The 57,098-nt window shown below is 65.7% G+C and carries 53 protein-coding genes and 2 pseudogenes; 23 read left to right on the top strand and 32 right to left on the bottom strand.

Annotation, left to right across the window (positions count from 1 at the left end):
• Window positions 1–32: 32 nt before the first annotated feature.
• Both D6M19_RS03375 and D6M19_RS03380 read left to right on the top strand, forming a co-directional pair.
• Entirely contained in the window at window positions 33–590 is a 558-nt protein-coding gene (locus D6M19_RS03375) for a TetR/AcrR family transcriptional regulator (protein WP_123023764.1), read from the top strand.
• Window positions 590–1,021, top strand: a complete 432-nt coding sequence (locus D6M19_RS03380; protein WP_123023765.1) for a nuclear transport factor 2 family protein — start codon at window positions 590–592, stop codon at window positions 1,019–1,021. Before D6M19_RS03375 ends, D6M19_RS03380 begins: the two co-directional genes overlap by 1 nt.
• Here D6M19_RS03380 and rlmN read toward each other — a convergent pair.
• Window positions 1,012–2,127, bottom strand: coding sequence for a dual-specificity RNA methyltransferase RlmN (gene rlmN, locus D6M19_RS03385; protein WP_123023766.1), 1,116 nt, complete (start codon window positions 2,125–2,127; stop codon window positions 1,012–1,014). The two genes, D6M19_RS03380 and rlmN, sit on opposite strands and share 10 nt — an antisense overlap.
• A gap of 69 nt (window positions 2,128–2,196) precedes the next feature.
• Between rlmN and D6M19_RS03390 the strand changes: the two genes are divergently transcribed.
• The gene (locus D6M19_RS03390) at window positions 2,197–3,144 is read left to right on the top strand and encodes a DMT family transporter (protein ID WP_407665289.1); all 948 of its coding nucleotides are present in this window, start codon (window positions 2,197–2,199) and stop codon (window positions 3,142–3,144) included.
• Here D6M19_RS03390 and D6M19_RS03395 read toward each other — a convergent pair.
• A complete protein-coding gene (locus D6M19_RS03395; RefSeq protein ID WP_123023767.1) occupies window positions 3,072–4,064 on the bottom strand; it encodes an LLM class flavin-dependent oxidoreductase in 993 nt (330 codons plus the stop codon). The genes D6M19_RS03390 and D6M19_RS03395 overlap by 73 nt on opposite strands.
• A gap of 50 nt (window positions 4,065–4,114) precedes the next feature.
• On the opposite strand from D6M19_RS03395, the pseudogene D6M19_RS03400 reads away from it, so the two are divergent.
• Window positions 4,115–5,615 (top strand): annotated as a pseudogene (locus D6M19_RS03400) (DUF222 domain-containing protein).
• A 171-nt stretch (window positions 5,616–5,786) separates the two neighbouring features.
• Here D6M19_RS03400 and D6M19_RS03405 read toward each other — a convergent pair.
• The 4 genes from D6M19_RS03405 to D6M19_RS03420 form a co-directional block, all read right to left on the bottom strand.
• Window positions 5,787–6,656: a phosphatidate cytidylyltransferase gene (locus D6M19_RS03405; protein WP_123023768.1), complete on the bottom strand. Its 870-nt coding sequence runs from the start codon at window positions 6,654–6,656 to the stop codon at window positions 5,787–5,789.
• On the bottom strand, window positions 6,656–7,213 hold the full coding sequence (frr, locus tag D6M19_RS03410; protein WP_123023769.1) for a ribosome recycling factor: 558 nt from the start codon (window positions 7,211–7,213) through the stop codon (window positions 6,656–6,658). The genes D6M19_RS03405 and frr overlap by 1 nt, the downstream gene beginning before the upstream one ends.
• Before the next feature lie 17 nt (window positions 7,214–7,230).
• On the bottom strand, window positions 7,231–7,986 hold the full coding sequence (gene pyrH, locus D6M19_RS03415) for a UMP kinase (protein ID WP_123023770.1): 756 nt from the start codon (window positions 7,984–7,986) through the stop codon (window positions 7,231–7,233).
• 89 nt (window positions 7,987–8,075) lie between these two features.
• Entirely contained in the window at window positions 8,076–8,765 is a 690-nt protein-coding gene (locus D6M19_RS03420) for a class I SAM-dependent methyltransferase (RefSeq protein ID WP_206428436.1), read from the bottom strand.
• A 60-nt stretch (window positions 8,766–8,825) separates the two neighbouring features.
• Here D6M19_RS03420 and D6M19_RS03425 point away from each other — a divergent pair, with 60 nt between their 5' ends.
• Window positions 8,826–9,257: a MarR family winged helix-turn-helix transcriptional regulator gene (locus tag D6M19_RS03425; protein WP_123023771.1), complete on the top strand. Its 432-nt coding sequence runs from the start codon at window positions 8,826–8,828 to the stop codon at window positions 9,255–9,257.
• Here D6M19_RS03425 and D6M19_RS03430 read toward each other — a convergent pair.
• The 6 genes from D6M19_RS03430 to D6M19_RS03455 all read right to left on the bottom strand — a co-directional run bounded on the left by D6M19_RS03430 (window position 9,254) and on the right by D6M19_RS03455 (window position 16,800).
• Window positions 9,254–11,230 (bottom strand): primary-amine oxidase, encoded by a 1,977-nt coding sequence (locus tag D6M19_RS03430; protein ID WP_123023772.1) that lies wholly within the window; start codon window positions 11,228–11,230, stop codon window positions 9,254–9,256. The two genes, D6M19_RS03425 and D6M19_RS03430, sit on opposite strands and share 4 nt — an antisense overlap.
• A gap of 5 nt (window positions 11,231–11,235) precedes the next feature.
• A complete protein-coding gene (locus D6M19_RS03435) occupies window positions 11,236–12,789 on the bottom strand; it encodes an APC family permease (RefSeq protein ID WP_206428437.1) in 1,554 nt (517 codons plus the stop codon).
• Between the two features lie 25 nt (window positions 12,790–12,814).
• On the bottom strand, window positions 12,815–13,546 hold the full coding sequence (locus D6M19_RS03440) for an ABC transporter ATP-binding protein (RefSeq protein WP_123023773.1): 732 nt from the start codon (window positions 13,544–13,546) through the stop codon (window positions 12,815–12,817).
• Between the two features lies 1 nt (window position 13,547).
• Entirely contained in the window at window positions 13,548–14,114 is a 567-nt protein-coding gene (locus D6M19_RS03445; RefSeq protein WP_123023774.1) for an ABC transporter permease, read from the bottom strand.
• Entirely contained in the window at window positions 14,114–15,277 is a 1,164-nt protein-coding gene (locus tag D6M19_RS03450) for an ABC transporter permease (protein ID WP_123023775.1), read from the bottom strand. The genes D6M19_RS03445 and D6M19_RS03450 overlap by 1 nt, the downstream gene beginning before the upstream one ends.
• 116 nt (window positions 15,278–15,393) lie before the next feature.
• Window positions 15,394–16,800, bottom strand: a complete 1,407-nt coding sequence (locus D6M19_RS03455; protein WP_123023776.1) for an amidase — start codon at window positions 16,798–16,800, stop codon at window positions 15,394–15,396.
• A gap of 53 nt (window positions 16,801–16,853) precedes the next feature.
• On the opposite strand from D6M19_RS03455, the gene D6M19_RS35075 reads away from it, so the two are divergent.
• Window positions 16,854–16,976: a hypothetical protein gene (locus tag D6M19_RS35075; RefSeq protein ID WP_268812296.1), complete on the top strand. Its 123-nt coding sequence runs from the start codon at window positions 16,854–16,856 to the stop codon at window positions 16,974–16,976.
• Window positions 16,977–17,055: 79 nt separating this feature from the next.
• On the opposite strand, the gene D6M19_RS03460 is transcribed toward D6M19_RS35075, so the two are convergent.
• The gene (locus D6M19_RS03460) at window positions 17,056–18,678 is read right to left on the bottom strand and encodes a GMC family oxidoreductase (RefSeq protein WP_123023777.1); all 1,623 of its coding nucleotides are present in this window, start codon (window positions 18,676–18,678) and stop codon (window positions 17,056–17,058) included.
• A gap of 390 nt (window positions 18,679–19,068) precedes the next feature.
• On the opposite strand from D6M19_RS03460, the gene D6M19_RS03465 reads away from it, so the two are divergent.
• Window positions 19,069–19,653 (top strand): TetR/AcrR family transcriptional regulator, encoded by a 585-nt coding sequence (locus D6M19_RS03465; RefSeq protein ID WP_123023778.1) that lies wholly within the window; start codon window positions 19,069–19,071, stop codon window positions 19,651–19,653.
• Between the two features lie 44 nt (window positions 19,654–19,697).
• Here D6M19_RS03465 and D6M19_RS03470 read toward each other — a convergent pair whose 3' ends face one another.
• The 4 genes from D6M19_RS03470 to D6M19_RS03485 all read right to left on the bottom strand — a co-directional run bounded on the left by D6M19_RS03470 (window position 19,698) and on the right by D6M19_RS03485 (window position 23,902).
• On the bottom strand, window positions 19,698–21,134 hold the full coding sequence (locus D6M19_RS03470) for an adenylate/guanylate cyclase domain-containing protein (RefSeq protein ID WP_234834686.1): 1,437 nt from the start codon (window positions 21,132–21,134) through the stop codon (window positions 19,698–19,700).
• A 196-nt stretch (window positions 21,135–21,330) separates the two neighbouring features.
• Window positions 21,331–22,122: an alpha/beta hydrolase gene (locus tag D6M19_RS03475; protein ID WP_206428438.1), complete on the bottom strand. Its 792-nt coding sequence runs from the start codon at window positions 22,120–22,122 to the stop codon at window positions 21,331–21,333.
• Between the two features lie 8 nt (window positions 22,123–22,130).
• Entirely contained in the window at window positions 22,131–22,877 is a 747-nt protein-coding gene (locus D6M19_RS03480; protein ID WP_123023780.1) for a class I SAM-dependent methyltransferase, read from the bottom strand.
• 101 nt (window positions 22,878–22,978) lie between these two features.
• Complete coding sequence (locus tag D6M19_RS03485; RefSeq protein WP_123023781.1) at window positions 22,979–23,902, bottom strand: alpha/beta hydrolase fold domain-containing protein; 924 nt, start codon at window positions 23,900–23,902, stop codon at window positions 22,979–22,981.
• An 850-nt stretch (window positions 23,903–24,752) separates the two neighbouring features.
• On the opposite strand from D6M19_RS03485, the gene D6M19_RS03490 reads away from it, so the two are divergent.
• The gene (locus tag D6M19_RS03490) at window positions 24,753–25,403 is read left to right on the top strand and encodes an SDR family oxidoreductase (protein WP_123023782.1); all 651 of its coding nucleotides are present in this window, start codon (window positions 24,753–24,755) and stop codon (window positions 25,401–25,403) included.
• Between the two features lie 145 nt (window positions 25,404–25,548).
• Window positions 25,549–25,738: pseudogene (locus tag D6M19_RS03495) on the top strand (DUF427 domain-containing protein); the annotation flags it as partial.
• 117 nt (window positions 25,739–25,855) lie between these two features.
• Here D6M19_RS03495 and tsf read toward each other — a convergent pair.
• Entirely contained in the window at window positions 25,856–26,671 is an 816-nt protein-coding gene (tsf, locus tag D6M19_RS03500; RefSeq protein WP_123023783.1) for a translation elongation factor Ts, read from the bottom strand.
• A gap of 12 nt (window positions 26,672–26,683) precedes the next feature.
• On the bottom strand, window positions 26,684–27,526 hold the full coding sequence (gene rpsB, locus D6M19_RS03505; protein WP_123023784.1) for a 30S ribosomal protein S2: 843 nt from the start codon (window positions 27,524–27,526) through the stop codon (window positions 26,684–26,686).
• A 297-nt stretch (window positions 27,527–27,823) separates the two neighbouring features.
• On the opposite strand from rpsB, the gene D6M19_RS03510 reads away from it, so the two are divergent.
• Together D6M19_RS03510 and D6M19_RS03515 are read left to right on the top strand one after the other, a co-directional pair.
• Complete coding sequence (locus D6M19_RS03510) at window positions 27,824–28,315, top strand: M23 family metallopeptidase (RefSeq protein WP_123023785.1); 492 nt, start codon at window positions 27,824–27,826, stop codon at window positions 28,313–28,315.
• A 114-nt stretch (window positions 28,316–28,429) separates the two neighbouring features.
• Window positions 28,430–29,869, top strand: a complete 1,440-nt coding sequence (locus D6M19_RS03515; protein ID WP_123023786.1) for a protein adenylyltransferase SelO — start codon at window positions 28,430–28,432, stop codon at window positions 29,867–29,869.
• A 63-nt stretch (window positions 29,870–29,932) separates the two neighbouring features.
• Here the strand turns inward: D6M19_RS03515 and D6M19_RS03520 are convergent, their stop codons facing one another.
• The 7 genes from D6M19_RS03520 to D6M19_RS03550 form a co-directional block, all read right to left on the bottom strand.
• The gene (locus D6M19_RS03520) at window positions 29,933–30,835 is read right to left on the bottom strand and encodes a tyrosine recombinase XerC (RefSeq protein ID WP_123023787.1); all 903 of its coding nucleotides are present in this window, start codon (window positions 30,833–30,835) and stop codon (window positions 29,933–29,935) included.
• Between the two features lie 32 nt (window positions 30,836–30,867).
• Window positions 30,868–32,028, bottom strand: a complete 1,161-nt coding sequence (locus D6M19_RS03525; RefSeq protein WP_123023788.1) for a lactate 2-monooxygenase — start codon at window positions 32,026–32,028, stop codon at window positions 30,868–30,870.
• Between the two features lie 24 nt (window positions 32,029–32,052).
• On the bottom strand, window positions 32,053–32,907 hold the full coding sequence (locus D6M19_RS03530; protein ID WP_123023789.1) for a siderophore-interacting protein: 855 nt from the start codon (window positions 32,905–32,907) through the stop codon (window positions 32,053–32,055).
• Window positions 32,908–32,983: 76 nt separating this feature from the next.
• A complete protein-coding gene (gene dprA / locus D6M19_RS03535) occupies window positions 32,984–34,108 on the bottom strand; it encodes a DNA-processing protein DprA (RefSeq protein WP_123023790.1) in 1,125 nt (374 codons plus the stop codon).
• Window positions 34,105–35,616, bottom strand: coding sequence for a YifB family Mg chelatase-like AAA ATPase (locus tag D6M19_RS03540; protein WP_123023791.1), 1,512 nt, complete (start codon window positions 35,614–35,616; stop codon window positions 34,105–34,107). The genes dprA and D6M19_RS03540 overlap by 4 nt, the downstream gene beginning before the upstream one ends.
• Window positions 35,616–35,984: a YraN family protein gene (locus tag D6M19_RS03545; RefSeq protein ID WP_123024115.1), complete on the bottom strand. Its 369-nt coding sequence runs from the start codon at window positions 35,982–35,984 to the stop codon at window positions 35,616–35,618. The genes D6M19_RS03540 and D6M19_RS03545 overlap by 1 nt, the downstream gene beginning before the upstream one ends.
• Window positions 35,985–36,070: 86 nt before the next feature.
• On the bottom strand, window positions 36,071–36,910 hold the full coding sequence (locus D6M19_RS03550) for an EamA family transporter (RefSeq protein WP_123023792.1): 840 nt from the start codon (window positions 36,908–36,910) through the stop codon (window positions 36,071–36,073).
• A gap of 141 nt (window positions 36,911–37,051) precedes the next feature.
• Between D6M19_RS03550 and D6M19_RS03555 the strand changes: the two genes are divergently transcribed.
• Window positions 37,052–37,873, top strand: coding sequence for a DUF1206 domain-containing protein (locus tag D6M19_RS03555; RefSeq protein ID WP_123023793.1), 822 nt, complete (start codon window positions 37,052–37,054; stop codon window positions 37,871–37,873).
• Between the two features lie 7 nt (window positions 37,874–37,880).
• On the opposite strand, the gene D6M19_RS03560 is transcribed toward D6M19_RS03555, so the two are convergent.
• Window positions 37,881–38,270, bottom strand: a complete 390-nt coding sequence (locus D6M19_RS03560; protein ID WP_123023794.1) for a heme-binding protein — start codon at window positions 38,268–38,270, stop codon at window positions 37,881–37,883.
• 213 nt (window positions 38,271–38,483) lie between these two features.
• Between D6M19_RS03560 and D6M19_RS03565 the strand changes: the two genes are divergently transcribed.
• The 4 genes from D6M19_RS03565 to D6M19_RS03580 are packed head-to-tail and all read left to right on the top strand — an operon-like array spanning window position 38,484 to window position 44,649.
• Window positions 38,484–39,500, top strand: coding sequence for an iron ABC transporter substrate-binding protein (locus tag D6M19_RS03565; protein ID WP_123023795.1), 1,017 nt, complete (start codon window positions 38,484–38,486; stop codon window positions 39,498–39,500).
• Entirely contained in the window at window positions 39,501–41,081 is a 1,581-nt protein-coding gene (locus D6M19_RS03570; RefSeq protein ID WP_123023796.1) for an ABC transporter permease, read from the top strand.
• Between the two features lie 5 nt (window positions 41,082–41,086).
• Window positions 41,087–42,154 (top strand): ABC transporter ATP-binding protein, encoded by a 1,068-nt coding sequence (locus tag D6M19_RS03575; RefSeq protein WP_123024116.1) that lies wholly within the window; start codon window positions 41,087–41,089, stop codon window positions 42,152–42,154.
• The gene (locus D6M19_RS03580; RefSeq protein WP_123023797.1) at window positions 42,151–44,649 is read left to right on the top strand and encodes an AMP-binding protein; all 2,499 of its coding nucleotides are present in this window, start codon (window positions 42,151–42,153) and stop codon (window positions 44,647–44,649) included. Before D6M19_RS03575 ends, D6M19_RS03580 begins: the two co-directional genes overlap by 4 nt.
• Here D6M19_RS03580 and D6M19_RS03585 read toward each other — a convergent pair.
• From D6M19_RS03585 to D6M19_RS03605, 5 genes are all read right to left on the bottom strand, one after another.
• A complete protein-coding gene (locus D6M19_RS03585; protein ID WP_123023798.1) occupies window positions 44,618–45,433 on the bottom strand; it encodes an acyl-CoA thioesterase in 816 nt (271 codons plus the stop codon). The genes D6M19_RS03580 and D6M19_RS03585 overlap by 32 nt on opposite strands.
• The gene (locus tag D6M19_RS03590) at window positions 45,430–46,635 is read right to left on the bottom strand and encodes a CoA transferase (RefSeq protein WP_123023799.1); all 1,206 of its coding nucleotides are present in this window, start codon (window positions 46,633–46,635) and stop codon (window positions 45,430–45,432) included. The genes D6M19_RS03585 and D6M19_RS03590 overlap by 4 nt, the downstream gene beginning before the upstream one ends.
• 70 nt (window positions 46,636–46,705) lie before the next feature.
• The gene (locus D6M19_RS03595) at window positions 46,706–48,880 is read right to left on the bottom strand and encodes a thiamine pyrophosphate-dependent enzyme (protein ID WP_234834687.1); all 2,175 of its coding nucleotides are present in this window, start codon (window positions 48,878–48,880) and stop codon (window positions 46,706–46,708) included.
• A 12-nt stretch (window positions 48,881–48,892) separates the two neighbouring features.
• On the bottom strand, window positions 48,893–49,810 hold the full coding sequence (locus D6M19_RS03600; protein ID WP_123023800.1) for an arginase family protein: 918 nt from the start codon (window positions 49,808–49,810) through the stop codon (window positions 48,893–48,895).
• Between the two features lie 30 nt (window positions 49,811–49,840).
• On the bottom strand, window positions 49,841–50,581 hold the full coding sequence (locus D6M19_RS03605) for an HAD-IIA family hydrolase (RefSeq protein ID WP_407665307.1): 741 nt from the start codon (window positions 50,579–50,581) through the stop codon (window positions 49,841–49,843).
• 148 nt (window positions 50,582–50,729) lie between these two features.
• Here D6M19_RS03605 and D6M19_RS03610 point away from each other — a divergent pair, with 148 nt between their 5' ends.
• From D6M19_RS03610 to D6M19_RS03640, 7 genes are all read left to right on the top strand, one after another.
• Entirely contained in the window at window positions 50,730–51,125 is a 396-nt protein-coding gene (locus tag D6M19_RS03610; protein WP_123023802.1) for a nuclear transport factor 2 family protein, read from the top strand.
• Window positions 51,122–51,628 (top strand): DUF3237 domain-containing protein, encoded by a 507-nt coding sequence (locus D6M19_RS03615; protein WP_123023803.1) that lies wholly within the window; start codon window positions 51,122–51,124, stop codon window positions 51,626–51,628. The genes D6M19_RS03610 and D6M19_RS03615 overlap by 4 nt, the downstream gene beginning before the upstream one ends.
• Before the next feature lie 50 nt (window positions 51,629–51,678).
• Entirely contained in the window at window positions 51,679–52,281 is a 603-nt protein-coding gene (locus tag D6M19_RS03620) for a TetR/AcrR family transcriptional regulator (protein ID WP_123024118.1), read from the top strand.
• Between the two features lie 72 nt (window positions 52,282–52,353).
• A complete protein-coding gene (locus D6M19_RS03625; protein WP_268812301.1) occupies window positions 52,354–53,202 on the top strand; it encodes an alpha/beta fold hydrolase in 849 nt (282 codons plus the stop codon).
• On the top strand, window positions 53,199–54,371 hold the full coding sequence (locus tag D6M19_RS03630; protein WP_123024119.1) for a flavin-containing monooxygenase: 1,173 nt from the start codon (window positions 53,199–53,201) through the stop codon (window positions 54,369–54,371). Before D6M19_RS03625 ends, D6M19_RS03630 begins: the two co-directional genes overlap by 4 nt.
• A 111-nt stretch (window positions 54,372–54,482) precedes the next feature.
• The gene (locus tag D6M19_RS03635) at window positions 54,483–55,838 is read left to right on the top strand and encodes an FAD-binding oxidoreductase (protein WP_123023805.1); all 1,356 of its coding nucleotides are present in this window, start codon (window positions 54,483–54,485) and stop codon (window positions 55,836–55,838) included.
• Window positions 55,839–55,903: 65 nt separating this feature from the next.
• Window positions 55,904–57,091: an FAD-dependent oxidoreductase gene (locus tag D6M19_RS03640; protein WP_234834704.1), complete on the top strand. Its 1,188-nt coding sequence runs from the start codon at window positions 55,904–55,906 to the stop codon at window positions 57,089–57,091.
• The last annotated feature ends 7 nt before the right edge of the window (window positions 57,092–57,098 follow it).

A 57,098-nucleotide genomic window follows, 5' to 3' on the forward strand; every position in this document is an offset into this window, starting at 1 on the left:
CATCACTTGGACCAAACGATTGAGGCCCTGACGTGAATGAACCGCTCCGCGCCCGGCGGGACGCATCCGAGAACGCCGAGGACACCTCGACGCGACACCGGATCCTCGTCGCGACCGCGGAAGTGCTTGGCCGCAGCGGGCAGACGAAGCTCAGCCTCTCCGAGGTGGCGCTGCAGGCAGGCGTGTCCCGTCCGACGCTCTATCGCTGGTTCGCCGACAAGAGTGAACTGCTCGAGGCGTTCGGTGTCTACGAGCGTGAGGCGTTCGACAACGGTATCGGCAAGGCGACCGCTGGTCTACGCGGCACCGAGAAGCTCGACGCGGCACTGAGATTCATTGTCTCCTACCAGCATTCGTACTCCGGTGTGCGGCTGGTCGACATCGAGCCCGAGGTCGTCATTGCCCAGCTTTCGTGGATCATCCCGGTGATGCGGGCCCGGTTGCTCAAGCTGCTCACCGGAGCCAACAGCGGGGTCAAGGCCGCCACCGCGATTCGGGTCGCGGTGTCGCACTACATCGTTCGCAGCGACGACGACGACCAGTTCCTGGCGCAGCTGCGGCACGCCGTCGGCATCAAACCGGCAGGCTGATGGAACTTCAACGCATCAGCGACGAACTCGAGATCGCCGCGCTGCTGAACAGGTACGCCCGTGCCGTCGACACCAAGGACTGGGAGCTCTACCGGTCGGTCTTCACCGACGACGCCCACATCGACTACTCGGCCGCGGTCTTTCGGGGCTCGCTCGACGAGGCAGTCGAGTTTTTCGACGGGGACTTCTCGGCGTTGGTGACGATGAGCATGCACCACATCACCAACGTCGAGTCCGACATCGAAGGCGACACGGCTCGGGTGCGCGCGATGTTCTACAACCCGACGCAGATAACCGGAGCCGAGGAACTGAGTGTGTTCGGCGGCTACTACTTCCATGAACTGGTCCGCACATCAGCCGGTTGGCGCAGCAGGCATCTCCGCGAGGAAATGGTTTGGACGGCCAACTCCCCGCGCGACGGTCAGGCCTGAGCCGCCAATTGCCCACAGGCAGCGGCGATTTCGCGGCCACGAGTGTCACGCACTGTACACGACACGCCACGCTCACGCACCCGCCTGACAAACTCCCGTTCGGCCGCCTTTGGGCTGGCGTCCCACTTGCTGCCCGGCGTCGGGTTCAACGGAATGAGGTTGACGTGCACAAGCGGACCCAGCGCACCGTGCAGCCGCTTACCGAGTAGGTCTGCGCGCCACGACTGGTCGTTGATGTCACGGATCAACGCGTATTCGATCGATACCCGCCTGCCCGTCACGTCGGCGTAGTAGCGCGCGGCGTCAAGGGTTTCCGACACCTTCCAGCGGCTGTTCACCGGGACGAGCGTGTCGCGAAGCTCGTCGTCGGGAGCGTGCAGTGACAGGGCAAGCGTGACACCGAGCCGCTCGTCGGCCAGCTTGCGAATCGCAGGCGCGAGCCCGACCGTCGACACCGTTACCGAACGCGCCGAAATGCCAAACCCGTTCGGCGGAGGCGATGTGATGCGGCGAACCGCCGCGAGAACGCGACTGTAGTTGGCCAGCGGTTCGCCCATGCCCATGAACACGATGTTCGACAGCCGGCCGCCGCGCGCAATCCCATCCCCGTCGCGGTCGCGCAGTTCGACAGCGGCGGCACGCACCTGCTCCAGAATCTCGGCGGTCGACAGATTGCGCTTCAGACCGCCCTGTCCCGTCGCGCAGAACGGGCACGCCATCCCGCAGCCCGCCTGTGACGAAATGCACACGGTGTTGCGCTGCGGATAGCGCATTAGCACCGACTCGAACGTCGTCCCGTCCACCGCCCGCCACAGCATCTTGCGGGTCTCCCCCGCGTCGCACTCGATCTCCGCAGCGGCGTCGAGCAGTCGGGGAAACAGTGCCTCGGCGACCTGCTCGCGCACCGCAGCGGGCAGATCGGTCATCTCGTGAGGGTCGGCGATGAACCTGCCGTAGTACTGGTTGGCCAGCTGTTTGCCGCGAAATGCGGGCAGCCCGAGTTCTGCGACGGCGGACGCGCGGCCTGCCTCATCGAGGTCGGCAAGATGGCGCGGCGGCATCGCACGTCGCGGCGGGTCGAAGACCAAGGGCAGGGATGTCGGCATGGGCTTTTGTCAGTATCCCATCCAAAGTCGGCGGAAATTGATTGGCAATGTGGGGCGTTGGTGGCAACCATGGGAGCTGTGGCCATGCCGACCATGCCGTTTCGCACTGCGTTCGTGCTGACGTTTCTGTATGCGCTTGGCTATCCCATTGGCGCGCTTGCGGTTTCGGTGATGTCACCGATGGCGGTCCTGGTGTTCCGGTTCGGGCTTGCGGGCGCGATCCTGGCAGGCTGGGCGATCTTCACAGGAGTGACGTGGCCGAAAGGGCGCACCCTGATTCATGTCCTGATCAGCGGGTTGCTCGCCCAGGGCCTGCTGTTCACCTGCCTTTACGTCGCGCTGATGCACGGCGCCCCCGCCGTGCTGGGCGCGGTGATCATCTCGATGAACCCCGTCGTCACCGCGGTGCTGGCAGCCATATTTCTCGGTGAGGGCCTGACACCCATGCGGGTGGCTGCGCTCGTGCTGGGAGTGCTCGCGGTGCTTGCGGCATGCGCTGGGCGGCTGATGATGGTCGGCGGAGTCGACTCGGTCGTTCTGCTGCTGCTGGTGTCGCTCTTCAGCGTCGCCGCCGGGGGCGTCTACCAGCAGAAGTTCTGCCGCGGGGTGGACTTCCGCGCGACCGCCACGCTGCAGAACGCGGTGTGTGTGGCCCCTGCGGTCCTGCTGGCGGCGTTGATGCCGCTGACCGTTACAGACCCGTGGAAAGCCGCGGGTGCAGTGGCCGCGGTGGTGCTGCTGAACGCCACCCTCTGCATGTCGATGTACGTCAAGGCCGTCAACGACTACGGCGCTGCCGCGGTCGCCATGCTGTTCGCCGTCATCCCCGCCGTCGCGGGCCTGCTGTCCTGGCTGATGCTCGGGCAGCGGCCCGATGTCGGCATCGCGGTCGGCCTTGTCGTCGGCGCACTCGCCTGCTGGCTGAACTCCCGCTCACGCCGGCGTCAGGACGCCGAACCTCCGACGGCGTCCATCATCCGGGCCAGCTCACCGGCGACGTCGGGACCTGCGGGCTGATAGACGAGTTCGGTGACTCCGCCCGCCTCGTATTCGGCTGCCCGCACCCGCAACTGGTCCACAGTGCCGCTGAACGTGAACTGCGGGAGCAGATCGGCCGCAAGCGCGACAGCCTCCTCGTCGACGGCCGTGAGCCGCACGAGATGACCCTCATGGGTGACGAGGTGGCGCGCGGCGGGCGGGATGGCCTCGATCGCCGCGACCCACTCGGGACCGCCGGGTAGCCCCTGTACGGCGTCGGGGCCGTTGCGTTCGTACAGCGCGTGGAACACCACCGCCAGACCGTGCCCGGCCCTTTCCAGGACGCGCTCGCTGTGCAGATCTACGCCGTCGTCCAGAACCGTGCCGAACTGCAGCAGCGAGTAGGGCCGACCCGCGGCCGCCGGATTGGGGACACCCGCGGCGAACACTCCGTCGCCGACGCGTTCGGCGACGGCGGTGCCCTTCGGCCCGTCGGCTCCGATGAGCACCTCGACGTCGACGGGCCGGTCCGCGACGAACCCTCCGGTGTGCAGCATGCGTATCGGGGCGCCGTCCCACGTCACGGTCTCGCCCCGAAGCAGCGCCCGCAGCGCGGTCACGTACTCCTCGACCACGGCCCACCGCAGCGGCCGTTTCCCGAGCGTGTAGCGACCGGTGAACCCCGACCCGACGGCCACGGCGACCCGACCGGGGGCGATCGCGGCCAGGGTGGCGATGGCGGCCGCGTTGGTCATCGGGTGGCGCAGGCTCGGCACGAGCACTCCGGGTCCGAGCCCGATCGTCGACGTCCGCTGCGCCGCCAGCGCCAATGCGATCCACACGTCCGACGTGATCGCGGGCGAGTCGTACAGCCAGGCCCGGTGGTAGCCAAGGCGTTCCGCCTCGGCGATCAGTTCCGGCGAGTCGACGTTGGTGACCAGGGCGCACGACAGGAACATGTGCGCAAACGCTACCGCCCCATGAACTCCGGCCGTTTGTCGGTGTTCGAATGTATGTTCGAATCATGTCGGTGACGGCGGTGCACGAAGCGGTGGCGAACCTGCTCGCGGCTTATGAAGCCGTGGATGTCTGCGATGTCGAGGCGTTGACTGGCACCGAATTGCTCGCGGTGATCGACGATCTGGAAACGCTGGCCTGCCGGATGCCGACCCAGACCCATCGGCTGCTGACCCGGCTGCGGGCCGAGACGACACCCGCCCAGATGGGCGCCAAATCCTGGAACGAGGTCCTGCGGATCCGCTGGCGGCTGTCGACAGCCGAAGCGTCACGGCGTCTGCACGAGGCTGCCGACCTCGCCACGCGCACCAGCCTGATCGGGGAACCGTTGGCGCCGGTGCTGCCCGCGGTCGCCGCCGCCCAATCCGCAGGCTTGATCACCCATGAGCACGTCACCACCATCCGCGACGCCGTCAAACAGCTACCGTCGTGGGTCGACCTGATCACCCGGACGCAGTTCGAGGTGGACTTGGTACGCGTCGCGGTCGGCGTCGGACCCAAAGAACTGCGCGACACCGCCGCCCTGCGGTTGTTCCTGCTCGATCAGGACGGCCCCGAACCCGACGACAACGACCGCGCACGCAAACGCCGAGTCACCGTCGGTCGGCAGGGCCGTGACGCGATGACCCCGCTGACCGCCGATCTGACCCCCGAAGCGTGGGCGGTGTGGGAAGTGATCTTCGCCAAATACGCCGCCCCCGGCATGTGCAACCCCGCCGACGAGGAACCGTGCACCTCGGGCACCCCGACCCAAGCCCAGATCGACAACGACACCCGCACCCTGGGCCCAACGCCAGCACGACGCCATGCTGGTGATCGGACGCATCGCGCTGATGAGCGGCGAACTCGGCCAGCTCAACGGACTCCCGGTGTCGGTCATCATCCGCACCACCCTGGCCGATTTGGAAAGCCGCGCCGGGATCGGTGTCACCGGCGGCGGCACCAAGGTGCCGATCGCCGACGTCATCAAGATGGCCGCCCACGCCCACCACCACCTCGCCGTGTTCGACGGCGCGACCGGCCAAGCGCTCGCCCTGTATCGCGCCAAACGTGTCGCCTCGGCTGCGCAGCGGATCATGCTGATCGCCCGCGACGGCGGCTGCACCAAACCGTGCTGCACCGTCGGCGCCTACGGCTGCCAAGCCCACCACGCCACCCGAGACTGGCGCCACGGCGGCAACACCAACGTCGACGACATGACCCTGGCCTGTGGCGGCGACAACCGCGCCGTCGACGACCACGGCTGGACAACCACCATCAACACCCGCGGCGAATGCGAATGGCATCCGCCAACCGCCCTCGACCACGGCCAAGCCAGAATCAACTACCACCACCGCCCCGAAGCACTCCTCAGACCACCAGACGGCCAGCCGCCACCCGAACCGACACCGCTGAAACCCCAGCAGCTCAACGACAACAACGTCAAGCCACGAGTACACGACCCCACCCAAACACCCGGCGGACCCGAACCACCCGACAACCAAGCCGCCTAGACCACACCAGTGGCGGGTGGCACCTCACGAAACTTCTCGACGGTGCACCGCAGAATCTGAACTCCGAACTGCCTGGCCGACAACGCATTGCACTGCAACCAGTGGCGCACCGCAGGATCGCGCGCGCCCACCGTCGATTACACGTGCCTGAGATCTCTCAAGTCAGTCCACCTATGCCAGCAGCGTCAAGACGATCCAGCCCGCGACGGCCGACGGCAGCATCGCGTCGATGCGGTCCATGATGCCGCCGTGGCCCGGCAGCAGCGTGCCCATGTCCTTGATGCCGAGGTCGCGCTTGACCTGAGACTCGACCAGGTCGCCGAGGACACCGGTGATGACGAGCATCAGTCCCAGCGGCACGCCGACCCATGCGGGGCGATCCATCAGGAACGCGACCGACAGCACGGCTGCCGTCACGCCGAAGAGCAGCGAGCCGCCCAATCCCTCCCATGACTTCTTCGGGCTGATCGCGGGCACCATCAGGTGCTTGCCGAACAACACCCCGGCGACATAGCCGCCGATGTCGGCGAACACGACCGTGACGATCACGGTGAACGTCCGGCTGCCGCCGTGGTCCTGGAAGATCAGCAGCGCACTGAAGCTCGCGAAAAGAGGGACCCAGCTCGCAAGCAACACCGTGGCCGAGATGTCACGCAGGTAGTTGACCGGTGCTTCGCGAATCCCGTGGCCGACCAGCCGCCAGACCATGCAGACGACGATCGTGCCGCCGTAGGCACCCAGCGATCCGGCCGGACCGTAGAACGTCAGCCAGATCATGGCCTGCCCGCCGAGCAACAACGGAATGGCGGGCAGATCGTAACCGGCGTCGCGCAGCCTGCGAATCACCTCGTAGGTGGCGATCGGGATGAAGACCGCCAGCACGGGCAGCCAACCGATCGGCCAGAAGTTCAGAATGCCGATCGCCATCGCGCCGAGCACGACGCCGACGCCGATGGCCGCCGGGAGGTTACGCCCGGCCCGCGATGCCTTCTTGGGCGGCTCCGAGGTCTCGGCCACTGGATCTGCTTGCTGGTCGGCCATCAGACCTCCAGCAGTTCGCCCTCTTTGTGCCTCACCAGGTCGTCGATTTGGCTGGTGTAGGTGTGTGTGGTCTTGTCGAGTTCCTTCTCGGCGTGTTTGACCTCGTCCTCGCCTGCCTCGCCGTCCTTCTTGATCCGGTGCAGCTCCTCCATCGCCTTGCGGCGGATGTTGCGCACCGACACCCGGGCATCCTCACCCTTGGCCTTCGCCTGCTTCACCAGATCGCGGCGACGCTCCTCGGTCAGCTGCGGGATGGCGACGCGAATGACGTTGCCGTCGTTGGACGGATTGAGGCCGAGGTCGGAATTGCGGATGGCATCCTCGATCGGCTTCAGCTGCGACTGCTCATAGGGCTTGATGACGACAAGCCGGGCTTCGGGGACGTTGATGCTGGACAGCTGGGTGATGGGCGTCGACGAGCCGTAGTAGTCGATCGAGAGGCGCGAGAACATGCCGGGGTTGGCGCGGCCGGTGCGGATGGAGGACAGGTCGTCGCGGGCGACGGACACCGCCTTCTCCATCTTTTCCTCAGCGTCGAAGAGAGTTTCCTCGATCACGGCTTCTCCATTTCAGGTCAGTCGGTGGTGACCAGTGTTCCGATCTTCTCACCCGCGACCGCCCGCGCGATATTGCCGTCGGTGAGAAGGTTGAACACCAGGATGGGCATGCCGTTGTCCATGCACAGGCTGAACGCGGTGGCGTCGGCGACGGCCAGGCCCCGTTCGATGACCTCGCGATGGGTGATCGCGGTGATCATTTCGGCGTCGGGATGGAACCGTGGGTCAGCGGTGAAGACTCCGTCGACGGCCTTGGCCATCAGCACCACCTCCGCGCGGATTTCCAGGGCACGTTGAGCGGCGGTGGTGTCGGTGGAGAAGTACGGCAGGCCCATGCCCGCCCCGAAGATGACCACGCGGCCCTTCTCCAGGTGTCGCTGGGCGCGCAGCGGGATATAGGGCTCGGCGACCTGGCCCATCGTGATGGCGGTCTGGACCCGGGTGGCGATGCCTTCCTTCTCCAGGAAGTCCTGCAGCGCGAGGCTGTTCATCACCGTGCCGAGCATGCCCATGTAGTCCGAACGGGTGCGCTCCATGCCACGCTGCTGCAACTGGGCGCCGCGGAAAAAGTTGCCGCCGCCGATGACGACGGCAACCTGGACGCCGCTGCGGACCACCTCGGCGATCTGGCGCGCCACCAGGGCCACCACGTCGGGGTCGAGGCCTACCTGTCCGCCACCGAACATTTCGCCGCCGAGTTTGAGAAGCACACGGGAGTAAACGGGTCGGATTGGGGATGCCTGGGCGCCGTTGGTGGTGGTTGCCTCCGCCATCCGACTCCTTCGGGGTCCTCGCTTGAGCTCACCCCTAATCCTGCCTCATAGCGGCATCGCAGCCGCTATGGGGTGGGCCCGCATCGGTGTCAGCCGAGGTGCGCCTCCAGCAACCAGGCGCGCATCGACTTGCGACCGTTGGGCTCGTCGCGGACGCCGATGCCGCCGAACCCTGTCAGGACCTCGGCGACCGCTTCTGGCACATACGCGTGGATACGGGCGGGCCTGATGTCGTCGATCTCCCAGTACTTGGACACGACGTCACGCAGTTCGTCCCGGGTGACGGCGTTGACGGGCGAGTCGGCAGGCATCCCTGCCGCGTCGAACACCAGGACGAAGTACGCCGCACCCGGCGCGGCCGCACGCACGATCGACCGCTGGTAGCCCTCGCGCAGTTCGACCGGCATCGAATGGAACAGGGTCGAGTCGATGATGGTCCCGAAGCGGCCGTCGTAGCCGGTGAAGTCGCTGATGTCGGCGACGTCGAACGTCGCGGTGGTCAGGCCGCGCTTCTCGGCCTCCTTGCGAGCGAGCTTGATGGCGGTCTGCGACGAGTCGAGTCCGACGGTCGTGAAACCCCTCTCGGCAAGGTGCAGGGCGGTTGCTGCTTCCCCGCAGCCGGCGTCGAGCACGTCGCCGTGGACCTTGCCCTGGTCGATCAAGGCCTGAATCTCGGGCTGTGGCTCGCCGATGCTCCACGGCGGCCGAAAGCCCTGAAACTCCTCGGATTCGCCACGGTATGCCGATTCGAACATCTCTTGTTCCGGTTGTGTCGTCATATCCCCGGTCTATCAACTTAGTTGATACATGTCAACCTCGTTGATATATGCTCGTGCGTCATGAGGGGATTCACCGAGGACCCGCCGCTCGGTTACCTGCTGGCCCGTGTGCACAACGCGCTACGCGCAGAGGTGACCGCGACGGTGCTGGAACCGCTCGGTCTGGCGTTCCCGCAATACATCTGCATGCGAATTCTGTCCCGGTTCCCCGACCGCTCGAACGCCGAACTGGCACGCGACACCAGTGTGTCGCCACAAGCGATGAACATGGTGCTGCGGGGGCTCGAGGACCGCGGGCTCGTGACGAGACCGGCCAGCGTGTTGTCGGGACGGTCGCTACCCGCCGCGCTGACCCGCGAGGGCGAGGAGCTGCTCGACAAGACCGACGCCGGTGTCCGCGCAGCCGAGGACCGGCTGATGGCCAACCTGTCCAACCGTCAGCGCGCCGACTTCATGCAGATCCTGGCCTCCCTCGGTTCCGACCCGTTCTAGTGGTGGTGACACGCCTTCGGCGGTGACGGCGGGAGGTCCAGCGCGGGGTTGCCGTCGAAGAATCCGAGCGGCTTGAGGTGGAAACCCGTGTAGGCGCACGGCATCACCGGCCAGTCCTCGGGTCGCACGACGTGGTGTGCGCCCAGCGTGTACCAGAGCACCACGTCGGTGTTGTCCAACGGCGCGTCGTCGGCGACGAACTCCGGCAGTCCCTGCGCATCCTCCGACTGGTACATGTAGTCGCCTGCGGCGAACTTCTCCGCCGCGTCGTACTTGGTCACCCAGAGGTTGTGCTGGACGAATCGCGCCCGGTCGTAGATGTAGGAGCCCTCCTGCACCATCACCGGCACGATCTCCTTCGGCACCAGCTTGTAGGCGACCGGGCTGCCCAGTTCGTTCTTCTTCGACGGGTTGGCGACCTTCCAGTACCGGCCAGTCGACCAGTTCCAGTCACGCGCCCCCTCGGCTTCCGATGCCACCAGCGTGTCCTGCGTGATCCACGCATTGCGGTGCGGGTTGCGCGCCGGATCCGGCTCGGGTATCGAATCGACCTCGTAGACACTGTTATCCGCTCCGTCGACGCTCATGTCGAGCCGGAAGTTGAAGAAATGCTGATGGTTCGGGCCGTAGATGTTGGGCGCAACCATCTTCCCCCACCGCGGCTCCTCGCCGTCGGGAACCGAACCGGTGGTGAGCACACCGGAGAGCTTGACCTCCACCTCCATCGACGCGTCGTTGTAGAAATACCAGAAGAACCCGTATTCGTAGTTGCCGACAGTGCAGATCATCGAGATCACCAGGCGCCGGGACCGACGCACCTCGACCTCCTCGGTGCGGAAATCGGTGTGCTTCCAGGAGATCCCGAAATCCTCCTCGTGCATGCAGATCGCGTTGGGAATCGTGACCGCATTACCGGAGGAATCGTTGAGCGTGGCATCGAAGTAGTGGATCTCGCCGAGGCAGTCACAGCCGAGGGTCAACGGATTAGCCGAGAACCCCATTCCGACCTCGCCCATGTCGAAGACGTTCTTGTTCCAGTGCGTCGGCTGTGAATCTCCATACGGGACGACCATTTCCGACAACGAAGCCCGGTACACGATCGGTCGCTTCTCGCCGCGATCGGTGTAGGTGATCTCGTTGAGCACGATGCCTTCACGCGGATTGAAGCCGATCCGGATGGACCACTTCTGCCACTGCACCTTCCAGCCGTCGACCGTGAAACTCGGTCCGTCGGGCTGGGTGATCTCGATCGGTTTGACGTCGTCGCGAAACTGCGTGAACGCAGGCCGATTGTCCGGTTCGAACATGAACTTCTCGGCGTAGTTGCCCGCCGTCGGAGGAAGCGGGACCACCCCGTGGTCCTCGATGTCGATGACCTCCATCTCGTCGAGGTTGAATGTCACGATCAGACCTTCGACGGGGCGCGCGTAGCCGTGCTCCGACGGTGCGGCCCGCATGAACGTCAGCGGACGACAGATCAACGCGGAGTTGTCGTAGTGATCCTGCGCGCCGTAATACCCTGCGGGCCAAGGGTCGATCATCGCGAGGCTGAAGTCGGTGACGCCGCGCTTGCGCATGGCCTCCTGCCACCGCGGGTCTTCCCTGACCTTCTCCTCCACTCCCGTCATGTGCTCGACAAGGTAGGACGGAAACCGGCCGGGGATCGGTTTCCACGAGTCGATCACCCTGGCCGTCAGATCGACGACGGCCTCGTAGACCATCTTCGCCGCGGCGTCATACATCGTGACGAATGCGCGCCGGGGAATGTCGGCAAGACCTTCGAAGGTGAGCGCGGCGTTCTTGTCCGGCTCGGCGAGCTGGATCATCACGAACCTGGTTGTCGGAGTGGAGTACTCCGAGTCCGTGATGATCGCAGCCGCGGACTCGATCTCCGCACCGGTCAGCGGGTCGAGCGGGTACGGCGTGCCGTCCCCCGTCGTGCCCTCATGCAGTTCAGTGCTTTCCATCGTCATGCGCTTCAGGCCTCCGACTTCGTTTCGGATTTGGTCAGATCGAGCACCGCGAGGTGCGCCAGTGCGTCCTCAGCCGACGTCTTGTGCGCTGAACGCCTGCCGAAGAAGTACACGACCACACCGAGGGCCACCATGCCGAGGCTGATGCTGCCGACCCACATCATCCACTCGGCATCCCCGACGCCGGCACTCGTGAGCCAGGATTTCGCGAACGAGTAGTAGATGCCGCCGATGGTGCCGATGGTGCCGACGACGACGGTGATCCAGACGCCGACCATGCCGCCCGGGATCCGCCAGAACGTCTCGTTGGCGTAGCGATCCGCGTACTTCTTTCGGGCGATGATCACTGGGAACAGGAAGAAGAAGCCGGAGATCAACCACACCGTCGAAAGGCCGCCCTGCAGGAAGATCGTCGTATTGACCAGGCTGCTCTGCGAGTACAGCCCGATCAGGATCAGAGACGAGATCACGCCCTGGATCAAGATGGCGGACACTGGGTTACGCGTACGAGGGTTCAGGTGGGTGAAGATCCTGGGTAGGTGGCGTTCCAAGCCCGAGACGAAGATCAACCGGGAGTACGCCACCTGGTAGGTCATCAATGCCACGATGACGATCAGGGCCAACACGATGGCGCAGATCTCCATCAGACCGGGGAAACCGGCGACGTCCAGCATGCCGATGACGCCTGTTACGGCGTCGATCTCGTCGGTGGGCAACGCCATCATGGTGCCGAGTGTCGTCAGCAGGTAGATCACCACCAGGGCCGTTGAACCCCAGAGGATCATCCGCGGGCCGCTCTTGCGCACCGAGAGGAACTCCGCGCCCATGTTGTACGGGGTCTCGACGCCGAGCAGGTACAGCAGCACAGTGCCGTAAAGGAAGCCCGACACCGCGAAATTCGGAATAGTCGCGTCCGACCAGCTGAACGGCGTCGCCGAGCCGTTTTTCACGGCGAACAACAGCCCGCAGATGAAGATCGTCAGGGCGAGTATTCCGAAGATGACGAAGACCACGTTCATGATCCGTTGGTTGGCGGCCAGTTTCGCCAGTGCCAGCCCGACTACCGTCCATAGGATCACCAGCTGCAGGATGACGCTCGTCATTACCCCCAGTTCGGCGTGAAAGGCCAGCAGGAGGAACGACAGCACCACTGCTGGCGAGGACGCGGCGTTGAGAATCACCGGAACCCAAGACAGGTAGCCGCCGACGAAACCCCATGTCTCCCCCATCGTCCTGGTGGCCCAGATGTAGACGCCACCCTGACCGGGCCACAGGTTTCCGAGTTCGACCACAGCCATGCCTGCTGGCACCAGGAACGTGAGGATGCCGAGAATCCACATCGGAATGGCGGTCCATCCGCCGGTGGCCATCACCGACGAGCCGGTGATCCAGCAGATGATGAAGACGTAGGCGGCCGTCAGGCCGAACGTGCTCATCACCTTGGGCAGGATCTGTTCGGGGACCAACTCCGTGGTCATCAGTTTGTCACGGTCGGCGGTGCCGACCATCCCGTTCTTGTCGGCGGATGAGGGCGGCGTCGCCTCGAGCTCTTGTGTCATTGCTGGTCTCCCAAAGTCTTTGGGCCTATTGGAGGATTTGTCCGTCTTTCATCCGGACGACACGGCTCGCTTCGTCGGCCACCGTGGGGTCATGGGTGCTGGCGACCACCGTGACGCCGAGCGTCGAACACAGGTCGCGCAGCATGCGCACCACCGTCTCCCCCGTGCGGTGGTCGAGGTTGGCCGTCGGTTCGTCGGCGAGGACGAGCGTCGGGTTGCTGATCAGTGAGCGGGCGATGGCGGTGCGTTGCTGTTCGCCGCCCGACATCTTAGTGGGCTGGTGGTCGACCCGATGGCCGAGCCCGACGAGTTCGAGAAGCTCCAACGCCCTCTTGCGCAACGACTTGCGGTCGTAGGGCTCGAACATCAGCGGCAGCTCGACGTTCTCGACCGCTGACAGGAACGGGATCAGGTTGTAGCTCTGGAAGATGAAGCCGATGGTGTCGTGGCGCAGCGCGGCGAACTGGCTCTCGGTCAGGGCCGACGTGTCGCGGCCACCGACCTTGATGGTGCCCTTGGTTGGTCGATCGAGACCGCCGATCATGTTCAGCAGGGTCGACTTGCCGCTGCCGCTTGGACCCATCAGGCAGACGAATTCTCCTGGCATCACGGTCAAGTCGGCGGCGACGAGCGCCTTGACCACCTCGTCGCCGAGCTTGTGCAGCTTCCACACGTTCGATATCTCGATGACGGGTGCCCGCTCTTCGTTTTCGAGGGGAAGTACCGTCGTTTCGGTTCTGTCTTCGATGGCGGTCATATCAGCCTCCCGCTGTCAGAGATCGGATTGGTGGCCGCGAGGCCGCGTTCCAGGTGGGCACGAAGCTGGTGATGGCGGCCGCAACGATGCTGACTCCGAGCGCGATCCCAACGCCGAGGCTCAGGCCCGCCGTCGACACCCCCGTTGCCACCACCCCCGTCATGGCGAGCACAACTCCGGTCAGCGCCGCCAGGGCGGCTCCCGCGAAAGCTCCCAGTACCGAGGAGATGACGGGTTCGACGAGCAGCGCCGCAATGACGGGCTTGCGCGGCACGCCGTTGGCGCTGAGCACGCCGAGCTCGCGGGTCCGGTGGGCGACGGTCCTGGTTGTGATGACCGCGACCTCGACCACACCGACGAGAAGTACTGTGACCGCGATCAGCACGACGGCACGCCCGATTTCGTCTGCGTGCCCAAGGGATACCGACTGTGCGCGGATTCCTTCGGACATGCCGAAGACGATCACCACGAGGAATGCGCCGGTGGCGGTGGTGACGACGGGCAGCACCATCTCGGCGATTCGCCGGCGTGCCGATAACCAGCCGTAAGACAAACCTTTACGGATCATCAGCGGTCCCCCAGGAGGTCGACGGGTCGTTGTTGAAGCAGTCGGTGCACGGGAACGAGCGCCCCGACGATCGCCATGGCAGGCAGAAAGGCGGCTACCATGGCCGAAGCCTGCAGCCACGCCGTTGGTGTCGCAATCCCCGGAATCACCAGTGCCACAGCGATACCCGCGCCGAGAATGCCGACCAGATAGGCGGCGACGAACACGATCGCCGATTCGACGAGAAAGAAGTACAGCACCTCGTCGGCCAGACCGATGCTCGACATGATGCCGAACTCTCGTCTGCGCTCCTGCACCGCGGCCAGGAAGGACGACACGGCGATCACGAAGCCAAGGCCGAGGCCGATCATCGAGATCAGGCCGAGCGTCGAACTGGTCACCTTGCCTGAGAACAGCGCGGAGAAACTCTGCTCGAATGTCAGCGGGCCGGTTCCGCCTACTGTGTCGTAGATCAGCCCGTGTCCTGCGGGGTCCGGCATGACCGACGGATCCGGCGTCGACTCGAGGCCGACCTCGGCTGCGAACGTCCGGCCGAGATCGCGCTTCTTCTCGTCACCGGGCGGCGCGAAGATCAACCACCAGCCGTTGCTGCCGACGACGGTCTGTGCGAGCGACGAAGCGACCGTCATCGACTGACCGCTGCCGGATACGTCGACGACCAGGCTTCGTCCCCCGACCACGACCCGATCGCCGGGCCTCAGGCCGAGTCGTTCGGCGAGCGGAGCACCCAATATCGCTTGTCCGCTGGGGGTTTCGTCGTTGCCACGTAATGAGACCCGCTGCCCGTTGATCTCCGCGATACCCGAAAGCGTGCGGGCGACCTTCCAACCCTTCGGCGCTGCGAACGCAGGAGCGGGGCCGTTGGCCACCAACGCCTGCGCGTCGGCGTCGTACTGCACGCCCGTGGCGGGAACCGCCCACAGTTGCGCTCCGCCCAGCACGTCGGTCACCGAGTCGGCCCCGGTGATCGCGAAACTGGAGGAGATGGTGCGCACGACCGTCACACATGCGATCGCAAGCGCGATGCCGAGGACCGACAGTAGGAACCGCTCGGGCCGCCTGCGGATGTTGGCCAGCGCGAACCGGACAAGACACATGAATGTGTTGCCGGAAGCGGTGGCGATCGTCGGTGACCGAAGTGTGGTGGGCGCAGAGGTCTCCACAGCAAGGATGGTCAGCCCGTAAAGTTTCGCCGACTTCCACGCTGAATGTCGGCGTTGTTAACTCAGGCGGGTTCCCGTTACGGCGCTGTGTCCAATACGCAACGGATTTCGTTGTCTTATCCGTTGATGCGCGACCAGGGCCGAGCCGCTTCGAGCTCATAGGCCAGTTCAAGAAGTCGGGTTTCGTTGCCCCTCACCGTGGACAGCATCATTCCGACCGGAAGACCCGCGGCCGATTCCGCGAGCGGAAGCGAGATCGCCGGGTCGCCGGTCGCGTTCTGCAGCGGCGTGAAGGCCACCCAGTCCATCAGCCGGTCCATGATCTGTTCATAAGGGGCGGTCGGATCGAGGTGGCCGATGCGCGGCGTCTCGTGAGCAAGCGTCGGCATGAGCACCGCATCGAAGGTCGCCGACAGTCGGGCAGTGACCCGTCGTGATGCCGACAATCGCGCGATCGCCAGCGGCAGCTTGTATAGACTCCGCGCCGCACCGCGATCGAGACCCAGCGTCAGATTGTCCAACTTGGTCCGGTCGAAGCTCGGCCCGACCATCCGACGTCCACCGCGCACGATGGCGAACGCGAGGAACTGCCAGTAGAGAAGGAAGTCGTCCTTGAAGCGGGCCGGCACCGGGTTGTCGATCTCGGTTACTTTGTGTCCGAGCTCCTCCAGCAGCGCCGCCGCCTTGAGGGTCAACTCCCGGACTTCCGGGCTTGCCTCCCTCACAACGGATTTCGTACAAACCGCGATGTGCAGCCGCTGCTTACCCGGGTGGGTGACATCCCCGACGGGAGGTAGTTTCGGGTTGCTGTACGCGCGCTCCGCCTCGCGCAGGAACGCCGCGGTATCGCGGACAGACCGGCTGACCACCCCGTTGGCGACGAGGTGCAGCGGCATCTGGGCGGCTTTTTCGTCGAGCGGCAGCCGACCCCTTGTGGGCTTCAGACCGACAAGCCCGTTGCATGCCGCCGGGATTCGAATAGAGCCACCGCCGTCGTTGGCGTGTGCGATGGGCACCACGCCAGCCGCGACGAACGCACCGGCCCCCGACGAGGACGCGCCTGCGGTGTGGTCGGTGTTCCACGGATTCCGAACGGGCCCGATCCGCGGATGTTCAGCCGATCCGCTGAAGCCGAACTCCGACATCTGGGTCTTGCCCAGCGGCACAAGGCCAGTGGACAGAAAGACCCGCGCGAATGCACCGTCGGCCCGCATCGGCCGTGGCTCCCACGCGTCGGTGCCCTCCATCGTCGGCATGCCCGCGACGGCGACGTTGTCCTTGATGAAGGTCGGCACGCCGTCGAAGTAGCCGCCGTAAGGGCGCGCCGCGTCGGCACGGCCGCGCGCACGGTCGAACGCCTCGTACGCGAGACCGTTCAACGCCGGGTTGACCGCCTCGGTGCGGGCGATCGCCGCCTCGACGAGCTCTGCCGCCGAGACGTCGCCCGCGCGGAGCGCGTCGACGAGACCTACTGCGTCATGGTCGCCGAGGGCGTCGTCGCCGAAGGCGTCAATACGGGCCATTCAGTGACGGTACCAAGTCGTACCGCTGCCGGTTAGGCCGTAACCTCTGGTTGGTGCGCCTTGGTGAGGCGATGCGGGCTGGCATCGCCGCCGTCCGAGGGCGCCGCTATCGGGTGCAACAGTGGGCCAACCTGTATCCGACGGCCGGCACCTCCCACTTGTATGACGTCGGGTGAGGTTTGACAGTTGTTCGGTTGATTCTTGGACTTCCTTAGATGTACCGCGCCGAGGGATATGTCGGTGGCGGCGTCACGCTCAACTTTCCGAGGTGGATTGAGGAGCCACCGGAAGAGCGTGGTCGGCGCGCAGGATGTCGACTGCTCGTTCGCCGATGACCACACAGGGAGCTTGAGTGTTTCCGGTGGTCACCCGTGGCATGATGGAAGCATCGGCGATCCGAAGCCCATTGATTCCGTACACCTTCAGACGCCCGTCAACGACAGCCAGGGCGTCGGTGCCCATCTTGGCGGTGCCGGATTGGTGCCAGTAGGTTGAGGCCGCGTCCCTGACGAACCGTTCCAGTTCGGCGCCTTTGAGGGGGCCGGGCATGATTTCGCGTTTGGTGAACGGTCTCAGCTCTGCTGAGTTCCCAATTTCTCTGGCCAGCTCCACAGCGGTAATCGCCGCTTGGACATCGTCGGGGTGTGACAGGAAGTTGGCGTCGATGTCGACCGGATCGCTCGGCCTTGCACCGGTCAGTCGAATCTCGCCGCGGCTCTTGGCTTGCACCAGTCCGGGGAACAGGTTCCAGCCGGCTTCGGGCGGGCTGAATCGCCTAGTGTTCTCCGGGCTGGACGATTTGGCGAATTGCGCTTGGCATGTCTGCAAATCTGGGGAGTCCAGGCTCGTGTCGCTGCGCCAAAAGTAGGTTGCCTCCACGCCGTTGTTGTGTGGGGTGATCGGCTCGGCGGATTCCCACAGGCAGTCGAACCCGACGTGGTCCTGGAAGTTTTGGCCCACTCCCGGCAGGTGCTGAACGATTGGTATGCCGTGCTGACGAAGGTGGACGTCTTCGCCAATGCCGGACTGCATGAGGAGTTTGGGGGTGTTGATCGCGCCCAGGGAAAGCACCACGTCGCTGCCTGCATCGGCACGGTAGGTCGCGCCGCCGTGAACGAATTCCACACCGCTGACGGTGGTGCCGTCCAGTACCAGCCTGGTAACCAGCGCCCCTGAAAGCACCGTCAGATTGGGTTGACCGCGGTACGGGTGGACATATGAGCGGTAGGCGGATTCGCGGTATCCATCACGTACGCGCAGGTCGAGAATCGACGCACCGCCGGAGCGTTCCATCATCTCGCCGTTGTGGCTGTCGAAGGTGGGGATACCGGCTGATTTCGCGCTTTCAACCGCGGCGTAGGCGATCGGGTGGGGGTCGGGCGCCGTCTGGACGAACACGGGACCACCTGTTCCCCGGTACCGGGGGTCGGTCGCGCCGTGCCAATCCTCGATGCGGCGGTAGATGTCGAGCACAGATTCGTACCCCCAAGCCGGATCGCCAGACTGTGCGGCGAAGTAATCCCAGTCGTTGCGGTGCCCCCAGGCCCAAATCATGGTGTTGATACTCGACCCGCCGCCCAGAACCTTTCCCATCGACATCGGTACCGAGCGGCCGTTCACCCACCTGCCAGGGCTGGCATGGAAGTTCCAGTCCCGCTCCGTGCCTAAGTTCAACGGCCACTGGGCGGCCATCCGAACGGGCGGTGTCTCGTCATCCCCTCCGGCTTCGAGCAAGAGCACGCTGACGTCGGGGTGTGCGGCGAGCCGGCCTGCCACAACCGATCCCGATGAGCCGGACCCGCACACGATGAAATCGAAATGCGGCGTGGCGTTGGACGCCGAGAAGAACTCGGTGAAACCGTCACTGATGGTGCTCATCTGGTGATGCTCCTGTCTAGTGCTGGCGCGAGAACTCGGAGCCGCTTGTCCGGTCCGCGTTCGGCCACGGAGGTCTGGCAATCCATCGACATCAGTGTCGGCATCCCGATCGCTTGGGCTTCGTGGGGGTTCTGCGAAGTAGTCATCGACGAACCGCGCGATGTCGCGTGCTTGACCCAGACGGGAAATACCATAGGATCACGATCGTGATATAACGAACTCTATTTCATAGGTGTGAGGGTGTCAAGGTGGTGACCCGATAGATCCGCCGATGTAGCCAGAGCGCCGAAGTTGCGGCCCCTGCCACTGCGGCCCGCTGTACAATAGCGATGGCTATCCAATAGCAGTGTTTGTTGTGAAAACACTGACAGCACATTTGACGAGGAAGATATGCGATATCCACCGGATCAGAAGGCCAAGGCGCGCCGCGCGCTATTACAGGCAGGCATGCGATCGATGAAGGCGGCGGGCTTCAACGGGATAGGCGTAGATGGCCTTGCGGCTGCGGCGGGTGTCACCTCAGGAGCGTTCTATTCGAACTTCGCGAACAAGGAAGAGATGCTCGAGGCGATTGTCGAGACCGCTGTTGGTGAACCGTTTCTCTCGGACACCGAGACCGCAGACAAAGTTGAATTGCGAAGAGAGATAAGACAATTCCTTGACGAGTACCTCACGATTCCCCACGTTGCGAACCCCAGCGAGGGTTGCCCCACAGCGGCGCTGAGCGTTGACGTCGGGCGGGCGGGGGCGTCAACACGCGTAGCGTACGAACGAAAGCTCACCGCCTGGGCAGCCCGGATCGCGGACAGCCTTGACGGGCCGCGACGGGGCCGTGAGCAAAGGGCCTGGAGCATTCTGTCGCTCATGGTGGGAGCAATCTCGATCGCGCGCGCCATGTCGAACGCCACCGCGCAAACGGCAGTCGTCGACTCGGCCCGGCGCACGGCCGAAAGGCTGCTGAGTCCAGTCAAGTAAGAGACTCTCAAACCGAGGACCGCGCGATATCCAGGTCGCCACCCTCAAGGCGCACCCTGGACCGCAAGTACGTCCCAGCGGCCCGGCACGCCCTTGAGCTCGTGATGCCCGCGATCGCTGAATGTGATGCGCGATCCGAGCACCAGGGGCGGTACGGCTTCGGAGACCAACACCTCTCCCGGTTGCGCAAGTGCCATGATCCGCGCAGCGATGTGCACGGCAATGCCATGCGCGTCATTGTCGACCATCGCGACCTCACCGGTATGCATCCCGACACGAATCGTGAGCCCAAGCTCTCGCATTGAATCTCGAATCGCACACGCGCACGAAATCGCTCGCGCGGGTCCGTCGAAGGTGGCGAAAACACCATCGCCGGTGAACTTCACGACCTTTCCTTTCCAGCCGGTAACGTGCGTTTCAACGACGAGGTTGTGCTCGCGAAGCGCTGAGGTCCACGCTTCGTCGCCGAGCGCCGCTGCGAGCGAGGTCGATTCGACGATGTCGGTGAACAGGACGGTAGCCAGCACCCTGTCGCTCACGGCGACACTGCGCCTCCCGGTGACGAAGGCCTCGATCTCGTCAAGCGCAACATCAGCGTCACCGGCGAACCACATGTGATCTTCGCCTTCCAGATTCAGTAGGCGGGCGTGAGGGATCTGCTTGGCAAGATACCGCCCATGATCCGCGCATACATGGCGATCACCGCGGCGCTGCAACAGAAGTGTTGACGATTGAATACTGTCGAGCGCTGGTCGCACGTCACTGCGCATATACAGATCGAAAATCTGCTTGAAGTATCCGGGACCACCAGAGACACGCTCGCCGCGCGCCCACCAACGTCGCCGTTGGCCGTGATCAATCCAGCTGGGCGCCAACACATCCGCGATAGCGCCGCTGCCGAAGGCTTTGCCAACGGCATCCACATATTTGCTGAGCGTCGGCCCCGGCATGCCGAACGGGTAGCCCGGCCCTCTGGAGAAGCGCGCAAAGGCGCCCCACAGGACAAGGGAGCGAACGCGATGGGGATGGCTCGCGGTCAACAACATCGCGGGGAGAGCGGATTCGGCCGTCGCGAACACGGTGGCGCACTCACTTCCCGCCGCATCGAGCACCGCGATGAGTCCGTCTATCCATGACTGCAACGCGGGCAGATCCCCGGTCGACACTGCGTCGGAGCTGCCGACCCCAAGGAGATCGGTTGTGATGAGGCGACTGAACGACGCCAGACGTCGAAGATATGCAGCGACAGTAGGCTCGTCCCAGAGCAAGTCAATCGGAGTCAATGCAGTTGGGATGAAGAGCAGATCGGGCCCGCGGTCACCGACAACCTGATAGGCCAAGTGCGCGTTACCACTTCGGGCATATGTCGTCTCGGGTATTCCTGCCATCGTCGGAACATTCCAGAAGTACTCGGCGCCGCTCGAGTTCGTTGCCGATGTTTCGTCCGCTGCGGATTTCGGAAGGCCGTCGATGAACTTCACATCTCCAATCCTTCTGTAGACCGAATTTGTCCGGCCAATGAACTCCATCGTCGCAACCGTTGTCAGTTGCACCGACGGCTGGATGACGACGAATACCCTCGAAATCTCTTCACGAGATATCGATCTGTCACGCCGAGGCGGGTACGAGGATGTCAGGGAAGGGACTGGCGAAATTCATTGTGTTCCACTCTCGATGTCAGAGTCCGTGCCTGGCCAACCAGGATTCGATGTGGTCGGCGGCAACCTGCCAACCGGGTTCGAGCATCACCTCGTGTCCCATGCCGGGAAGGATCAATGGTTCCGTGTTGTAAGCGGCGGCGGTGCGACGCACATCGTCGGGTGTGTAGACCCGGTCCGCCTCTCCGCCGAGGACCAACATCGGGGTGCGATTCCGGCGAGTTCTGACCAGATTGCCGATCACCGTGTCGAAAAGAATCACCCGGCTACTATCTGAGCTCATCCGCGCTGCGAACTCCTCAACCACGCGATCGGATGCCTGATCGCTGAAGAATAATTCCCGCACATCGGCCGATGTTCTGCATAGATCCGATGGGTTACCGGTACACGTGAATTTTGTTGAGCGCCAAGGATACCGACGAATCGATCTCAACAGGGAACGCAGCTGGCCGCCACGGGGCGGCGTGGAAGCAATCAAGACTGCGGCGGCTGCATCACGTGTCTCGAGATACTTCTGGACCACGAATCCCCCCAGGGAATGCCCCACCAGGACGGGGGTTGAGGAGAGCGTCTCGATGACAGAGCAGATATCGCTGACGTAATCCGAAACTGAGCAGACCCGGAGGGGCTTGCTCGTTGGGCTGCGTCCGTGGCCGCGCAGGCTCGGCGCCAGGACACGGAACCCGCGTTCGACGAAGTGGTCGAGGAAGTGCTCTTCCCAACACCAGCCGGCATGCCAGGCGCCGTGTACGAACAGAATTGGATGCGGGTGGCTTCGGCTCGCCTCCCCCTTGTCGATGACGTCGAGCATATCGCTGCTCATACGCGAGTCCAGGCACACGTCTGCGGAACAAACTCGATCTGACTGTTCATCTCGCATGCAGCGCTCTGCATGAGATCAGCCATTGTGTCGATCTGAGCCTGTATTTCGGCTTCGGTACCGTCGGCAAATACTTGGGGACAGACTTCCCGGGCCAACTCCATCATCCATGGCAACAGCGCGGTGTCTTCGCCGCCTTCGACGAGCGTCTGGGAGAACAGCTTCGGTGGCGGCAGCCCGGCATCGGCGAATACCCGCACGAGTCGTCCGCCGACGTCGAAAGCGCCGCCTGCCCGTAGGAGGGTGTCGGTCACGGCGTCGTAGATCTCATGCAGTCGCGGCACCCGCGGGTAGGACTGGATCCCGCGCGTGATGTCCATTTCGTGAAGCGCTATGACGCCACCGGGGCGGACAAGTCGCCTAGTCGCCCGGAGGAACTCGCTTGGGTCCACCTGATGGATAAGGACGTATCGGCATACCGCAGCATCGAACGTCGCTGAGGCGTCGTAGGTGTCGACCCTGTCCACCAAGAACTCGACATTGCTGCGGCCGAGTTGAACGCACCGCAGGCGGGCGGTATCGATTGCTTTTGCGCTGGGATCGATGCCGATGACCTGTCCCGCCGGACCGACAAGATCAGCGATCAACATAGAGACATCTCCTGGGCCGCAGCCGATGTCGAGAACACGCATGCCGCTCTCGACACCGGCGCTGACCAGCAGTCGCTCCGTGATGGGTCTCAGCATTTCCGCTTGTCGCTGGAGACGTTGAATCTCGCGGTTAGAGTGACCCAGGGTGTAATTTCTGTCCGGCACGGTTTGCCCTATTCGATCGGTGTCAGTCTCGGCTAGGCGACGGCGGATCGGAGTCCGAGAGTGGTGCGCAACCAGCTGCCCATCTCTGCGATCGCTTGATCGACTTCGGGAACGCGCCCGGCACCGATGATGAAGGAGTGCTGGCCCTCATCGACCTGTCGCACGGTGATCGCGTTTCCTGCCTTCTTCGCCCGGGCCGAGAAGGCGATGGCGTCGGAGGCAAGTAGTTCGTGCTCGCCGTAGTAGACGGCGATGGGCGGTAGATCGGATAGCGTGGCCTCGAGCAGATTGACCTGGGGATCAGTCCATTCCACGTCCGTCCCATCGAGCCAGCATGAGCGGAAGAGTTCCATCAAATCGCGTGACAGCAGCTTGTCGCGATCGGCGTTGGTGTCGATCGATGCGCCCGACAGCGTGATATCGGTCCACGGAGAGATCGACAGGATCGACGCAGGCGGCGCCTCCCCGCGATCACGCAGTCGAAGTGCCAGGGCGATCGCGAGGTAGCCGCCGATTGAGTGGCCGACGCTGGCGATTTTGTCGTGCTTGTAGCCCCGCTCCAGCAGCCAGTAGTAGGCATTGCAAACGTCCTCGACCTGCGCCGGATACTTGTGCTCGGGTGAACGGCGGAAGTTCAGCACCAGCGACCGCACACCCGCTGCTTTCGCGATGTGCGCAGCGGCCTTTCGGTCGGAGTGCATGGACATGAGCACACTTCCACCCATGTGGGTGTGCACGATCGCCGCGTCTGACGCGGCGCCTTCGGGGATGCACCACATCGCCTCTACCCCACCTGCGTCCACCTCCGCATAGGTGACACCTTCGGGTTCTTTCGTTGCCACATGAATGTTCTCGGCGACATCACGAATCGTAGACAGTTCGAAGTTGGGATTAGCCGCTCGACGGCTCAGCTCTGCCAAGAGATTCTTGAAGTCGACTGCTTGTTGACTCGCCATGGACTTTCCTTTCGTGGATAGGAGACGCGCTGGCGCGGGTCGCCGAGGTACCGACCGGGTTGTGATCGACGTTAGAATAACGATCGTAATCTAGAAACCGCCGCTCCAGCGTTTCCCAAGCCAAACCACAGGGAGTTAACATGACCCGTGGGAGATCGGTTGGTTGTCAGCCTATTTCGCAAGGATCGCGGTGCCCGCTCCTCACTCGCCCCACGCGGTCCGCCGTCTCAACCACCTACCGGCCCGGCCAGACCGAGCGGACCCTAGGGCTGGTAGTCACGCCACTACTCGGCGAGTATCCGCTCACTACGCCACCGAGATCTCCGTCCCCGTGGTCACAGCCGAGAAACGCTCCCCAGCAGGCTATTTGGCCATCGCTTCTTAAGATGCCGCGACGCGGGAGATGAAGCGGAATGAGGCCGCGGATCCCGCACCTAGTCGTCGATGTGAATGACGTAAGGCCCGGCAGTGGCGGGGATCTCGAGACTAGCCGCCTGCGCGCCAGTATTTTTCATTGCGCACCGGCACCGAAAGCCTTCGGCTCGTGCAATTGCCGGGCAGCACCCACAGGTAGTGAGCACTGATGCTGAATGAGGGAATGAAAGGCGGCCTTCCGACGTCGTATGTACGCAGTGACCCCGGCGCCGACGCATTCCGCTTCGCGACGCCGCGCGGTTACACCGTGAATCCCCGCGTGCCGGCGGACAACTCGATGTGCTGCACAGATTCGGTCGGTGGTGGGGTCGCCCAGACCCATAACGAGCCGCCAAGTCCTCAACCCCTTCTGGGATCAACTGTCCGGCTGGCAGTCCCACGCATACCCGAGTAGAAACGGCAGAAGGAGACAGATATGCAGATCCAGGGATCGGTTTGCCTAGTGACTGGCGCCGACCGCGAGCTGGGACGCCGACTGACCGAGGAACTGCTGCGTCGCGGCGCAGCCAAGGTCTACGGCGCCGTCGGCGCCCCCAATGGCATGACAACACCAGGAGTCGTGCCACTTCAGATCGACATCACCGACCCCGCCTCCGTGACAGCCGCCGCGCACGCGGCGCGCGACACTACGCTGCTGGTCAACAATGTCGGAACCTACGGCGTCGCATCGCTTCTCGACGGCAACATAGAGGACATCCGCGCATTGATGGACAGCCACTACTTCGGTACGCTCACCGTGACCCGGGCGGTTGCGCCACACCTCATCGCCAACGCACCGAGCGCCATCCTGAATATCGTCTCGGTGCGGTCGTGGTTGCATCCCCGAGGTGGAGCTGATGCATACGCCCTTGCCAGAACCGCCCTGTGGGCTCAAACCAACGCCGTACGGGCCGAACTCGAGCCCGATGGCGTTGCGGTGACGGCGCTGCACGTCGGGCACATGGGCACCAACATGGCCACCCAATTCGAGTCCGACAAAGCCAATCTCACGAGGGTCGCTGTTCAAGCACTCGACGGTGTCGAACATGGACTCATCGAGGTCCTCGCCGACGAGCTCAGCCGGTAGGCCGACAGTGATGCTCGGAAGCTATCGCCCCGCGCCCGATTGGGTATTGGGCCGGCTTCGGTGCGCTGTGGAAACGTGTTCGCTGCAAGCGATTTGAAGGGTGATGAGATGGTGCGTGAGGACGTCGGGGTTAGTTCCGCGAGATCCTCGGCTCTATGTCGATCCGTCGGCGGTTCGCACCGACATGTTGAGGCGAGCCGACACCAGCACCTACTGCAATTACCAGGGCAACGCGACGTACACCGGCGGCGGTGCTCGGCGACACCGTCGTCGACGATGTGGCGTGGTGCTATCAGGACCCGCCGCCCGAATGTCTGCCCATCAAGGCGTATCTCAGGGGGCACCGGCGGGGTGTCGGGGGTGTCGGTCAGAAGCGTACAAACAGCAAACTAAAGCGGCCCCGCAGTTTCCGGGATTGCCGGAAAAGTCGCGGGGCCGCTCGTAGCAGGTGGTCAGGCCTGGCCGACCTCGAAGCGCGTGAACCGCGTGACGGTCACGCCCGCCTCGTCGAGCAGCGCCTTGACCGTCTTCTTGTTGTCGGACACCGACGGCTGATCGAGCAGCACGATGTCCTTGAAGAAGCCGTTGAGGCGGCCTTCGACGATCTTGGGCAGCGCCTGCTCGGGCTTGCCCTCCTCCTTCGCCGTCTCTTCGGCGATGCGCCGTTCGTTGGCGACGATGTCGGCAGGCACCTCGTCACGCGTCAGGTACTTCGCCTTGAGCGCGGCGATCTGCAGCGCGACGGCGTGCGCGGCGTCCTTGTCGGAGCCCGTGTACTCGACGAGCACACCGACCGCAGGCGGCAGATCGGCAGCCCGCTTGTGCAGGTACGTCTCGACGGTGCCGTCGAAGTACACGGCGCGACGCAGCTCGAGCTTCTCGCCGATCTTCGCGGACAGGTCCGCGATCGTCTGCTCGACCGTGGTGTCACCAATCTTGGCTGCCTTGAGGGCGTCGACGTCGGCGGCCTTGGATGATGCAGCGGCGGCGACGATCTCATCGGCGACCGCCTGGAATTCAGCGTTCTTCGCGACGAAGTCGGTCTCGGAGTTCAGCTCGATCAGCGCGCCGTCCTTGGCCGCGACCAGACCCTCGGCAGTGGCCCGCTCGGCGCGCTTGCCGACGTCCTTGGCGCCCTTTATGCGAAGCAGCTCGACAGCCTTTTCGAAATCGCCGTCTGCTTCGACAAGCGCGTTCTTGCTGTCGAGCATGCCTGCACCGGTCAGTTCCCGCAGTCGCTTGACGTCGGCAGCGGTGTAGTTCGCCATGTCTTTTGTTTCCTAAGAGGTCGTCGGGGGCGTCGGTTCGGTCTGCGCGTCGGCCTCGGGCGTGCCCGGCTCGACGGTGCTTGTTGCGGTGGCCAGCAGCTCCTGCTCCCACTCGGCCAGCGGCTCGGCGCCGGCGGCCTCCGGCTTGTCGCCGTTACCGCCCGCGCCCGCGCGGGCCTGCAGACCCTCGGCGATCGCGGAAGCGACCACCTTGGTGAGCAGCGCAGCCGAGCGGATCGCGTCGTCGTTACCGGGGATCGGGTAGTCGACCAGATCGGGATCGCAGTTGGTGTCCAGGATCGCGATGATCGGGATGTTCAGCTTGCGGGCCTCCGCGACGGCGAGGTGCTCCTTGTTGGTGTCGACGACCCAGATCGCCGACGGCACCTTGACCATGTCGCGGATACCGCCGAGGCTGCGCTCCAGCTTGTTCTTCTCCCGGGTCAGCATCAGGATTTCCTTCTTGGTGCGACCCTCGAAGCCACCGGTCTGCTCCATGGTCTCCAGCTCCTTGAGGCGCTGGAGGCGCTTGTGCACGGTGGAGAAGTTGGTCAGCATGCCGCCCAGCCAGCGCTGGTTCACGTAGGGCATGCCGACGCGGGTGGCCTCTTCGGCGATGGACTCCTGCGCCTGCTTCTTGGTGCCGACGAACATGATGGACCCGCCGTGCGCGACGGTCTCCTTGACGAACTCGTACGCCTTGTCGATGTAGGTCAGCGTCTGCTGCAGGTCGATGATGTAGATGCCGTTGCGGTCGGTGAAGATGAACCGCTTCATCTTGGGATTCCAGCGACGGGTCTGATGCCCGAAGTGGGTGCCGCTGTCAAGCAGCTGCTTCATGGTTACGACAGCCATGGTTGGCTTTGTCCTTCAGTTGTCGGTTGCCGCCCGGCATCGGGTGATACCAGGCCCTAGCGTCTGCTGCATGCCGGACCCGATGTTGATTTCTCTACAGTCGGGACCGCCCGGCATGCTGGTGCAACCCTGGTGGATCGGGGCTGCGGCGCAGGCGCGCGAAGTCAATCCGCTGGTGCGAATTGCGGATTTGAGTTTACACCGTGCCAACAGGTGCTTTGTCCACACTGCCGGGCTGATCCCCAGGTGAGCACTTCACACCTTCCCGAACCGGATGCGGCGCGCTGAGCTGGGCGTATGCGACTCGCGACTGTGATTGTGCTGCTTGCGGTCATGTGCGCGGCGCCGGTGAGGGCCGACGACGGCAGGCTGACCTGGCCGTTACGGCCGCGACCGGCGGTTATGCGCGAGTTTGATGCACCGTCGCCGAACTGGCAGCGCGGACACCGCGGGGTTGACCTGTCCGGAGCGCCCGGTCAGCCGGTGTACGCCGCAGGGCCAGGGACGGTGGTGTTCGCCGGGGAGCTCGCCGGTCGGCCAGTGGTGTCGGTGGCCCACCCCGGTGGCCTGCGGACCAGCTACGAGCCGGTTTTGGCTTCAGTGCGGCCCGGGCAGTTGGTGGCTTCTGGCAAGGCACTCGGCGAGCTGGCACCCGGACACCAGGGCTGCCCGGCGCCGGCCTGTCTGCACTGGGGGGCGATGTGGGGCCCCGCCGCCAACGCCGATTACGTCGACCCGTTGGGGTTGCTGGTGACGACCCCCATCCGGCTCAAGCCGCTGCACGGCTGACCTTTGCACCGCGAACGTGCGTGTCTGCACACGACACGCCGCGGAACTCTGTACAACTGCGCACGCTCGCGCTGCGAGGCGCTCCGGCCGAAGCTGTCCGTAGGCTGGACGGCGATGAGCGTCGCTCCCGAAACCACGGTTGTCCTTGGCAACCGATTCGCCACTGAGCTGCCCGAGCTCGCGGTGCGCTGGCAGGCGGAATCCACCCCCGCGCCGCGACTGCTTGTCCTCAACGAGCCGCTTTCGGCCGAGCTGGGAATCGATCCGGCATGGCTGCGCAGCGCCGACGGGATGGGCCTACTCGGGGGAACCCGGGTGCCCGCGGGCGCCGAACCGGTCGCCCAGGCCTATGCGGGCCATCAGTTCGGCGGGTGGGTGCCCCGCCTCGGCGATGGGCGCGCGCTGCTGCTCGGCGAACTCGTCGACACCAGGGGCCGACTGCGAGATCTGCACCTCAAGGGTTCGGGGCGCACTCCGTTCGCCCGCGGCGGTGACGGCTTGGCGGCCGTCGGCCCGATGTTGCGCGAATACGTCGTCAGCGAAGCGATGCACGCCATGCACATCCCGACCACGCGCGCCCTGTCCGTCGTGGCCACCGGCCGCCCGGTGCGACGCGATACGGTGCTCGACGGCGCCGTCCTGGCCAGGGTCGCCGCCAGTCACCTGCGCGTCGGCAGCTTCGAATATGTCTCTGCTGCAGGCGAACTCGACGTTCTGCGCCGACTCGCCGACCACGCGATCGCCAGGCACTATCCCGCCGCCGCCGACGCCGACAACCCGTACCTGGCGCTGCTCGACGCGGTCATCGCCGGACAGGCCTGGCTCATCGCCCAGTGGATGCTCGTCGGGTTCGTGCACGGGGTGATGAACACCGACAACATGACGATCGCGGGCGAGACGATCGACTACGGGCCGTGTGCGTTCATGGACGCCTTCGATCCCAAGACGGTGTTCAGCTCGATCGACGCCCGCGGCCGCTACGCCTACGGCAATCAGCCGACCGTCGCCGGCTGGAACCTCGCCCGCTTCGCAGAGGCGCTGCTGCCACTGATCGCCGACGACCAGGACCGTGGGATCGCTCTGGCGACCGCGTCACTGCAGGATTTCGCGCGGCAGTACGCGGCGGCGTGGACGGCGGGCATGCAGCGGAAGCTCGGCCTGCCCGACGACATCGACGACAGCGTCGTCGCGGAGCTCGCCGACGATCTGCTGGCGCACCTCGAACGGGACCAGGTCGACTTCACGTCGTTCTTCCGCAGGTTGAGTGCGACGGCTCGTGGCGATGCGGCACCGGCATTCGACGACGACTGGGTGGCCCGCTGGCTCGCGCTGGGGCCGGACGCCGACGGAATGGATGGCCTCAACCCCGTCTACATCCCGCGCAATCACCTCGTCGAGGAGGCCCTCGCCGCTGCGTCGGCCGGCGATATGGATCCCGTCGAACGACTACTGGTCGCGATCACATCCCCGTACACCGAGCGACCCGGGTTCGAGCGCTATGCCGAACCCGCCCCGGATGACTTCGGTTGCTATCAAACCTTCTGCGGCACTTGACCTTTGGTAGCGATTTCGGCGCGCTCACGTGCGCTGAGCGTCGATGAGCGCGCCGAAATCGCTTCATGCGCGCGGGTGGGCCTGGTCGTGCACGGCCCGCAGCCGCGCAACCGTGACATGCGTGTAGAGCTGCGTGGTGGCCAACGTCGAATGGCCGAGCAGTTCCTGCACGATGCGCAGATCCGCGCCGCCCTCGAGCAGGTGGGTGGCCGCGCTGTGCCGCAGCCCGTGTGGCCCGATATCGGGTGCTCCGTCGACAGCGGCGACGGTCTGGTGCACGACGGTGCGGGCCTGCCGTTGATCGAGGCGACGGCCGCGGGCACCGAGCAGTAGCGCAGGTCCCGAATCGCTGGTGGCCAGCGCGGGCCTGCCGTCGGTCAGCCACGCCGTCAATGCGGCCTGCGCCGGCTCGCCGAACGGCACTGTGCGTTGTTTGTTGCCCTTGCCGAGAACACGCAGAAGGCGCCGGGGCATATCGATGTCGTCGACGTCGAGGCCGCACAGCTCGCTGACCCTGATGCCGGTGGCGTAGAGCATCTCGACGATGAGCCGATCCCGAAGTGCCATCGGATCACCTTGTTGCGCACCTGAATTGGCCGCAGCCATGGCATCCAGCGCCTGGTCCTGACGCAACACCGCCGGCAGTGTCCGCCGCGCCTTTGGCACCTGAAGGCGGCTGGCCGGGTCGGTGGACAGCAGCCCCCGCCGGGTCGCCCACGCGGTGAACGTTTTCACCGCGGAGGTCCGGCGCGCGAGCGTGGTGCGCGCTACACCCGCGGCGGCCTGGGCGGCCAGCCAGGACCGCAGCACCGGCAGGCTCAGGCTGCTCAACTGAGGATTCGGCGCCCGCTGCGACAGGAATTCGAAAAGCGACCGTAGGTCACCGAGATACGCGCGGCGGGTGTGGTCGGAGCGGCCGCGCTCGAGAGCGAGATGCTCGTCGAACTCCTCGAGGATGGCCTGCACTCGCCCACCGTGGCAGACGAGTAAGGGGCGACTCAGATGACGCGCCGAAGCGTGTCCGGAGTGAGATCTTTGCGGGTCGGATAGCCGTCGACGGCCATGATGAGGTCGGTCTCGGCCAACAACGAGCGCAGCACGTGGACCACGCCGTCGGTGCCGCCCAGCGCGAGCCCGTACGCGTACGGACGCCCGATACCCACCGCGGTGGCACCGAGCGCCAGCGCCTTGATGATGTCGGCGCCGCTGCGGATGCCGGAGTCGAAAAGCACAGGAACCCCCTGCGCGGCTTCGACGACACCGGGCAGGCAGTCGATCGCGGGGATTCCGCCATTGGCCTGGCGCCCACCGTGATTGCTGCAGTAGATGCCGTCGACACCGCCGTCGATCGCGCGCCGGGCATCGTCGGGGTGGCAGATGCCCTTCACGATCAACGGCAGCTTGGTCAGCGAGCGCAGCCACGGCAGATCGTCCCAGCGCAGCGGATTGCCGAAGACCTGCACCCAGCGCAGCACGGTGGCCTGCGGGTTCTGCTCGGGCGGCTGATCGAGGCTGGCCCGGAACACCGGGTCGCTCGTGTAGTTGCTCAGGCATTTGCCGCGCAACTGCGGGAAGTTGGAGGTCGACAGGTCGCGGGGCCGCCAGCCGGGCACCCAGGTGTCGAGGGTGACGACGACGCCCTTGTAGCCGGCCGCTTCGGCGCGCTGCACCAGGCTCGCGGCCAGGTCGCGATCGGTGGGCGTGTAGAGCTGGAAAAAGCCTGGGGTGTCGCCGAATTCGGCCGCGATGTCTTCCATCGGGTCTTCGGTCAGCGTCGAGATCACCATCGGCACACCCGTGCGCGCGGCGGCGCGGGCGGTGGCCAGGTCGCCGTGCCCGTCCTGTGAGCACAGCCCGATGACCCCGATCGGCGCCATGAAAACCGGCGACGGCAACGTCAGGCCGAAAAGGTTGATCGACAGGTCGCGTTCCTTGGCGCCGACGAACATCCGCGGCATCAGTCCCCAGTTGTCGAACGCGGTCCGGTTGACGCGCTGGGTGCGTTCGTCTCCCGCCCCTCCGGTGACGTAGGACCACACCGACGGCGGCATCGCGGCCTCGGCCTTGGCTTCCCAATCGGCGTACGCCATCGGCAGCGACGGGACGATCCCCGACAGGCCCTGAAGGTAGATCTCGAGTTGGTAGTCACCGAACGCCATGGCATCAGCGTGCCAGGTCGAGGCTCAGGCGTTGGCGCCTTCCTCGGCTTGGGCGAGTTCGCGTTTCCACTGCCGGAACGTCTCCTCGGTGCGGCCGCGCCGCCAATACCCGGAAATCGAGTTCGCCCACTTCGCTTCCACGCCGCGTTCTTTGCGGATGTACGGCCGTAGGTTATGCATCACCGTCTGCGCTTCACCGTGGATGAAGACCTGAACCTGACCGGGCAGCCAGTTGGCCTCCTTGACCGCCGCGATCAGCGGTGCATGGTCACCGGCCCTGTCCTCGGACACCAGGTCGGCCCGCCCGCCGCGATAGATCCAGTTCACGCCGACTCCTTCGGGCGCCTTAAGCGGGATCTCGTCCTCCGGCCCGGCGACCTCGATGAAGACCTTGCCGACAGCGTTGTCGGGCAACGCCTCCAACGCGGCGCTGATCGCGGGTAGCGCCGCTTCGTCACCGGCGATCAGGTGCCAGTCGGCGGCGGGGTCGGGTGCGTACGCACCACTTGGGCCCATCAGGAAGGCGCGCTTTCCCGGCGTGGCGGCCGAGGCCCACGGACCTGCCACGCCGTGCTCACCGTGCACGACGAAGTCGATGGTGAGTTCACGCCGCTCGGCATCGGCGTTGCGCACGGTGTAGGTACGAACGGTCGGCCGGTGCTCGGCGGGCAACTCGTTGAAGCTGTCGAGTGTCAGCGGCTGCGGCAGCGCGCTCACGTCGACGTCGTCGCGGACGAACACGATCTTGACGTAGGCGTCGGTGTAGTCGTTGGGCGTGAAGGTGTCGAATCCGCCGCCGCCGAGCACCACCCGAACGATGTGTGCGGTGAGGTTCTCGGTGCGCAGCACCTCGAAGGTGTGCACGGGACGTCCTGCCACTGGTCCTCCAAACTCCTGGCCGGTATTCGTTAGCCAGTCTCAACGACTATACGAGCGGTGGCTATTCCTCGGTGGCCTACCTTCTGAGCTTCCAGTAGCCCTCGTCACGAATAACCAAACCGCACACTTCCAGCATGGATAGGGGTCCCAACACTTGGGTCGGCGGCAGGCCCGACGCGACGGCGATCTGGTCGGTCGTGCGGCGGCCGCGGGCGGGCAGCGCCTCGTAGACCAGCTGTTCGGCTTCGCCGAGTCCGTCGAGCGCCGACACGGGCCGCTGTTCGTCTGGCGCGAGTTCACCCACCCGGCCGATGAGTTCGACGACGTCGGCGGCACGGGTCACCAACACCACGGCCTCGTCGCGCAGCAGCGCGTGACACCCGATCGACGCCGCGGAGGTGACCGGACCGGGCACTGCGCACACCGGGCGGCCGAGCGCCCGTGCCCACGCCGCGGTGTTCGCCGCGCCACTTCGCGCGCCCGCTTCGACGACCACCGTGGCACCCGACAGCACGGCGACCAGCCGATTGCGGGTCAGGAATCGATGCCGCGCCGGACGTACACCTGGCGGGTACTCGCTGACGGCCAGGCCCTGCTGTCCGATCCGATGCAGTAGCCCGGCGTGGCCTGCCGGGTAGGGGACATCGATGCCGCCCGCGAGCACCGCCACGGTGAACCCGTCGGCGGCAAGCGTGGCGCGGTGCGCCGCGCCGTCGATGCCGTACGCGCCGCCCGACACCACCGACACCTCCCGCTCGACGAGGCCCGCGGCCAAGTCGGCAGCGACATGCTCGCCGTAGGTGGTGCACGCTCTGGTCCCGACGATCGCGACGGCGCGCTCGGCCATGTCGTCGAGGCGGGCCGAGCCGACAACCCACAGCGCCATGGGCGGATGGCCCTGTGGCCGCAACAGGTGATCCACGCCTGCGAATGCCGTGAAGGACAGCAACGGCCATTCGTTGTCGTCGGCGGCGATCAGGCGGCCACCGCGACGGTCGAGAACATCTAGATCGGCTGCTGCGCAATCTATCTCGCGACGCGCTTCGGTGCGGCGGGCAAGATCCGCTGCGACATCTCCTGTCTTGATCCGGGCGGCGGCCTCGACCGGTCCGACTCGACTGACCAACGCAGTCAGGTCCGGACATGGCGGCTCGGCCACCCGAGACAGGTACGCCAACGCGAGTCGTGTCTGGTCCCTCATTGCACACCGTCGGGTTGGCGAAAACTCAATGCGGTGGTGACGTCGCCGCGGCAAGGCGATGTCCGCCCGGCCAGGTCGGCCAGCGTCCACGCGACGCGCAGCGTCCTGTCCACGCCACGGATGCTGAGCACGCCGCGGTCGGTTGCCGTCCTCAGCGGGGCCATCACGTCGGTTGACAGCCGAAACCTACGTCGTAGCAGCACTCCGCTGACCTCCGCATTGGTCCGGACACCGTGATCACGCCAGCGCTCCGCCGCCGCGTCGCGCGCCGCCTTCACCCGGTCTCGCACCGCCGCGGTCGACTCCCCCGCTTCGGCGGCAAACGCTCCGGCTTTCTCGCGGTGCATGAACACCCGCAGGTCCACCCGGTCGAGAAGCGGGCCAGACAACTTGCTCAGATACCGGCGCTTCTCGGCGGACGTGCAGATGCAGTCGTGTGGATCGGGTGACGCACACGGGCACGGATTGGCCGCGAGAACCAGTTGGAAGCGGGCTGGATACTTGGCAACGCCGTCACGCCGGGCCAGGCGAATCTCGCCGTCCTCCAACGGTGTTCGCAATGCCTCCAGCGCGCTGTTCCCGACCTCGGCGTACTCGTCGAGAAAGAGCACGCCGCGGTGTGCGCGGCTGACAGCGCCCGGTCGCGCCATGCCCGATCCACCCCCCACGAGTGCCGCAACGGTGGACGTGTGGTGGGGCGCGACGAACGGTGCGCGGGTGATCAGCGGGGTGTCGCCGGAAAGCAGGCCCGCGACCGAATGGATTGCAGTGACTTCGAGCGATTCGCCGTGCGACAACTCCGGCAATAGGCCGGGAAGCCGTTGCGCCAGCATTGTTTTCCCGACGCCGGGCGGACCTGTGAGCGTCAGGTGATGCGCACCGGCGGCCGCCACCTCGACGGCGTACCTGGCATGCACCTGCCCGACGACATCGGCGAGGTCCACCTCGGGCTCCGGTTCGGTCGTCGGCGCCTCGACCCGCCCGGCCAACTGTGCCTTGCCCGAGAGCCAGGCACGTAGCTGCCCAAGCGTTCGTGCGCCGAGCACCTCGACGCCGTCGACGAGGCTGGCTTCACGGAGGTTGTCGACCGGGACAACGACGGCCGGCCACCCCTCCCGCTTTGCGGTCAGCACCGCGGGCAGCACACCTTTGACCGGGCGCACCCTTCCGTCGAGGGCCAACTCGCCGAGCAGCAGGTTCTTTTCGAGCCGCACCCATTCCTTCTTGCCGTGTGCCGAAAGCACCGCGGCAGCCAGGGCCAAGTCGTACACCGAACCCATCTTCGGCAGCGTCGCAGGCGAAAGGGCCAACGTCAGGCGCGCCATCGGCCAGTCACTGCCGCAGTTGGTGATTGCGGCCCGCACGCGGTCACGCGATTCCTGCAGCGCGGTGTCGGGCAGGCCAACGAGATGCACACCGGGCAGCCCCGAGGTGATGTCAGCCTCGATCTCCACGATCTCGCCTTCCAGCCCGCGCACCGCGACAGAGAACGCCCTGCCAAGCGCCATCAGACGACCGCCTGCAGATGGGTGATCTCGGGGGTGCGCTGTCTGCCGATGCGCACACCGATGACGTCGATGCGCACCGCAGCCCAGCCCTTGTCCTGACCGGCCAGCCACAACCCGGCCAGCCGGCGCAGCCGCCGGACCTTGTCCGGCGTGACCGCCTGCTGCACTCCCCCGAAGCGATCGCTGGTGCGTGTCTTGACTTCGACGAATACCGCGGTGCGCGTGGCGTCGTCGGCCGCGATGACGTCCAGTTCGCCGTAGCGGCAGCGCCAGTTGCGGTCCAGCACGACCAGCCCGAGCGTCCTCAGATGCTCGACCGCGAGTTGCTCACCCAACGCACCGATCTCGGCACGAGTCAATGAAGTCATGTCGTCACGGTGCACTGCGAGGCGGACAACGTGACCCCGCAGGGGCAGGGTTATCCACAGTCGGCATTTCATCCACAACGACAGCGCTACGGCAGGCTGATCAGCACCACGCCTGCGAGCACCACGCCCGCGGCCATCGCGCGGCGAGCACCGAGCCGCTCACCGAGGAACACCGCGCCGATCAACGCGCCGAACACAATGCTCGTCTCGCGCAGCGCCGCGATGGGCGCCAACGCACCGCTGGTCTGGGCCCACAAGACGATGGTGTACGCGACGATCGAGATGGCGCCGCCCGCAAGACCCGGCACCGCCGACGCGCGGACGGCCGAGGGTAGCGCGCGGCCGCGTCGGATAGCGGCGAGCACCGCGATCGGTGGACCCTGAAGCAAGAACATCCAGCCGGTATAGGCGAACAGCGGGGCGTGCATCACCCCAAGACCGTCGACCACCGTGTAGGACGCGATCGCCAAGCCGGTCAAGACGGCCGCGGTGATTGCAGGCAGATCCCGGCGGCCCGGCCGCCCGCCGATGAAGACCAGCGCGATCAGTCCCGCGGAGACGGCCAGCACCCCGGCCAGTTCGGCGACGGGCAGTTCGCGACCGAGAATCACCACCGAGACCAGCGCGACAACCCACGGCGACGTGCCTCTGGCGAGCGGATACATCTGGCTGAACTCACCCAGTTCATAGCTGGCCAGCAGCAGAAGGTTATACACCACGTGCAGCGCCGCGGAGGCGACGATGAACGGCCACGCGCCGGCCGGGGGCATGCCTGCGAACGCCACCATCAGGCCGCCACCCACAGCGTCGGCCACGCCGATCAGCGCGAATCCCACAAGACGGTCAGAAATGGCGTGCGCCAACGAGTTCCAGGTCGCGTGCAGCAACGCCGACAAGAGCACGGCGAAGACGATCGACAAACTCACCCAGTTAGCTCCTCGAGTGAAACCCTACGTAGCCGCCGTCATTCACCGCAGTAGCGGGTCACGGGGGTCGCCGGCGGTAACCGCACCTATTGGTTTCGGGAGCGTCAAAAAGCGGTACTCGGCCTCGCAAAGGAGGTCGACATGAGCAACACGTCAGTCCACGGTGCGGTCGACAAGGCAACCGATAGCAAGGCGTTCGAGTACACCGCACGGATCGGCTTCGCGGCCAGCGGCGTCCTGCACCTGCTCGTGGCGTTAATCATCCTGCGCCTCGCGTTCGGCTCCGGTGGGGGCAACGCCGACCAGTCCGGCGCGCTCGCCACCGTTGCCAAACAACCCGGAGGCTCCCTCATGCTCTGGGTCGCGGCCGTCGGGCTGGTGGCCCTCGGCCTGTGGCGCGTCGCCGAGGCGGTGGTCGGATCCAAGCCCGGTGAGCGCTCCGGACAGCAGAAGGACGACTCGCCGGCCTGGAAGCGCGCGAAGTCAATCGGCCTGGCCATCGTCAACTTCGCAATCGCCTTTTCCGCGGCGAAGTTCGCGATGGGCAGCGGACAGTCCAGCGGCCAGCAGAACGCCGGGATGTCCGCCGAGCTGATGCAGTCCGGCTGGGGCAAGACCCTGCTGATCGCGGTGGGGTTGGGAATTGCAGCGGTCGGCGGTTACCACGTCTACAAGGGCGCGTCGAAGAAGTTCCTCAAGGACCTGCGTGTCTCCGGCGGGACCGGTATCACCGCCGTCGGCATTACCGGATACGTCGCCAAAGGCCTGGCACTGGCCGGAATCGGCGTGCTGGTGATCATGGCGTCGCTGCAATCCGACCCGTCGAAGTCAACCGGTTTGGACGCGGCGATCAAGGCGGTTGGCGCGGCGCCGTTCGGCAAGATCCTGCTGATTCTGGCCGCGCTTGGGCTGGCCGCCTTCGGCGCCTACAGCTTCGTGCGCAGCCGGTACGGCCGCATGTAGCGCTGGGCTACTGGAACGACTCGACGAGCGCCGCCAACTGACCGGGGGACACTCCCATACCGCATTGGTTGCGCAGGTCCGTCAACGGTTGGGCGATCCGTTTCAGGTCCAGAAACTCACCGGGGTGGGCCATGAAGTAGGACTGGACGCTGGCTTTGGCCTCGTCCGTCGGCTGCGACCCCGCCTTCGTCAACACGTCGTCGGCGCCGGGATGGGCGGCAAGGTAGGCGCCGGCGTCGGCCATCACCCCGCTGCCCGTGCTGGCCAACCCGCTCGCCGTGCATGGCGCAGCACTTGCCGTCGGCAGCGCGATCGTGGCGGCCGAGACGCCGCCGATGACGAAGGCTATGACCGTGCCGAGGACTCCGCGGCGCGTCACAGATCCGGAGCTTTTCATGGGCAAAGTCTTACACGCCGAGGTGGCCGTTGGCCGTCCGAAGTTGCTGGGTCTGTGACCTTGTCCTCTGGCCCAGCCTCGGCCAGCGGATTCACAGTCGATACGTGGGAATGGGATCACGAAGGGGCGGCCGGTTCGAAGGCGGTCGAGGGGTATCTTCATTTAGGTTACCCTCAGCTAAAGGCGCCCGCGGGCGCGGGAAGGACCGCCTGGATGCGAACCCGTTGGAGCCGAATCGCCGCCCTGATGTCGGCCGTCACCGTTGTTCTCGGAATGACAGCTTGCTCGAGTTCGGGTGGCGGCGATGAACTCCTCATCTACAACGCCCAGCACGAATCGCTGACGAAGGAATGGATCGACGCCTTCACCAAGGAGACCGGTATCAAGGTCACCTACCGTCAGGGCGGCGACACCGAACTGGGCAACCAACTCGTCGCCGAGGGCGACGCCTCGCCAGCCGATGTCTTCCTGACCGAGAACTCCCCCGCAATGGCCGCAGTCGAGAAGGCCGGGCTGTTCGCCGACCTCAACGCCGACACCCTCGATCAGGTTCCGGCGCAGTACCGTCCGGCCACCGGAAAATGGACGGGTGTCGCGGCGCGCAGCACCGTGTTCGTCTACAACAAGACCAGGCTGGCGGCCGACCAGCTGCCGAAATCCATGACGGATCTGCAGCAGCCCGCATGGAAAGGCCGCTGGGGTGGAGCTCCGGCCAAGGCCGACTTCCAGGCCATCGTCTCGGCCTATCTCCAGCTCGAGGGCGAGCCGGCCACCGAGCAGTGGCTGGCGGGCATGAAGGCCAACGCGAAGATCTACAACGACAACATCGCAACCATGAAGGCCGTCAATGCCGGTGAGGTCGACGGCGGCATCATCTACCACTATTACTGGTTCCGCGACCAGGCCAATACCAAAGAGGGCAGCGGCAATACGGCGTTGCACTATTTCAAGAACTCCGACCCCGGCGCGTTCGTCAGCCTGTCCGGCGGCGGTGTGCTGAAGTCCAGTAAGAAGGCCGAGCAGGCGCAACAGTTCATCAAGTTCGTCACCGGTAAGGCGGGACAGGAGGTGCTTGAGAAGGGCACCTCGTTCGAGTACCCGGTCGCCAGCGACGTTCCCGCGAATCCGGCCCTGCCCCCGCTCGATTCGCTGCAGGCGCCCAAGGTCGATCCCTCGACGCTGGATGCGCAGAAGGTGACCGACCTGATGACGAAGGCGGGCTTGTTGTAGGTGATCGCTCCCGCTCCCCCCGTCTCGCGCCCCGCGGCATCGGTTTCGCGGTCTGAGTCGACGGCCCGCCCCGGCCCGCTGGTTTCGGCCACGGTCGCGATTCTGGTTGCCGCCACGGCCATCCCGCTCGGGTACGTGGTGTGGGGCGCGGTTTCGGTCGGGTGGGACAGGGCATACGAACTGGTAGTCAGGCCACGGGTCGGCGAGCTGTTGGTGAACACCGTCGCGCTGGTCGTCGTCACCGTGCCGCTGTGTGCGGTCATCGGAATCGCGGTGGCCTGGCTGGTGGAGCGGACCGACCTGCCCGGCCGGGCACTTTGGCGTCCGTTGTTCGTTGCGCCGCTTGCTGTTCCGGCCTTCGTCAACAGCTACGCCTGGGTAGGGGTGATCCCGTCCCTGCACGGACTGTGGGCGGGGGTGTTGATCACGACGCTTTCGTATTTCCCGTTCATGTATCTACCCGTGGCCGCGACGCTGCGCCGGCTCGATCCGGCCGTCGAGGAATCGGCCCGCGCGCTCGGATCCGACTCCGCGGGGGTGTTCTTCCGCGTGGTACTGCCGCAACTGCGGTTGGCGATCCTTGGCGGTGCCCTGTTGATCGGCGTACACCTGCTCGCCGAATACGGTGCCTTTGCCATGGTCCGGTTCGACACCTTCACCGTCGCGATCTTCCAGCAGTTCCAGGTCACCTTCGACGGTGCGGCGGGCAGCATGCTGGCAGGCGTACTCGTCCTTCTGTGTCTGGTACTCCTGTTAGCGGAGGCGGCCGCTCGCGGCAAAGCGCGGTATGCCCGAATCGGCTCGGGCGCACCGCGCGCTGCCGTGCCGGTCCGTCTGGGCCGCAATGTATTTCCCGCGACGACTTGTCTGGCGGTACTGGCGGCGCTGGCGATCGCCGTCCCGGTGTGGACGATCGTGCGGTGGCTGTGGATCGGCGGCACACGAGTTTGGGACTTCGGCGAGATCGCCAATGCGCTGGGCCAGACCATCGCACTGGCCGCCTCTGCGGCTGCGCTGACGACGGTGCTGGCCTTCCCGGTTGCCTGGGTAGCCGTGCGGTCGAACGGCGCGTTGGCGCGCGCGGTGGAAGGCGCAAACTACATCACCAGTTCGCTTCCCGGGATCGTCACCGCGCTGGCGTTGGTGACCGTGGCCATTCACTTCGCCCGCCCGCTCTACCAGTCCGTGCCGCTGATCGTGTTCGCGTATGTCCTTTTGTTCATGCCCCGAGCGCTTGTCAATGTCCGCGCGGGCCTGGCCCAGGTCCCGCCTGGCCTCGAGGAGGCGTCGCGCTCGCTTGGCAGTTCTCCGAGCGCCACCTTCCTGCGGGTGACACTGCGGCTCACCGCGCCTGCCGCAGCCGCCGCCGCGTCCCTGGTATTCGTGGCGGTGGCAACGGAACTGACGGCGACCCTGCTACTCGCGCCAACCGGCACAAGGACGCTGTCGATGCTGTTCTGGTCATTCAGCAGCGAGCTGGACTACGCGGCCGCCGCGCCGTACGCCCTCACCCTTGTGTTGCTCGCCATTCCCGTGACGCTGATTCTGTTCCGGCAGTCGACGAAGGTGGCCGCGCTGTGACCACCATGCTCGACATCCGCGGACTGGCCAAGTCCTTCAACGGCCACGCCGTCCTCGACCACATCGACCTCACCGTGGCCGCAGGCAGCACCACCGTCGTCGTAGGGGCATCGGGCTGCGGCAAAACCACGCTGCTGCGACTCGTCGCCGGATTCGAAAACCCCGACGCCGGAACGGTCACGATCTCCGGCAGACAGGTCGCAGGCGCAGAACGGTCGGTTGCGCCGCACCGCCGCAGCGTCGGCTACGTCGCCCAGGACGGGGCACTGTTTCCACACCTGACCGTCGGACAGAACATCGCGTACGGCCTTTCCGGCGGTCTACGCAGCCGCCAAGTCCGCAACCGGGTCACCAAACTTCTCGAAACCGTTTCTCTGGACGCCTCATTCGCGTCCCGTCGACCTCACCAACTCTCCGGCGGCCAGCAACAGCGCGTCGCGCTGGCCCGTGCGCTGGCGCGCGAACCGGTGCTGATGCTGCTCGACGAACCTTTCAGCGCACTGGACACCGGGCTGCGGGCATCCACCCGTAAGGCGGTTGCCGGGTTGCTCACCGACGCTGGAGTCACCACTTTGCTCGTGACGCACGACCAGGAGGAGGCGCTGTCGATCGCCGACCAGATCGCAGTCATGCGCGACGGACGCTTCACCCAGGTCGGCGCCCCCCAAGACGTCTACCGTCGGCCAAACGACCGCTTCACTGCCGAGTTCCTCGGCGACTGCATCGCCCTGCCGTGCACCGTCGCGGCCGGCTTCGCCGAGTGTGCCCTCGGCCGGATACCCGTTGCGACTTCGATCAGCGATGGACCTGCGACCCTGGCTCTTCGGCCCGAACAGCTTGTTGCGACGGTGGTTTCCGACAGCGCCGCGCACGTCGAGAGCAGCGAAGACGGAAGCCGCAACGGCGTTGGCACAGTCATCGGCACCGAGTTCCTTGGACATGACGTGCTGCTGACGATCGACCCCGCAGGCGACATCGCACCGATCATCGTGCGACAGCACAGCCTTGACCCGCCGTCAATCGACGCCAAGGTCCACATCAAGGTGATCGGCGACGGGGTCGCCCTCAGGTGAACGAACTCGTCACCCATCTGCACCACCATGGCGACCGTCTCGCTGTGCTGACCGAAACCACGTCGCTGACCTATCACGAACTCGCCGACCGTGTCGCCGCCGTCGCCTCACAACTCGGCGAGACGCGCAGGCTCGTACTGATCGAAACGCGCAACGACATTTTCACGATGGTGCACTATCTCGGGGCGCTGGCAGGCGGTCACGTCGTGCTGCCGATGTCCGCAGCGCGTGGTCACTCGGCCGTCCTTGGGTCCTATGACCCCGACGTCGTCATCAGCGACGACGGCATCGACGAACGCAGGCCCGGCAGCGCCCACCGACTGCATCCGGACCTGGCGTTGCTGATGTCGACATCGGGCAGCACGGGTTCACCGAAGCTGGTTCGGCTGTCCCGCCGCAACCTGGTCGCCAATGCCAATTCGATCGCCGACTATCTCAATATCGGCGAAACCGATAGAGCCGCGACCACTTTGCCGTTGGCATACTGCTACGGCCTATCGGTTGTGCACAGCCACCTGCTCCGTGGCGGCGGGCTCATCCTCACAGATCGTTCCGTCGTCGACGACGAGTTCTGGGCACTGTTCCGTCGATGTGGCGGCACATCGTTCGCCGGGGTGCCCTACACCTTCGAGATGCTGGAGAGGATCGGCTTCGACGACATCGACCTTCCCGATCTGCGCTACATCACCCAGGCCGGTGGGCGGCTGTCGCCGGAACGTGTGCACAGCTTCGCCGAGCTCGGCGAACAGAAGGGCTGGCAGCTGTTCGTCATGTACGGCGCCACCGAAGCCACCGCCCGAATGGCCTACCTGCCACCTGAACTCGCGCGGACAAACCCCGGCTCGATCGGCCTGCCAATCCCCGGTGGCTCCTTCACGCTCGAGCCGCTGGAGGGATGGTCCGATCCCGATGTGGGTGAGCTGGTCTATCAGGGGCCGAACGTCATGATGGGCTACGCGCACGGGCCGGCGGATCTCGCGCTCGGCAAAACGGTCGACACCCTGCACACCGGCGACGTGGCGCGCCGCGACCCCGAAGGGCGTTACGAGGTGATCGGCCGCAGCAGCCGCTTCGTCAAGCTGTTCGGCCTTCGCATCGATCTGCAACGGGTCGAGGCCGCGCTTAGCAAGGCTGGCGTGACGGCCTTCTGCATCGATGACCATGAGCGACTGGTAGTCGCCGCCGCGGGCTCTGACGACCATGCCGTGCAACGCATCACGGTGTCGGCCTCCGGTCTTCCCGCAGCCGCCGTTCGGGTGCTCTCGATGGCCGAGTTGCCACTGCTCCCGTCGGGCAAGCCTGACTATCAGACCATCCGCGGCCTCGCTCGGCGGACCGGCGGACCGGCGAAACCGCCCGGCGACTTGCGCGTGCTGTTCGCCGATGTACTGCAGATCGATTCGCAGACGATTCGTCCCGACCAGAGCTTCGTCGACCTCGGCGGCAACTCGTTGTCCTACGTGGCGATGTCGGTTCGGCTGGAACGCGCACTCGGCCGACTCCCCTCTGACTGGCAGCAGCGATCGCTGGCCGAGTTGGAGCAGACGCAACCGGCACGGCGCCGGTCCTTGCCGGGGCTCGGCGCGACGCTGGAAACCAGCGTTGCGCTGCGCGCGGCGGCCATCGTGTTGATCGTCGGTTCGCACGCCACGCTGTACGAGATGTGGGGCGGCGCCCACCTATTGCTCGGAATCGCGGGGTACAACTTCGGCCGATTCTGTCTGACCCCCGTCGCCCGCACCGACCGTGTTGCGCACCTGCGCAAGACAATTGCGTGGATTGTCGTGCCCTCGCTGCTATGGATCGCCCTCGCGTTGGTGATCACCAACGACTATCACTGGACCAACCTGCTGCTCGTCGAGAAGTTCTTCGGACCCGACGACAGCATGACCGCCGGGCGGCTGTGGTTCGTCGAGGTGCTGGTCTGGATTCTGCTCGCGCTCACCTTCGTGTGCTGGCTGCCCGTTGCCGACCGGCTGGAGCGGCGTCGCCCCTTCGCGTTCGCGGCGGGCTTCCTTGGCATCGGGTTGGCACTGTGCTACGACCTGTTCGGCCTGGACTTCGGCCGCGACGCATGGTTCACGATCCTGGCCTTCTGGTTCTTCGCCGTCGGGTGGGCGGCGGCCAAGTCGTCGACGGTGTGGCAGCGCATGGCGGTGACACTGGTATTGGTCGTGAGCCTGCACGGCTACTTCGACAACACCAACCGGGAAGTGCTGGTACTGGCCGGGTTCCTGCTGCTGATCTGGCTACCCGCGATCCGCTGCCCGGCCTGGTTGACGGTCGTCGCGGGCACGGTGGCGGAGGCCTCGCTGTACACCTACCTGACGCACTACCAGGTATATCCGCTGTTCGACGCGCATCCGCTGCTTGGCGTCGTCGCGGCCATCGTCGTCGGCGTGCTGCTCACCAGGATGCTGGACGCGACGCGCACCTGGTTGCGCGAGCGCAACGAGCGCGCGGCTACTGCGGATTCGGTTCCCGCTCTGCAATAAGCCCTTCCTGCACGAGGGTTGCCGCGATGACGCCGTCGGCACGCACCAGGGTTCCGGTGACGACACCCCGCCCGCGCGCGGCGGCAGGCGACCTGGTTTCCAACAGATTCCATTCGTGCGCGCGGACCTGCTGGTGAAACCAGATCGACGAATCGGTCGTCCCGCTGCGATGAGTGCGGGCCTTCATCGAATACCCGTGCACCTGCAGGGCGGGGTCGATCATGTACACGTCCGTCACGTATGCCGCCATGAGCGTATGGATCAGCGGGTCATCGGGTATCGAAACCGTCGCCCGCCACCAGAACCGCCGCACGAACTCGCCGCTGGTGGTCGCGTCGGCGATCCGAATGTCCAGTTCGTCCAACGGCATCGACGGAGCAGGCCCGGCGGGCCCGGTCTCCGGCAGCGTGCCTGGGTGGCCGGGAAGTCGCTCCCAGTGCCCGTGTTCGGGCCCGGGCAGGTCAACCGCGAAGGACACCGACGCCGTCGTCAACAGTCGGTCACCCTGGCGGGAATCGACTCGGCGGGCCGCCGACGTTCGCCCGTCGAACACCGGTGTCACCGAATATTCGACGGGATCCCCCGCCTGCCCGCCGCGCAGGAACTGCAGGTGCATGTTGGTCGGCATTCGGTCGGGGCCGACGGTCCGGCACGCCGCGGCGAGGCTCTGCGCGACGAACTGACCTCCGTACGCGCGCTTGCCCTCTGGGCCGCTGGCCGGGCCGATCCAGCTGCCGTCGTCGCCGCCTTGGGCAAGCTCGAGCAGGTCGCACAACCGGCTCATCGGACGGTGCCGGAGTCGGTCAGCCGGCCGATTTCTGTCTCGCTGAGCCCCAACCACTCGGCGAGCACGCCGCCGGTGTCGTCGCCGAGCGCAGGCGCTGGGACCGCCCTCGGGTAGTCGCCGTTGATCGCGACAGGAAGACCGGGCGCCAGATACTCGCCGATTCGAGGCTGGTCCAGTTTGGTGAACATCGGGTTGGCCGTCACCTTTTCGTCGGCGACCACTTCGGCGAAGGTGCGATACCGCTCCCACAGGACAGACGATGCCGAAAGCGCCTCGCTCACCTCCGATGCGGTGTGCGCGGAGAACCAGTCGGCGAACAGCCCGGTCAGCGCGTCGCGGTGCTGATAGCGCTCACCCTCGTCGGTGAAGTCCGCGTCGAGCGTTTCAGCAAGTGCGGCAACGGCGTTCGATGTCCCGGTGAGTTCGGTCAGGTCGCGGAAATGGCGTTTCGTGAGCGCAACGATCATGAACGACGCCCCATCGCTGCTGGTGAACTCTTGACCGTACTGGCCGTAGATCGAGTTGCCGATCCGTTCTCTGCTTGTCCCGTTCACCATGGCCTCGGTGAGGAAGCTGAGGTTGCCCGCCGTCGCCAGCGCGACGTTCTCCAGCGGAATGGAGATCCGCTGGCCCTGCCCGGTGGCGTCGCGGTGCCGCAGCGCGGTGACGACGGACAGCGCCGCATAGATCCCGCATGAGACGTCCCAAGCGGGCAGCACATGGTTGACCGGTGAGGCGAGTCCGGCCGGACCGGTCACCATCGGAAACCCGAGTCCGGCGTTGACCGTGTAATCGACGCCGGTTCCGCCGTCGGCCCGCCCTGATACCTCGAGATGGATCAGGTCGGGCCGCAACCGGGTCAAGGTGTCGTAGGAATGCCATTGTCGCCCGGCCACATTCGTGATCAGCACACCGCTGTCGGCGATCAGGCGCGCCACGAGGTCCTGGCCCTCCGGCGAGAGGATGTCGGCCGCCACGGACCGCTTGCCCTTGTTCAGCCCCGCCCAGTAGATGCTCGTCCCGGCGTCGGTGACGGGCCAGCGCCGGTAGTCGGCGGCACCGTGGATCGGATCCACCCGCACCACCTCGGCGCCGAGCTGGCCGAGCGTCATGCCTGCCAGCGGCACCGCGACGAAGCTGGAGATCTCGACGATCCGGACGCCGGCCAGTGGACGCGCGGCATTCGGGGCGACAGTCACCGGCTCAAGCTATCAAGCGCGACCCAGACCCCCGCGAGCCTGCTGGCAGATCACGAAAATGCCGATGGCCCTAGCCGGCCAGTTTGACGGCCGCGGCCTCGATCGTCTCCTCCGAGAGCAGCACCTCCAGCGCGGCGTCGCCGAGCGGGATGAAGCTGTCGGCGCTGGCGACCCGGTCGACGGCGCCGGTGTAGCCGTGCTCGAGCAGGGCGGCGAGGATGCCCTCACCGACTCCCCCCGTCTGCCGGGTTTCGTCGACGATCAGCGTCTTACCGCTGACGTCCGCCTCGCGCAGCATGTCCTCGACAGGAAGCGGCGCCAGCCAACGCAGGTCGACCACGCGGGCGGTGATGCCGCGGGATTCCAGCCTGCGGGCGACGCGCAGGCTCATCCGCAGCCCGTTGGCGAAGGTGAGGATCGTCAAATCCGTTCCGTCGCCGTAGGTTCGGGCCCGGCCGATCGGAACCCCCGCTGCGGGGTAGGTGGCCAGCCACTGTTCGTCGCCGTCCTCGTGGAGGTCGCGAGTGTGGTACAGCGCAATGGGCTCGAGGAAGATGCACACCGCACCCGACATATTCGCCGCGGCGGCGCAGGTGTGCAGCATCGCCGCGGCGTCGTCGGGACGCGAGGGCGAAGCGATGACCACTCCGGGGATGTCGCGGATCGCGGCAATCGAGTTGTCGTTGTGGAAGTGTCCGCCGAAGCCCTTCTGATAGCCGTAGCCGGCTACCCGTACGACCATCGGGTTGCGGTACTGCCGATTCGAGAAGAACTGCAGCGTCGCGCCCTCGCCGCGAATCTGGTCGGCGGCGTTGTGCAGGTAGGCGAGGTACTGGATCTCGGGAATGGGAAGCAGCCCGGACACCCCTGCGCCCAGCGCCAGCCCGAGGATGGACTGCTCGTCGAGCAGCGTGTCGAACACGCGCGCCGAACTCGTCCGGTTCAGCAGCCCGCGGGTGACCCCGTAGACGCCACCTTTTCGGGCGACGTCTTCGCCGAAGACAATGGCCTCTGGATAGCGGTCGAGCAGGTCGGCGAGCGCGCGGTTGATGCCGACCGCCACGGTCATCGGCGCATCGGGATCGCCTGCTCGAACCGATGCGGCCAGCGAGGCGGGCGCGGCGGCCATCGCGTCCTCGCGGCCAAGCGCAAGGGGCGCCATCACCGCGTGCGCGCTGTCGAGCTGCGCCGTGTCCATGACTTCTTCCGCCAGCTCCATCACCTCGGCACGTTTGGCCTCGTAGCGGTCCATCGCCTCCGACGGCGTCAGCACACCCTCGGTCACCAATAGTCTGGCGGTGCGCACCACGGGATCTTGTTCGTAGTCCGCAGCGATCTCGTCGGGCCGCCGATACGCCGGTTCGTAGTCCGACCCGGCATGCGCCATCAGCCGGACCGTCCGCAGGTGCAGGAACGCGGGCCGTCGACGGGTGCGCACCCAGTCGGCGGCCGCCGTTGCGGCGTCGAACGTCGCTGGCAGATCGCACCCGTCGGCGCCGAAATACGCCAAGCCGTCTCTGTTTCGGTAACTCTGCTCGATCCAGCCGCGGGGGGTCTTCACGCTGATGCCGATCCCGTTGTCTTCGCAGACGAACATCAGCGGCATCGGCACGCCCTGATACGCGGAGTGCAGCGCGGCGTTGATCGCACCCACCGCGGTGGAGTGGTTGACCGACGCGTCGCCGAAGCTGCACACCGTCACCGCGTCGTCGGGCCAAGCGCAGGTCACCCCGAGCTTGCGTGCGCGGGCGATCGAGAACGCGACGCCGAGGGCGCGCGGCAGATGCGACGCGATCGTCGACGTCTGCGGAATGATGTGCAGGTCATGGCGGCCGAACACCTTGTGCCGTCCGCCCGAAATCGGCTCTTCCGTCGCCGCGACCAGGCCTAGAAGCACATCGCGCAGCGGCTCGCGCCCGTCGACGAGGACGCCGCGGGCCAGGAAGAAGGCACCCGACCTGTAGTGCAGAAGCGCCGGGTCGGTTGGCCGTAGCGCGGCCGCGACGGCGGCGTTGCCCTCGTGACCCGACGACCCGATGGTGTAATAACCCCTGCCTTGGGCCCGCAGCCATCGGGCGGCGAGGTCGAGATGGCGGCTACCGAGCTGAACATCGAACAGCGCCAAGCACACTCGCGTCGTCAGAGACGTGCCGTCCCGCACCGGCTCGTCGTCGCCGCGTCGGCGCGTCGAGCTGCTCATCGCCGCGATGGCGGCGGTGAAGTACTCGTCGATCGGTTCGGCCACGGGACTCCTGTGTCAGCGACTGATCGTAGGGCGGGCCACTACGTTACGGATGAACGCCACGATCTGCGCCGCTCCGGTTCTGTTCGGGTCCTGGTCCGGATCGTAGATCGCGATGCTGCCCCCGATGCACGACGCCGCCGTGGTGAACAGCGCCATCACCAGATCGGTCAGCTGTTCCCACGTCAGGCCGCCGGGCTCGTCGGGAAAGTCGGGTAGCCCCTGGGCGGGGAACACGACGGGGTCGAGCACATCGAGGTCGATGTGCAGCCACCAGCGGTCGACCTGCGCGGCCAACTGCTCGATGGCGCGGCGCCCGGCGCCTGCAGGGTCGTCGGCGACCTCGGCCAGCGGCGCCACCCAGACTCCGTTGTCGGCGAGCGTGCCGACGTTGAACTGCCGCCGCCACGCGTCGTCTCGCGGGCCGAGCACGACGAGCCGGTCGCGGCGCAACGCCGGGAGCCGATCGCCGAGTTCGCCCCCCAGCGTGCGCCCGGTCACGCCGAGCAGCAGCCCGAGTTCGGTGTTGGCCGCTTCGCCGTCCTCGGACACGTCGAGAGGCATGGTGTCCTCGTGTCCGTCGATGAAGACCAGCCCGACGTCGCCGATGTGATCGCGCAGCCCCGTCACGATGCCGAGCAGCGTCGAGCAGTCACCGCCGTAGACGATCGGCAGCCTGCCAGCGCCCACCGCCGCTGCGACCTGCTCGTTGAGCGCGCGCGTCATCGCCAGCACCGCCCGCTCGTTGATCAGGGTGGTCGGCCCGCGCGACGGGTCTCCGGCGGGCAGGTCGAGATCGCGGTGGCCCACGACGTGGTGATGTTCGAAGGCGTCGAGCAGTCCGGCGTCGCGCAGCGCGCCCGCCGCGCTCGCCTGGTTGCCGGGTCGCCCGTAGCCGTCGAACGGAACCCCGATCAGCTCGATCTCGGCCACTCCCCGAACATAGGTCGTCCAGGGCCCGAATCAAACCAGCTCGATGGCCTCGGCGATGCTCGGGAGAATTCGGCTGGGCCGGAACGGATAGCGCTCGACCTCGTCGCGGGTGGTCGACCCGGTCAGCACCAGGATGGTCTCCAACCCCGCCTCGATACCCGCAACGACATCGGTGTCCATCCGGTCGCCCACCATGTAGGTGTTCTCGGAATGCGCTTCGATGCGGTTCAGCGCGCTGCGGAACATCATCGGGTTGGGCTTGCCGACGAAGTACGGCTCCCGTCCGGTCGCCTTGGTGATCATCGCCGCGACCGATCCCGTGGCGGGCGTCGGGCCTTCCGCCGACGGCCCGGTGACGTCCGGGTTGGTCGCGATGAACCGTGCGCCTGCCAGGATGAGGCGAATCGCCTTGGTGATCGCCTCGAACGAGTAGGTGCGGGTTTCGCCGAGCACGACGAAGTCCGGGTCGACGTCGGTCAGGGTGTAGCCGACCTCGTGCAGCGCGGTTGTCAGGCCCGCCTCGCCGATGACGTACGCCGACCCGCCCGGCAACTGGTCGCCGAGGAAATCGGCTGTCGCAAGCGCCGACGTCCAGATCGCCGACTCGGGCACAGACAGGCCTGACCGGGCCAGTCGCGCCGACAGGTCGCGCGGCGTGAAGATCGAGTTGTTGGTCAGGACCAGGAACGGCCGCTTCTTCTCGACCAGGCGTTGCAGGAACTCGGCGGCTCCCGGTAAGGCACGCTCCTCGTGCACGAGGACGCCGTCCATATCTGTCAGCCAGCATTGGCGCGCGGATCCCACGGACCCAGTCTGCCAATTCCCTCCGCCCGGTCTCGGGCCACCCGGCCCATATTTTGCATACTCGTGGTAGGTTAATACCTACTCGAAGTATGTTTATATCTAGATCGGAGCAGCCATGTCCCCCACCGCCACCACTGTCGTCGACCTGAAAGCGATCTCGGAGCGCTATTTCGCCGCATGGGCGAACCGCGACCCGGACGCCATCGTCGCCCTCCATACCGACGACACCCGGTTCTGGATCCATCTCGGTGACGAGGCGGTCGTCGGCCGCGATGCCGTCCGTGCCACCTTCGCCGAGCTCTTCACCGCCTTCCCGGACTTCTCGTTCGAGACCTACCGAGTGCTCTATGGGGAGGATCACTGGGTCCTTGACTGGGCGCTGATATCCGGCGACATCCGGTTCGACTGCCTCGACGTGGTCGTGGTGTCACCCGAGGGGCTGGTTGCCCGCAAGGACACGTTCGTCGATGCCGTTGCGATGCGGGCCGCCATGGGCACGGTGACCCGATGACCGCCGTGGTGACGCACAGCGAAACACCCGCAGACCAGCTGCCGCGCTTCGACCGGCTGCCCGCCGAACACCTTTTCGACATGCACGTCGAACTGCAACCGGCACAACTGATTTCCACGACAATGGGCACCAGGCTGACGTTCATCACCAACGGTGGCGTGATCGACGGCCCAGCACTGCAGGGCGAGATACTGCCGGGCGGCGGCGACTGGTTGGTGGTCGGCACCGATCAGATCGGCCGGGTCGACGTGCGCGCCACCCTGCGGACCCACGACGACGCGTTGGTCCACTACGAGACCAGAGGCGTCATCAAAATCCCCGCCGACGGCCTCGAACGGCTGGCCGCTGGGGAAATGCTGCCGTACGAGGAGACGTATGTACGAACGACGCCGAGGTTCGAGACCGCAGACGATCGATACGGCTGGCTCAACGAGATCGTCGCCGTCGGCTACAACGTCCTGTCCCCCGACCACATCGACTACCGCGTGTATCGCCTGCTGTAGCGGTGTCGCGCGGAAGCCATGCTCTGACCGGTAGCCGTTATCGTGAGTTCGTGCCGGCCAAGCAGGCAAGACGAACGCAAGCGGAGCGCACCGAGGCGACGACGACCGCTCTGGTCGACGCCGCACGCGAACTCTTCGCCCAAGACGGCTACGCGGCGACCTCGCTGGACGCGGTTGCGGCCAAGGCACGAGTCACCAAAGGCGCTGTGTACCACCACTTCCAGGGTAAGCAGCAGCTGTTCCAAGCCGTGTTCGCGCGCGAAGTCGAGCGGCTCTGCACGGTGCTGGCTGATGTCTACGCATCCGAGCGCGACCCGTGGGATGCATTCGAGGCCTGCAGTCGCGCCTTCCTCGAGGAGTGTCTTGAGCCGGGTCTGCAGCGGATCATGCTCCTCGACGCATTGCCCGCGATGGGATGGGATGGCCTGCGTCGCACAGAGGCGCCGATGATGGAGCTGATGGAGATCGCCATCGCCGCGGCGGTGCAGGCCGGAAGGATAGCGCCGCGGCCCGCCGGTCCGCTCGCCGTCTTCCTCTACGGCGCGCTCTGCGAGACGTCGATGTCCGTCGCGCGCGCCGACAACCAAAAGGCCGCCCACCGCGCGGCGCTCACCGAGCTGCGCCACGTACTGGACGGCCTTCGACTCGACTGAACGATTTCAGCAAGTTTGAACCACGTGCGGGACTACTCCGTTATCCCCGACAGGGACCGTGACGACGGAGTCATGGCGCTGGAGTTCGGCATCCGGGGGCCGGGAGTAACACTGTCAACTTTGTCTTCAACTGCGCAAACCGGCGTACCGCTTGTGCTACTGCATCCGTTGGGCTCAACGGGTGCGATGACATGGGCCTCGCTCGCCGCATCGCTTCGGGGTGCGGGCTACCGCGTCGCAACACCCGACCTGCCAGGCCACGGGAGCCTTCGGGATGCCCCGTTCACCTGGGAGGACGCCAGTACGACGATTCGCGCGGCCGCCGAGAGTTTCGCGCCGGACAAGCCGGTTCTCGTCGGCCATTCCCTAGGGGCTGCCGCGGCGATCTACGCCGCCCAGCGCATGCCGGGCAGCTTCGCCGGTCTGGTTCTCAGCGGTGCGGGGGCCTGCTGGAAAGACCGGTACGTCAGGTGCGGCTTAACGGTGGCAGCGGCGCTCGGTGCGCTCTCTGCAGCAGTTGGCCGCCGCGAATTACTCGCCCACGCCGCAGGCATACGCGGCGCCAACATCGTGACGGCCGCCCGCGCTGCAGATGTTGCTCCCGTCCAACTCTGGCGCGCCGCACGGCGGTTGGTGCGCTTCGATGTGCGCAACACACCCCCGCCGCCGATTCCGTGCGCTGTGATCGTGCTCACCGATGACCGGCGGATGCCACCGGGGCTGCAGCGGGGACTCGTCAGGTACCTGGGCGCGCCCTACGTCGACGTCGCAGGGGATCATGACGCACCGGTCCGCCAGGCAGACCGATTCTTTGACGGCGTGCAGAGCGCGCTCGCACTGCTCGGCGTCAACGACGCGACGAGGCTCCGCCGGCCTCGGCCGGTGGCCCTTGTCGGCCAACAAAGATGGGAACGCCGATGATCGCACGCACGCAGGACTACCGCGATGCGGTTGTTATCGGGGCCGGGCCATCCGGTCTCGCCGTCGCACGTGAGCTTGAACACAAGCACGGCGTCGAGACCATCGTCGTCGACCGGGCAGCCGCCCCGGCGTTCTCCTGGCGCACGCGGTATGACAACTTCCGCCTCAACACCACTGGGTTCCTGTCACATCTTCCCGGACAGCGGATACCGTTGACCGCAGGCCGTTGGCCCACCCGAGACGACATGGTTCGGTACTTCGACGACTATGTTGCCCGGCAGCACATCAAGCTCGAATTGGGCTGTACGGTAAACGAAGTCGTCCCCGCCGCAGGCGGCTGGCTCCTCGAGACATCGTCGGGGGCAATCCGAACGCGGGCCGTCATCCTGGCCACAGGTAACTACCGCACACCAACCATCCCGCCGTGGCCGGGCCTGAGTCAGTTCACCGGCGAGGTCGTTCACTCCGGGAACTTCAAAAACGCATGGCCGTTCCGCAACCGCGACGTCCTCGTCGTCGGCGCAGGCAACTCCGCCGCCGATATCGCCGTCCAGCTCGCCAACAACGGTGCGCGCCGGATCTGGCTTGCTGTCCGCACTCCGCCACATCTGGTGCGGCGTGCCATAGGTCCGCTTCCTTCGGACATCCTCCTCGAGCTTTTCGCCTGGGTACCTGCGAAGGCGGTCGATCCGATAATCGGCCTCTCCGAGCGGCTTATGTGGGGGGATCTGTCGCCCTACGGCTTCGGCCGGCCGCCTGCGGGGCTCAAGGCGACGGTGGAACAGACAGGGCGTATCCCGACACTGGCCGACGAGCTCATCGCCGCGGTGCGAGCAGGCCGAGTCGAGGTCGTACCTGCTGTCGAGGCCATCGAAGCCGATCGGGTGATTCTCGCCGATGGCAGCGGCCCGTCGCCCCAGGTGATCATCGCCGCCACCGGTTTCAGCAGGGATCTCGGCGGCCTGGTTGGTCAGCTCGGCGTCCTTGACGCACGCGGTGGACTACCCGGCGGATTCGCCTCGCACGTCGGCAACGGAATGTTCGCCATCGGTTACGGCATTCCGCCCAACGGCCCGCTGCGCGCAATCCGCCGCGCGGCCTCGCCGCTGGCCCGCGAAGTCGCCGCCCACCTTGCCGCAGCGTCTTGCGCCACAGCAGTCCACGCCTGACGAACGGCCGTTGCATCGCGGCCTGTGACCTCAGCCACTCCCGTTGAACGAGCCCCGCTCAATGGCCGTCTCAATGGATAGCCCGAAACATAGCCGAATCGAGGGAACTCAATGGTTCTTACGTCTGTCGAAAAGAGCGAAAAAACCTACCGCCGTGGCGAACCTGGATATGAGGAAGCCCGTCGGGCAACGGTGTGGAATGGCCTACTGCCGGATCGCTTTCCCGACGTGATCGTGCAGGCTCACGACACCGACGATGTGGTCGCAGCGCTGCGCTATGCACGCGCCAACGGCCACAAGGTCGGCGTCCGGTCAGGCGGACACAGCTGGGCGGCCAGCCACCTGCGGGACGGGGGGTTGCTGCTCGATGTCAGCCGCCTCGATCACTGCACGGTCGACACGGCCGGGATGACGGCGGACGTCGGGCCGGGCAAAAGCGCCAGCGATTTCGCCACCGAGCTCGATTCGCAAGGGCTCTTCTTCCCTTCGGGCCACTGCGAGGGCATTCGCCTCGGCGGCTTTCTCCTGCAAGGCGGATACGGCTGGAACAGTCCGGCGATTGGCCTGGCATGCGAGAGCGTGCTCGGGCTCGAGGTCGTGACCGCCGACGGTGAACGAATCTACTGCGACCCCGAGAACCACCCCGACATGTATTGGGCCGCCCGTGGCGCGGGACCGGGTTTCTTCGGTGTGGTCACGGGTTTCAAGCTTCGGATTCACCGGCGTCCTGCGGTCGTGGGCACCTGCCTGTATATGTATCCGATCGAGTTGGTCGACGAGGTGTACACCTGGGGACGCGAAATCAGCTCGGAGGTCGATAAGCGGGTCGAGCTGCAAATCCTCGCCACGCAGGCCAATCCGGCAGCCGCAATCGACCACCCGACCATCACGATCGCGTCGCCGGTCTTCGCCGAATCAGAAGAGGAGGCGGCGAAAGCCCTTGCCCTGCTTGGCACCTGCCCGGTCGCCGATAAATCGATGATCAGTGTCCCGTATATGCCGACGACGTTGGCGAACTGGTACACCGCGGTGATGACCAACTACCCCAAGGGGCATCGCTACATCGTCGACAACATGTTCACGTCGGCTTCGGCCGCCGAACTTCTGCCTGGCATCCGCAAGATCATCGAAACGATGCCGCCGCACCCGTCGCACTTCATCTTCACCGGCTGGAACGCATCACCGGATCGCGTCGACAAGGTTTACGGCCTGGAGGACGAGATCTATATGGCGCTGTACACCGTCTGGCAAAATCCGTCCGACGACGAAAGGTACCGCGACTGGTCGGCCTCGAACATGGCGGCGATGTCGCATTTGGCGACCGGCATCGCGCTCGCCGACGAGAACCTCGGCAGGCGCCCGGCGCGTTTCATCACCGAGCCGAACATGGCGCGCCTCGATGAGGTGCGTTCCGCCTACGATCCGGAGGGCCGTTTCCACAGCTGGATGGGCTACGAAGGAAAATGACTGTACGGCATCGAGATTCGGATAGCACACGCGCGGAGCGGACCCTCAAGCCGAACGCGCTTCGAATCCTCGTGGTCGGCGCGGGAGTGGCAGGCATTTCCATCGCTCGGGGACTACTCCGAGACGGACATGACGTGTCCGTCTTCGAACGGCGGCCGGATATGCGGCCCGGTGGTGGTGCGGTGACCATCTGGTCCAACGGCTCGACGGTCTTGGATCAGCTCGGCGTCGATATGGAGGGGGCCGGTCAGCTGCTGTCCACTGTGCGGATTGCGACGTCGACCGGCCGCCGGCTGGTCAATATCGATGTCTCCACGATCATGGACCGCCTGGGCGGAGCCGTTCGGATGGTCCCTCGTCGGGTTCTGCTCGAGCGTCTGCTTGATGGCTTTCCCGTCGATCGAATCCGCTGCAATTCCCGTGTGGTCGGGGCGGTAAGTACGCGCGATGGGGTGCGGATCGAATTCGAGGACGGCAGCTCAGTCGAAGGCGATCTGGTGATCGGTGCGGATGGCCTGCACTCGAAGATCCGAGGTATCGCCGGTGCGCCACCCGCGAAGCCGACCGGGTGGTGTAGCTGGCAGGGATTGATCACCCTTCCCGACATTGCCGAAAAGGACGTCGCAGTGCAGATCATCGGGCCGCGCGGAAACCTTGGCCTGTGGCCTGCGGGCGGCCGTGACCTTCAGTGGTGGTTCGACTTGCCGTGGTCGCCCGGCTTCGTCAGACCGGAGCACCCGATCGACATGCTCCGATCCAATTTCGCGGGTTGGTCCGATTTGGTCGACGATGTACTCGCGACGTTGACCGACGACGATCTTGCGCCTTCGCCCTTTCCGCATTTTCGGCATCCGATACCCAGCACCCCGCGCATGCGCGCAGTGACGCTGCTCGGCGATGCCGCACACGCGATGCCACCCATCCTTGCCCAAGGCACCAACCAGGCACTGCTCGACACAATGGTGTTGTGCAAGGCGCTTTCGGATTCGCAGAAGGAAGCAAGCGCAGGCACCGCTGATCTCTACCGCGCGCTGCGCCGGTACGAGAAGACCAGGCGCCGTAGGCTTTCCGCGGTGTCCTGGGTGACATCACGGCAGATGTCGCAGAGTGAGTCGGTACTGAAGCCAGCCGCCATGATCTCGGATTCCTTTGGCACATGGGCGATGACGACGTTCATGCGTTGGCTGAGCCACCGCCGGATATCCGCTGAAGTCAACCGAGCCCTGTCAAGCCAGTTGGTCCAAAGCCGATGACCATTCC

The sequence above is a fragment of the Mycolicibacterium stellerae genome (assembly GCF_003719305.1).
Classification (GTDB): domain Bacteria; phylum Actinomycetota; class Actinomycetes; order Mycobacteriales; family Mycobacteriaceae; genus Mycobacterium; species Mycobacterium stellerae.

Coding starts and splice junctions, on each gene's coding strand:
- D6M19_RS03405 (WP_123023768.1), bottom strand. CDS start 6,656: ATGGCCGACCAGCAAGCAGATCCAGTGGCCGAGACCTCGGAGCCGCCC.
- pyrH (WP_123023770.1), bottom strand. CDS start 7,986: ATGGCGGAGGCAACCACCACCAACGGCGCCCAGGCATCCCCAATCCGA.
- D6M19_RS03565 (WP_123023795.1), top strand. CDS start 38,484: ATGCGAACCCGTTGGAGCCGAATCGCCGCCCTGATGTCGGCCGTCACC.
- D6M19_RS03440 (WP_123023773.1), bottom strand. CDS start 13,546: ATGACCGCCATCGAAGACAGAACCGAAACGACGGTACTTCCCCTCGAA.
- D6M19_RS03585 (WP_123023798.1), bottom strand. CDS start 45,433: ATGAGCCGGTTGTGCGACCTGCTCGAGCTTGCCCAAGGCGGCGACGAC.
- D6M19_RS03610 (WP_123023802.1), top strand. CDS start 50,730: ATGTCCCCCACCGCCACCACTGTCGTCGACCTGAAAGCGATCTCGGAG.
- D6M19_RS03425 (WP_123023771.1), top strand. CDS start 8,826: ATGAGGGGATTCACCGAGGACCCGCCGCTCGGTTACCTGCTGGCCCGT.
- D6M19_RS03625 (WP_268812301.1), top strand. CDS start 52,354: ATGGCGCTGGAGTTCGGCATCCGGGGGCCGGGAGTAACACTGTCAACT.
- dprA (WP_123023790.1), bottom strand. CDS start 34,108: ATGAGGGACCAGACACGACTCGCGTTGGCGTACCTGTCTCGGGTGGCC.
- D6M19_RS03420 (WP_206428436.1), bottom strand. CDS start 8,765: ATGACGACACAACCGGAACAAGAGATGTTCGAATCGGCATACCGTGGC.
- D6M19_RS03560 (WP_123023794.1), bottom strand. CDS start 38,270: ATGAAAAGCTCCGGATCTGTGACGCGCCGCGGAGTCCTCGGCACGGTC.
- D6M19_RS03380 (WP_123023765.1), top strand. CDS start 590: ATGGAACTTCAACGCATCAGCGACGAACTCGAGATCGCCGCGCTGCTG.
- D6M19_RS03515 (WP_123023786.1), top strand. CDS start 28,430: ATGAGCGTCGCTCCCGAAACCACGGTTGTCCTTGGCAACCGATTCGCC.
- D6M19_RS03525 (WP_123023788.1), bottom strand. CDS start 32,028: ATGGCGTTCGGTGACTACCAACTCGAGATCTACCTTCAGGGCCTGTCG.
- D6M19_RS03460 (WP_123023777.1), bottom strand. CDS start 18,678: ATGAGCACCATCAGTGACGGTTTCACCGAGTTCTTCTCGGCGTCCAAC.
- D6M19_RS03615 (WP_123023803.1), top strand. CDS start 51,122: ATGACCGCCGTGGTGACGCACAGCGAAACACCCGCAGACCAGCTGCCG.
- D6M19_RS03390 (WP_407665289.1), top strand. CDS start 2,197: ATGGGAGCTGTGGCCATGCCGACCATGCCGTTTCGCACTGCGTTCGTG.
- D6M19_RS03540 (WP_123023791.1), bottom strand. CDS start 35,616: ATGGCGCTTGGCAGGGCGTTCTCTGTCGCGGTGCGCGGGCTGGAAGGC.
- D6M19_RS03445 (WP_123023774.1), bottom strand. CDS start 14,114: ATGATCCGTAAAGGTTTGTCTTACGGCTGGTTATCGGCACGCCGGCGA.
- D6M19_RS03430 (WP_123023772.1), bottom strand. CDS start 11,230: ATGACGATGGAAAGCACTGAACTGCATGAGGGCACGACGGGGGACGGC.
- D6M19_RS03575 (WP_123024116.1), top strand. CDS start 41,087: ATGCTCGACATCCGCGGACTGGCCAAGTCCTTCAACGGCCACGCCGTC.
- D6M19_RS03490 (WP_123023782.1), top strand. CDS start 24,753: ATGCAGATCCAGGGATCGGTTTGCCTAGTGACTGGCGCCGACCGCGAG.
- D6M19_RS03605 (WP_407665307.1), bottom strand. CDS start 50,581: ATGGACGGCGTCCTCGTGCACGAGGAGCGTGCCTTACCGGGAGCCGCC.
- rlmN (WP_123023766.1), bottom strand. CDS start 2,127: ATGCCGACATCCCTGCCCTTGGTCTTCGACCCGCCGCGACGTGCGATG.
- D6M19_RS03435 (WP_206428437.1), bottom strand. CDS start 12,789: ATGACACAAGAGCTCGAGGCGACGCCGCCCTCATCCGCCGACAAGAAC.
- D6M19_RS03480 (WP_123023780.1), bottom strand. CDS start 22,877: ATGCTGAGACCCATCACGGAGCGACTGCTGGTCAGCGCCGGTGTCGAG.
- D6M19_RS03475 (WP_206428438.1), bottom strand. CDS start 22,122: ATGCTCGACGTCATCGACAAGGGGGAGGCGAGCCGAAGCCACCCGCAT.
- D6M19_RS03635 (WP_123023805.1), top strand. CDS start 54,483: ATGGTTCTTACGTCTGTCGAAAAGAGCGAAAAAACCTACCGCCGTGGC.
- D6M19_RS03455 (WP_123023776.1), bottom strand. CDS start 16,800: ATGGCCCGTATTGACGCCTTCGGCGACGACGCCCTCGGCGACCATGAC.
- tsf (WP_123023783.1), bottom strand. CDS start 26,671: ATGGCGAACTACACCGCTGCCGACGTCAAGCGACTGCGGGAACTGACC.
- rpsB (WP_123023784.1), bottom strand. CDS start 27,526: ATGGCTGTCGTAACCATGAAGCAGCTGCTTGACAGCGGCACCCACTTC.
- D6M19_RS03545 (WP_123024115.1), bottom strand. CDS start 35,984: ATGACTTCATTGACTCGTGCCGAGATCGGTGCGTTGGGTGAGCAACTC.
- D6M19_RS03395 (WP_123023767.1), bottom strand. CDS start 4,064: ATGTTCCTGTCGTGCGCCCTGGTCACCAACGTCGACTCGCCGGAACTG.
- D6M19_RS03465 (WP_123023778.1), top strand. CDS start 19,069: ATGCGATATCCACCGGATCAGAAGGCCAAGGCGCGCCGCGCGCTATTA.
- D6M19_RS03555 (WP_123023793.1), top strand. CDS start 37,052: ATGAGCAACACGTCAGTCCACGGTGCGGTCGACAAGGCAACCGATAGC.
- D6M19_RS03630 (WP_123024119.1), top strand. CDS start 53,199: ATGATCGCACGCACGCAGGACTACCGCGATGCGGTTGTTATCGGGGCC.
- D6M19_RS03510 (WP_123023785.1), top strand. CDS start 27,824: ATGCGACTCGCGACTGTGATTGTGCTGCTTGCGGTCATGTGCGCGGCG.
- D6M19_RS03485 (WP_123023781.1), bottom strand. CDS start 23,902: ATGGCGAGTCAACAAGCAGTCGACTTCAAGAATCTCTTGGCAGAGCTG.